The following is a 49,057-nucleotide window of genomic DNA, read 5'->3' as shown; positions in this document are numbered from 1 at the left end:
AGTCGCCCCCTCCTACTCGATTAAACGCTTGCAGTTGTGTATACTAGCAATGAGGTGAATGTCAGATGAAGCTGTTGTTTATCGGAGATATTATGGGATCGCCCGGCAGAGAAATCGTGAAAACGTACCTGCCGCTTTTGAAAAGAAAATACGGACCAACCTTTATCGTCGCCAATGGCGAAAATGCGGCACACGGTCGCGGGATTACAGAAAAAATTACGAAAGAGCTGTTCGAATGGGGAGTCCAGGCGATTACGCTCGGAAACCATACGTGGGATCAACGAGAAATTTTTGACTTTATCGATGATGAGCCGCGAATGATTCGTCCGGCGAATTTTCCGGCAGGAACGCCTGGAAAAGGCATTACATACATCAAGCAGCCAGAAGGAGAGCTGGCGGTAATCAATTTGATGGGCAGGACGTTCCTTCCTCCGCTCGATTGCCCGTTTCAGATGGCAGACAAACTGGTTGAGCAAGCGCGCAAACGCACCAAATTGATTTTTGTCGATTTTCACGCCGAGGCGACATCGGAGAAGCAAGCTATGTCCTGGTATCTCGACGGGCGGGTTAGCGCGGTTGTAGGTACGCATACGCACGTGCAGACGGCTGACGAACGGGTTTTGCCGCAAGGAACAGGCTTTTTGTGCGATGTCGGCATGTGCGGCCCAAGCAACGGCATTCTCGGGATGGAGCGGGAAGCCGTGATCAAGAAATTTTTGACCCAGCTGCCTGTCCGTTTCGAAGTGGCGCCTGATCCGGCGCAGTTGAACGCTGTCCTGATTACGCTGGATAAAGCCACTGGTCACGCGAAGAAATTGCAGCGAATCAGAATTGACGCAGACCACCCGTTTATGGAATAATAAACATAAGATTAGAATTTTTTGAATCTTTCTAGCGAGTTAGCAGGAATTTTTAGGGGTTATGCGAATATCATTCTAATGATGACAGGATTCCTATCAGACGGGAGGTTCAAAAAGGATGGAAGTATTAAAAGTTTCAGCAAAGTCTAACCCCAATTCCGTTGCTGGTGCCCTTGCCGGCGTTCTTAGAGAACGCGGTGCAGCTGAAATCCAAGCCATTGGCGCTGGGGCGCTTAATCAAGCTGTGAAGGCCGTAGCAATCGCACGAGGGTTCGTAGCGCCGAGTGGAGTTGACCTCATATGTATTCCAGCCTTTACCGACATCGTGATTGATGGAGAAGAGCGTACTGCAATCAAACTAATCGTAGAACCCAGATAATAAAACTGCAAACGTATCGCCTGCCTGTTTGTTCGAAGAATGAACAGGTTTTTTCGTGTGCAAATATGCCGTTACATAGAAGGAGAGAGAATCATGAACGTATTCGATGCGCATTGCGATGTATTGTGCAAGCTGTGGAAAGAGCCGGAGCGTGACTTCTATAAAGAAGACGATTTTTTGCAGGCTGGTTTTCCCGCTCTCGTGAAAGGGAATGTAGATATACAGGTGCTTGCCTGTTTTGTTCCTACTCATGTGCCTTATGGCCGCCGTTTTCATACGATACTAGAAATGATCGATATATTTTATGAAAAGGTGGCGAGTGAACAATTCCGCCCGATTTACACGAAAGCTGATTTGGACGAGCGCGTATTAAAGGGGGAGAAAGGGGCTATTCTGTTTGTAGAAGGAGCACACGCCCTGGAGGAAAGCCTCGTACAGCTTCGCACATGGTATCGCCTTGGTGTTCGCGGAATGACATTGACCTGGAACCACGGCAACTGTGTGGCAGATGGCAGCGGGGAACCGAACCCGGGTGGACTCACCGCATTTGGTCGACAAGTAATAGAAGAAATGAATCGGCTCGGGATGATCGTCGACGTTTCCCACTTGGCCGATCCGGGGTTTTGGGACGTGATGGAGATTTCCAAAGCACCTGTCATCGCTTCCCACTCCAATGCGCGACAAATTTGCCGCCATCCGCGCAACTTGACGGACGAGCAGATTCGCGCCTTGATTGCCAAGGATGGAGTCATGGGGCTGACGTTTGTCGACTTTTTCACGGTGGAAGAGAAGCGGACGGCATGGATTGATGACTTGCTGCGCCATTTGGATCACGTATGCGGGCTGGGCGGAGTCGATCATGTTGCGTTTGGTTCCGACTTTGACGGCATCACGAACACCTTTGGCGACCTGTCTTCCTCAGCAGCGTATTCCCAATTACTAGAAGCTCTGCTTAGACGTTACAAAGAGGCGGAAGTATTGAAATTTGTGCGAGGAAATTGGTTGCGTGTTTTCGGAAACGTGCTACAATAATACATGAGGATATTAATGTACCAAGTTCAACATTAAAATTCAGGTCAAAAGTAAGTTGAGTAAAAGCACTTGCAATTTGACAGGGACAGGACTACAATTGTTACTGTCTATGCACAGAATTGTCACATCTTATCAATCTTTTCGGGTAAGATGGGCAGCTTTCTCACAGTCACTGAAAGGGTGGAATCTGAATGATTAGTCAACTTTCCTGGAAAGTTGGAGGACAGCAAGGGGAGGGTATCGAGAGTACTGGTGAGATTTTCTCGATGGCGATGAACCGGATGGGTTACCATCTGTACAGCTACCGTCACTTCTCTTCCCGTATTAAGGGTGGACACACGAACAACAAAATTCGCGTGAGCACAACACCAATGCGTGCGATCTCTGACGATCTGGACATTCTCGTAGCGTTTGACCAGGAGACGATCGATTTCAATGCGCATGAGCTGCGCGAAGGCGGCATCATTATCGCGGATGCTAAATTCAATCCAAAGTTGCCGGACGGGTTGAAGCCAGTTCGCTTCTTCACTGTACCACTAACTGAGATTGCTGATGAACTGGGAACTTCCCTGATGAAAAACATGGTGTCGATTGGTGCGTCCAGTGCAATCCTCGGCATTCCAGTGGAAAGTTACCGTGTTATCGTTGAAGATATGTTCCTCCGCAAAGGCGAAAAAGTGGTTGAAAAGAACATGGATGCCATTCGTCGCGGATTTGATTTCGTAAATGAACTGACTGGCGGTCAACTGCCTGAATTCCAAATGGAAAAAGCAGATCCGCAAAAACAACTGTTCCTGATCGGTAACGATGCGATCGCTCTGGGTGCTGTAGCAGCAGGCTGCCGCTTCATGCCAGCTTACCCGATCACACCTGCTTCCGAAGTAATGGAATACTTGATCAAAAAGCTGCCAAAATTGGGCGGAACCGTTATCCAAACGGAAGACGAGATCGCTGCGATTACAATGGCAATCGGTGCTAACTACGGTGGTGCCCGTTCCTTGACTGCTTCTGCAGGTCCTGGTCTGGCTCTGATGATGGAAGCAATCGGTCTGGCTGGTATCACAGAAACACCAGTTGTGATCGTGAACACGCAACGTGGTGGCCCATCTACAGGTATGCCTACCAAAATCGAGCAATCCGACGTGAATGCGATGATTTATGGTACTCACGGTGACATTCCAAAAGTCGTTATCACGCCAAGCACAGTAGAAGAGTGTTTCTACGATGCCGTTGAAGCTTTCAACATTGCCGAAGAATATCAGTTGCCAGTTATTTTGATGACTGACCTGACTCTTTCCTTGGGCAAACAAACTGTTACTCCATTTGACTACAGCCAAGTAGAAATCCGCCGCGGAAAACTGCTTGCTGGACAAGAATTGCCAGAAAAAGAGCAAAACGACCTGTTCAAACGTTATGAAGTAACCGAAGACGGCGTTTCTCCACGCGTAATTCCTGGTCAAAAATACGGTCTGCACCACGTAACAGGTGTTGAGCATGATCAAACAGGTCGTCCGTCCGAGAATGCTGCTAACCGTGTTCAACAAATGGATAAACGTATGCGCAAGCTGGAAGGCGTACTGAAAACTTTCAAAAACCCTGTAACTGTCGATGCACCTCACGCTGAAGCGGATGTTCTGGTAGTAGGTATCAACTCTACCATCGGTACGATTCAAGAAGCAAAAGGCCGTCTGGAAAAAGAGGGAGTGAAAGTAAACCACGCGCAAATCCGTTTGCTGCACCCATTCCCAACTGAACAAATCAAAGCACTTGTGGACAAAGCGAAGAAAGTCGTTGTTGTCGAGCACAACATCCAAGCGCAAGTTACAAACCTGCTCAAACAACACGTTGGAAACGCTGAAAAAATCCAATCTGTGCTCAAATATGACGGTAACCCATTCCTGCCGAAGGAAATCTATGCTGAAGTGAAGGAGCTGGTAAAACATGGCGACTATGAAAGAGTTTCGAAATAACGTAAAGCCTAACTGGTGCCCAGGCTGTGGAGACTTCTCCATCCAGGCGGCTATTCAACGCGCCGCAGCAAACGTAGGTCTGGAACCTGAAAATCTGGCGGTTATTTCTGGTATCGGGTGTTCCGGGCGCATTTCCGGTTACATCAACTGCTATGGTTTCCACGGTATTCACGGACGTTCCCTGCCAATCGCACAAGGTGTGAAAATGGCAAACCGCGAGCTGACTGTTATCGCAGCCGGTGGTGACGGGGATGGATTTGCAATCGGTATGGGCCACACTGTACACGCGATCCGTCGTAACATGAACGTTACGTACATCGTAATGGACAACCAAATTTACGGTCTGACAAAAGGTCAAACCTCCCCGCGTTCCGCGACTGGTTTCGTGACCAAGTCTACACCGCAAGGCTCTATCGAGTCTTCTATCACTCCAGTTGAACTGGCGCTGTCTGTTGGTGCGACTTTCGTTGCTCAATCTTTCTCCAGCGACCTGAAAGGTTTGACTGATCTGATCGAAAAAGGTATTCAACACGAAGGCTTCTCCCTGATCAACGTATTCAGCCCTTGTGTAACCTATAACAAAGTAAACACCTATGACTGGTTCAAAGAGAACATCGTGCCTGTAGACACAATCGAAGGCTACGATCCTCATGACCGCATCAAGGCTATGTCTACTTCCATGCAATACAAAGGTCTGATCACTGGTCTGATCTACCAAAACACCGAGCAAAAACCTTACGAAGCTCTCGTAAAAGGCTTCAAAGAAGAAGGCTTGGCAAACCAAGACATTCGTCTTTCCCAAGAAGACTTCGACAAACTGGTTGCAGAATTTGCATAAGGTTTCGATGAAAAAACCTCTCCGAAAAACGGAGAGGTTTTTTGCGTTATTACCAGGCGCGATCCCGCCATTGTCTGTAGACGAGCATCACCAGGAAAAACAGGACAAGCTGCCCAAACAGCGGGTACAAAAAGCGCAGCAGCGAGCTGAAGCCGATAAAGCTGACCAGGTAGCAAATCAGTAAAATGCCGAGAAGAATTGTCGGGCCACGCAACCGGGTAACTTGGCGGATTTGCTGGGCTAAGCCAAAGACGTTGGCTACGAGAGTCGAGAAAATTTCCGCGTAGACCAGCAGCGAGAACAAAAAGGGGATTCCTTTGCCCAGTCCTTTTAGCAAGGCAATCATCGGCATTTCCGCCTCCTGGATACCCGGCATTTTTACCGACAGCGAGCAATAGGCGAGCAATAGGAGCAGGCCGATTCCCAGTCCACCGATGATTCCGCCGGCGATCAGTGGCTTTTCGCTCGTACTATGTCTGCCGATTGGCACAAGAACTGCTTGTGTAAGCGTGACATTTAAGGCAACATAATAGAGAGGAGAGCTGATCCAGGCCAAGGGGCGTACGGCTTCTACCGTGACGCCTGTAAACAGCCACGGCTTCGAATAGAGAAACACGAGCAGCGTAAACAAAATCAGCATCGGTACAAAGATGCTGTTTACTTGATGGATGGCAAACAACCCTTTGCGGGTCACGAAGAAAATCAAGATCATGCTAAGCCAAATGCCGATTTGCGGAGACAAGCGAAACGACTCCCAGAAAATAGCGCCAGTAGCCGCTAACATGACGGATGTAGTTCCTAGCAACACCGTCAATAGCAACGTGTTGAAAACCGTGCCAAAAGGGTGCCCAAACAAATACGTGCTGACTTCTTGATAGGAATCGGCCTGGATGCGATAGGAAATCAGCATGACACGGATTCCGGCCCATACAAATAAACTTGTGGCGATGACAATGCCGATCAAGCCTTGCGTTCCGTATTGAACAAAGAACTCGACAATTTCTTTGCCAGAAGCAAAACCAGCCCCTACGACGGTACCGATATACGTAAAAGCGATTTGCCATGAGGCTCTCCATGTTCCTTGCATCTCAGACCTCCTGTCCCACCTTATTCCATCCTATGAATGGGAGTGAACCGAATATGCGCGTAACCGTACTTGGCTACCAATCTCCTTACCCAGGCCCTCAGGGTGCCACTCCAGGCTATTTGATCGAAACAGAGGAAGTGAAGCTGCTCCTGGATTGCGGAAGCGGGGTGCTTTCCCAGTTAGGCGTTCATTTGCCTGTTTACGAAGTGGATGCCTTGCTATTGTCTCACTATCATCACGACCATGTGGCAGATGTCGGTGTGTTGCAGTACGGCTTGATGGTTCATCAACTGTTTGGACAGCGGCCTGCCGACAAGCCGCTTCCTATCTATGCTCCAGACAAGCCAGAGGGACAGACAAAAACGTTGACGTACCGGGACGCAACCCGCTTTTTCCCGGTTCACGCGGAGACCAGCCTGTCCATTGGAGATGCGCACATCTCCTTTTTGCGTACCGACCATGGAGACGGCGATCCTTGCTATGCGATGCGCCTTGTGGCAAACGGCAAGACGCTGGTGTATGGCGCAGACAGCGGGCCTGGCACCAACTGGAGCGGTTTTGTCGATGGGGCAGACCTGTTCATTTGCGAAGGGACTTATTTGGATCATAATCTGCCTTCCAGGCCAAACGGGCATTTGTCCGTTCGCCAGGCAGCGGAGTTGGCGCAAGCGCACCACTGTCGTTCTTTGCTGATCACCCATCTGTTTCACGGGTATCCGGAGAGCGACGTACTGGCGCAGGCAGAGGCGTTTGTGGCAGGTCCCGTCTATGCGGCCCGGATTGGATTGAAAATCGAACTATAAGCGGCGTGTGCGACACAAAGAGAGGAGAGAGGGCAGTGTTTCCAAATGTATTAGAGGTAGCACGAAAACTGATTCGCGAGCGAGTACAACCGGGAGAAACGGTGATTGACGCCACGATGGGCAACGGAAATGACACCATGTTTCTGGCGCAGCTCGTCCAGGAGACCGGGAAAGTCATCGCTTTTGATATTCAGCCACAGGCGATTGCCAAAACGAAAGAGCGATTGGAGCGCGAAGGCTTGGCAGAGCGCGTCGAGCTGAAGCTGGCCAGTCACGAGGAGATCGACCGACTGGACGGGCAAGCAGGTGCGATCATGTTCAATCTCGGTTATTTGCCAGGCGGCGACAAAGAAATTACGACGCAAGCGACGAGCACGATTCGAGCGATCCAGTCTGGTCTGCAAGTGCTTCGACCAGGGGGAGTCATGACTGTCATGATCTACTGGGGCCACACAGCAGGCGAAGTCGAGAAGGAAGCCGTCGAGTCTTTTTGCCAGGAACTCAGCCAGCTTGAGTTTCTCGTGCTGAAATACCAGTACGTCAACCAGCAAAACCAGGCTCCCTTTTTGCTGGCGATCGAACGCCGGGGGCAATGAGTTCATTTCCCTTTCCCGGGCAAGCGCATATTCCGACAGATTACGAAACGGGTACGAGAAAATTGTCTGGAACTGGAATAGGCTTGCTGTTCGCAAAATAGGCACGCCCCTGCCGTTTTTCACACATACCTTATGGTGAGGAATGGAGCAAGGGGGATCTTTTGTGAACAGAATCGGCATTATGTTGGATTGGGGCATTATGCAGAAAGGGATCAAAGGAGACAAGTCTTACGAGCGTCTGCCGTACTATGTGGAAATCGGCAAAGAGCTCGGATTGGAGCCTGTCTTTTTTCACCCCAGGCATGTCCTTGCAGGCGATGAACGGGTGCAGGGCTATTTTTGGAACGGACACAGACTCGTTTCCCGATTGGTCCATATACCGAAAGTGATCCATAATCGCGTCCTGACAGGGGATCAAAAGGCCCGTGCCGTCATTTCCAGATTGAGCAGGAAAAAGACGGTCTTTAACGGCCTCGTTGTCCGCGACAAGCGCAAGGTCCACCAGATGCTTTGGAAAAATGAGCAGATTCGTCCATACTTGCCTAACACGGTTCCCTATTCAGGAGAACAGCTTCGCCAGTTTCTCGATAAATACCAAGTTGTCTACGTCAAGCCGTCGATTGGCTCTGTCGGCATCGGAGTAGCCAGAATCGAGCGACACGGCAGCGACTACCACTTTATCGCTTCGAAAAAACGCAAAGTGATGTCACGCCCCGAACTGTTGGCGGCTGTCCGCCGTTGGGTCGGCAACAAGCGCTTTCTCATCCAGCGCGGGATTCCGCTGGCGCGTTACGGAGGAAAAACGTTTGACATCCGTGTATCGGTGCAAAAAAACAGGGAGCGGGACTGGACAGTGAGCGGTATGGTTGCCAAAGTGGCCAACAGCAAAAACAAGCTGAGCAACCTTTCACGGGGCGGAAGAGCGGTTCCTTTTTCGGAGGCTGTGTCGACCCTGTTCACGCCTGAACAACAAGCGCAGACGGTCCAGCGAATCAATGACGCGGCAGTAGCGATCGCGAAGCAGTACGGGCGTCATTTTCCTTCTCTGGCCGACCTTGGCATGGACATGGGGATCGACGAGAAAGGCAATCCGTATTTGATCGAGGTCAATGTGCGCGATCAGCGCTATTCCTTTTTCAAAGCAGGGGAAAAAGCGATGTTCAAGCAGACGTATCGTCATCCGATGGAGTATGCATTGACATTGATCGAGGAGCAAAAGCTCAGAAAAAAACATGCGGCCCAATACTTGCGGCTGCACGGTTGACGCTGGAAAGCAGACCATTGCGAGAGCAACGTCTGCTTTTTCATTTTGGCGGGAAAAGCAAGACACGTATTGACGAAAGAGAGCAGCTATGTATAATCTTGGGAAAAAGAGAAAGCGAGAAGCTGTGAATGAAACGCTACGTGTGGTGGATTGTGCTGGTCGTTGTGCTCTTGCTCGTGCTGACGCCTTTTGTTTATGTCGAATACAACAAGTACGCCTACGCCGAGCGCGTGAAAACATATTTGGTAGAGGAAGCGCATTACAAGCCAGAGCAGATCAAGTCGGTAACAGGGGTATGGAGCAAGAAGCTGCCGAGCTTTTTAGCGGAAGTCGTCTTTGTGGACGAGCCGGAAGTGACCTACATCTATTTCGCTCACAACGATGTGATGCAGTACGGTTATGTGCTCACAGACGAAGGGAAAAAGCGGGGATGGGAAGAGAAGGACCTGAAGCACGATCACCGCAAACAGGAATGACGGGAAAAGCTGATGGAGAACGAAAAGGATGGCGGCGCTGGCCCCCGTCTTTTTGCATGCAACGTCAAGCTTTCTCTTGTGCCGACTGCTGTTCGGCCAATGGGTACGGCAAGTTGCGGAAATGGCGATAAACCAGAGCCAAAATCGATTTGCGCGTTAAAATTCCTTGGAAGTAATGCTCCTTGTCTTCAATACAGACAAACGGGTGATTAATCGAGACTTCCAAAGCCTTTAAAAATTCATCCGTATCGTTCAGACGCGGCACTTTCGTGTCCATGACATCATCGACGGTATGCTCGGAGATTTTTTCAAGCTCGAAGCGTTCGAGTCCAAGCGATTTGTTGATAATCATGTTTGTGCTGATCAAACCGTGCAAACGGTATTGGTGATCCAGTACCGGAACAGCCGAGTAACCGGATTTGATGAGGACGAGCAGGGCGTGCTCAAGTGAGTTCCCCAATTGCACATGAGCGACCTTAGTGGAAGCGATAATAAGCTCTTTAATGGGAGTATGTAACAATGGAATTTCCTGATTCATCAGATCGACCACCTTTTCTGTCGTCTACGGCAGCCAATGCGCTGCCAGTGATCCTCTTCTATGATACCGTAAGTGCGGTGCCAGCGGTAGATCTACACAAAAAAAGCCCGGCAGTTTGCCAGGCAAAGAATCGAGGTGTGGAACAATTGTCCCTGATTCTAGTATGCAAGAAGGAGCCTTTGATTACATTAGGAGTTTGGAGGAAAGCAAACGCGGGGCGCTATGCTTTGTAAACTTCCGTCTTGTAAAGCGGCTTGGATGTCGCCTTGCCTTTTCCCCGCATCCAGTGCGAGACGAGGGTATGCTCGTACAGGAAAATACAGAGCGGCGGCGTCACGACGAACATCGCCAGCATAATCCAAGGCGTGGACCAATCCAGCCGGAAAATGACATAGCTCTCAAGCAAAAACAAGATCAGCGGATGGACGAGATAGATCGCCATGTTTTGCCGGGCCATGTCCGATAGCCATTGCCCGAACTTGGGCAGCTTTCCGAGATAGCGGGAAAGCGAGTAAAAGCTGATCAGAAAGCTTGTCGTATAGAGCAAATAGAGCGGATTGAAGATGTTCAGGCTCTCGTAATACGACTTCGAGCCGCTCACGAAATCGTTTGCAATCCAGAGCGCGGTGATCAGCGTGACGATACAGGCAGGCACTTGCAAACGCCATGTCCAGGCTCGCCATTTCTCCAGATTCAGGCCAGCGTACGCACCGAGGGCGAACGTGAAGATGTACATATGCACGTAGTTTTGTCCAGCCACATACGTATGCTGGAAAAAAGTCAAAAGCGGTGAAGCTGCCCAGTCGATTTCCCAGAGCGGGTGGATGAACAAGTAGTTGTAAATCCCGTACAAGCCGATTTGTCCAACAAAAAGCACAACGAGCGTGCGAAAGCGCAAAAATCGCTCAAACCATGGCTTGATCAGGCAAAACAACAGACACAGCTGCAAGTAAAGCGGGATGTAGTACAGATGGTAAAAGGCGCTGCCGGTAAAAAGGCTGTCCAAAAACGGAACAGCCAACACGCTCGGATCAACCGTCTGGAGCTTGAAACAGGTGAAGATCGCCGTCCAGATCACGTACGGCACAATGATGACCCGAAAACGCTTTTTCCAGAAGACAGCCCAGTTCATCTCCCGTTGCTGATACCAGTAAAACAGCAGCATGCCCGTCGCAAAAATAAACAGAGAGCGCCCGAAGCGCAACAAAATGAGCAGAACGGTTTCGATTTCGCCATTCCAAGGATAGTCTTGCTGGTTTTCCACAAAAAAACCGAGAATGTGAATCGCAAGTACAGAGAGTGCTCCAAAAACAAAAAGGGCATTCAGATCCTGAAACGTCCCCTTTCGATCGCTATTCATAAATCCTCCCAAAGTCTCACCGGCTACACCACCTGATTTTCCAGATGGAAAAGCTTATTTAGGCAAACGCCATTGGGGTATAGCCAGTTCTTTTGCGGTAAAGGAGAAAAGCTGCAAGCGCTGGGACAGATGATGCTCCGATTCGGCCAGCAACGACTCCTCTACGGAAAAAGGAACAGAGATGACAGGCCACTGGGAACGAATCGCAGCGAACAAACGCGCTTTTACATCGTCGACAGTAGTCGGCTTCCCGGTCAGTCCGGCAATGCTGCCTACCGTCGAGCCAACGATGCCAGGAATCGGCTTGTGCGCTTCCATCTCATCCAGTCCGGCCAGCGCATAAAAACGCTCCATCCATTCCCCGCGCGGTCTTTCCTCTATATTAATGCAAATCTGCAAAATCGATCCGTAGCGGGTACGGCGCTGCGCCATTCCCCCGATTTTTTTCCCGTGCAAGGAAAAATCGTACTCTCCGGCACAGTAAGATCCGACGACCTCGCCAAATTCCAGCTCGCCGTAGTCGCGCAGCCCAACTTGAAGCATGTCGGCTACAAAAGCAAAGAAAGCATCGATGGAGATTGCCGTATCGGGCAAGAGCCAGGCGATGTTGAGCACACCAGCATCCAGCGGTACACAGGCGCCGCCGGAAGATCGCAGCACACAGCCGAAGCCATCCTGACCGAACTGGTGCAGAGCTTGCTCCAGATGGGGGAGTCTGGCGTCTCTGCGCCCCAGATACAAAGCCTGATCGTATACCCAAAGGTGGATGATCGGTACAGCAGATTCCCGTTGCATACCAGCCGCCAAAGCCTCGTCGCGATACAACGGTTCAAGCGGTTGCCCTTGATAAATTCCTGAATCCATCCAGTGGAAAGGCTGATTGACAGAAAATGACATGAAAAAGGCTCCTCACAGGACAAGAATAGCTATCATTATACAACTGAACCGTGTACATTTCTAGGTTTTCGCCCCCCTTTTTTCTGGATGGGAAAAGCTTGCAGACAAGCCTGAGAAAAACAACACCCGACAAGCAGAGAGGCGCGTGTCGGGTGTATGGGGGTTACTTCACTTCTTTCAGTTGGAAATTGTCCAGGTAAGTCATTTTGCGAGGAGCTTCTTCTGCCGCATCCTCTTGCATGTACAGACCAAGCTGTGTTCCTTCTTGCTTGATTTGTTGCTGTCCGAACAAATACTGATCGTTCGCATAAATCGAAACCGTGTTGCCTTTGACAGCTACCTTCAGGCGGTTGGACGATTTCAACTTGTAGGAACCGGATGCGATGACATCGATGTCGTCTTTGTTGGCGTCTGACACTTTGCCGAGAACGACGCGATCTTTTTGGACGAACACGACATTGGCTTTTCCGTCTTTTCCGTTGAAGAAAAGTCCGGCCAATCCATTCGTACCCGATACGTTTACATCGATGCTCAGCTCGTAATTTTCCGGTTTGGCGGATTCATTCCAGCTGAGCGGCAGGAAGTAGTGGTCGACGTCGTCATCGTCGGAAACAGCCGTTGCTTGCTTGCTGATGACGCCCCAGCTTCCGGTAGCCTTTTTCGTATCCCAGTTTTTCAGATCTGTGCTGGAAAAAGAGTCGCTGATGTTGATCGGTTCAGGCTTTGGCGGTTCCGGGTTCGGGAAGACGACTTTTGTTTCGTCGTCGCGGTCCAGGATGGCCCGGTACAGCAAGGAAGCAGCTTCTGCGCGAGTGATCGGGTCTTGCGGGCGGAAGTAGCTGTTGTAGCCTTTCATCAAATCAGTTTGCAGGGCGATGGCGATGTACGGACGCAGGGCGGAAGAAATTTCGTTTTGATCCCGGAAGTTCTTCAACTGATCCAGGTCCGCCTTGTATTTTTTGTCATAGCCAAGCAGTCGAACGAGAGCGACCGCAATATCTTCGCGGACGGCGGATTGATCCGGTTTGTACGTGTAGGTGGAACCGGATTTGTAGCCAGTCAAGTAAGGCTTTGCGTACTCGACGTAATAAAACGCCCAGTGGGAACGGGGAACATCTTTAAACGTTGGACTGACGGAGTTTTTCTGGATGTTGACATCAGCTGCCGCAATCATGATTTTGGCAAACTCTGCGCGGGTTACCTGATTGTTGGGACGGAAAGTCCGGTCGTCATATCCTTTGATGATCCCTTTTGCTGCCATTTCGGTGATTTCCTTGTACGCCCAGTGACTGCGGGGAACGTCCGAGAATGAAGTCGAAGCGGCACCGACAAAAGGGATGGCAGTCAGGAACATCAACACCGACAGAAGTAAGGCGAATGCTCGTTTCATGCTGACCTCCTCAATTTTGCTCGTGTTTTTTGGTAGCTGCCTTCTTCGACGACGTCTGGGCGGGGAATGTTGCAAGGGACAAAGTCAATTCGGGAAAATTAGGAAAAAAGACGGAGGCCGTCCGCGGAAACGGCAGGAGCGCGGGGAAGCTTCTTAGGGAAAAGGTCAGGGAATCGTCAGGCAAAAAGGCTGGGTCATTACTGTCGAATAGGCAGAAGGCAGCTTGCACCATTTTGGCTTTTATACAGTGAGCAGCTTTTCGTTTCGCGAATAGCGAATGCCCGGCAAACTTGCATGTTTAATCATCGAAAAGCTGCTGTTGAAAAGCGTCCTTTTCGAAACGATTCCGTTCGTTTCGTACATATTTTGCCTCATTATGCATTGGCTTTTGTATGCACCAAAATGCTATAATTCTTTATTGGTTACTTATAAAGAAAATACTAGCTGAGGTGATACATGATGACGGAATCGAAAGTGGCGACTCCGGACTTAAAATCCGCCAAGTCACCGAAAACAACGGCGGACTTTGCGAAATACTTTCAGCCCCCGTCCTTGAAAGATGCGAAAAAGCGGGGAAAAGAAGAAATCCAGGTGCTTTACGATTTCGCGATCCCGGAAGACATGCAAGGAATCGGAAAAGGAAAGCGTTATCACGTTCGCACATACGGCTGTCAGATGAACGAGCATGACTCCGAGACGATCTCCGGCATTTTGCAGCAGATGGGCTACACTTCCACAGACGATGTGGAAGCGGCGGATGTCATCTTGTTCAATACCTGTGCCATCCGCGAAAATGCGGAGGATAAAGTGTTTGGCGAGCTGGGACATATGAAACGGCTCAAGCATAACAATCCGAACCTGATCCTCGGCGTTTGCGGCTGTATGTCCCAGGAAGAGAAGGTCGTCAACAAAATCTTGAAAAGCTACCAGCAAGTCGATTTGATCTTTGGGACGCATAACATTCACCGCTTGCCGCAGCTGATGCGCGATGCCATGTTCAGCAAGGAAATGGTGATCGAGGTATGGTCCAAGGAAGGCGACATCGTCGAAAACATGCCGAAGCAGCGGGAAGGAAACACCAAGGCATGGGTCAACATCATGTACGGCTGTGACAAGTTCTGTACGTACTGCATCGTGCCGTATACGCGAGGAAAAGAGCGGAGCCGCCGTCCGGAAGACGTCATCGCGGAAGTCCGTGACCTCGCCCGCCAAGGCTTCAAGGAAATTATGCTGCTCGGCCAAAACGTCAACGCCTACGGAAAAGACTTTGAAGACATCGAGTATGGCTTCGGCGATCTTTTGGACGAGATTCGCAAAATCGACATTCCGCGCATTCGTTTCACGACGAGCCATCCCCGCGATTTTGACGATCACCTGATTGAAGTGTTGGCAAAAGGCGGAAACTTGGTGGAGCAAATTCATTTGCCAGTCCAATCCGGTTCGTCGGAGATTTTGAAGCGCATGGCTCGCAAATACACGCGGGAGCACTATTTGGAGCTTGTACGCAAAATCAAGGCTGCGATTCCGAATGTATCCCTTTCTTCAGATATTATTGTAGGCTTCCCGGGCGAGACCGACGAGCAGTTTGAAGAGACGATCTCGATGGTCGAAGAAGTCCGGTATGAATTTGCCTATACCTTCATCTATTCCCCGCGCGAGGGCACTCCGGCTGCTGTCATGGAAGACAACGTGCCGATGGAAGTGAAAAAAGCGCGCCTCTACCGTCTGAACGAAGTGCTGGCCCGGATCGGCCTGGAAGAGAACAAAAAGCTGCAGGATCAGGTTCTGGAAGTGCTGGTAGAAGGCGAATCGAAAAACAACCCGAACGTATTGGCTGGCCGCACGCGCACGAACAAGCTCGTGCACTTCACGGCAGACAAGTCTTTGATTGGTCAATATGTGCATGTCAAAATTACAGATGCGAAAACGTGGACGCTTCATGGCGAACTCGTAACCAAAGTCGAGGTGTAGAAGATGGAACAAACAAACCTGTACACACAAAAAGAAATTTTGGACAAAGCGCGCGAACTGGCTGCCATGATCTCCCGCACGAATGAAGTCGATTTCTTCAAGCGTGCCGAGCTGCAAATCAAGCACAATGAACGCGTGCAGGACTTGATCGACAAGCTGAAGCAAAAACAAAAGCAGATGGTCATGTTCGAATCGATCAATAAAAAGGAACTGGTGGAAAAGGTAGAAGCCGAGTACAACCAGCTGCAAGAAGAGCTGGATGCGATTCCGCTCGTCACCGAATTTAAGCAATCGCAGGTCGATGTGAACGATCTGTTGCAAATGGTGACGAATGTCATCACGAACACCGTTTCCGAGCGTATTATTTTGGATACAGGCGGAAATCCGCTGACAGGCGAAACTGGCGGCGGACCGGAAAAGAAACATAGTGGCGGTTGCTGCTCGTAAGGTAGCATCCAACGCGCAAAACGTTGCTACGCGTGAGTTCCCAAACGAGGCACCCAATTTCAGGTGGGTGTTTGCACCCTAGCCGAATGCCCTGCATACAAATGTACAGAAACGTTGTATGGAGGAGGTAACGAAATGTCGGGTACAGACAAAGATCTACAGTGCCGGGAACTCATCGCGAAAGCTGTCTGCGGTAAAGGCCATAAATTCTCTACTACCACCCACACCATCATACCGTCGCAAACTCCTTCGACGATCCTCGGATGCTGGATTATAAACACGAACTTCCAGGCAGAGAAAGTCGGAGACGCGGTTGAAGTATCTGGTACGTATGACGTCAACCTGTGGTTCTCGTTTGCCAATAACACGCAAACCGAAGTCAAGCGGGAAACTGTCAAGTTCTCCGTACTCGTTCCGCTTACGTTCTTCGACAAAAACTGCAGAGGCGATCTGGAAATTGTCGCTCGCGCCGTGGAACAGCCGAAGTGCGTAAAAGCCGAGTTGAGTGCTGGAGGTACCATCACAGTCAGGGTTGAAAGCGAATTTGCCGTTGAAATCATTGGAGAAACCAAAGTCTGCGTAGTGGTATGCAATAACTGCGATGACAAGGACTTCACGCTGATTGGCGACTATGAAGAAAACAGTGATGAATTCGACGACTTTGATTCAGCCAGCATGCTCGATGAGCTTGACTAAAGAGGAGAGATATCTCCTCTTTTTCTTTTTTTATCGGGAAAAAGCGGTATAGGCTAGGCTCTCACTCTTCTCTGGGCGCGATCATATGATAACGAAGAATACAGCATGGGAGAGTGGAAAGCATGGTACGCACGCGAGGAAGGGCATGGGAGGGACTGCAGGAGAGCGCTGTTTCGCAGCCAATGACGGCAAATGCCAAAGAGGCTGTCGCCTTTTTGCACCGTCCCGAGATCGGGCGCTGGCTGTTGAAAACGAGTGGTCTGCCTGTGGCTTCCGGGCGCACGACACCGCCTGGATGGCGGACCTACAAGCTTTGCTTGTACCAGGACCTGGTGCTCGATGTCGCGCGGAGCCTGGAACACCCGCAATGGCTGCTTTATCGCCTGGAAGAGCCGGACTTTGAGCCAGTTCCGTTTCCCTCTTCCGATCCGGAGGTGCAAGTCGTAAAAGCGCTGGCCGTGCGCAGCTTGTATGCGGTCGGTGCCGAAGCGGGGCAAGTGACCGTCATGGCAGCGTCTTCTCATCGGGCGAAGGTCGTTCGCGTGGAACCGGATTGGCCTGCGCAAAAGGCAGACGCTTACATGCAGCGTGCGCGAGAGTGGTGGCGGGAGCGCATGAGCAAGCAGCCGCAAGAGCTGAACAAAATGGGAGCGGACCCGGAGTTTTCCTTGCGCCGGGCGACAGGCGAGATGGCGCTCGCCTCTGATTTTTTGAAAATCAACGGGACGGTTGGGTGCGACACGACCCGCTACCGGGAAGATTTGGCTCTGCATCAGCATCCTGTAGCCGAATTGCGCCCCGCCCCAACGGAAGACCCTGACGAGCTGTTTCTGCATATTTACGAAGCGTTGCGGCTCGCAGGGAAAAAAATCCCGCACAAGGATGTGGAGTGGCTGGCGGGCGGGATGCCTTTTTCCGGCTATCCGATTGGCGGACACATTCACTTCGGCGGGATGACGCCTACGTTTTCTTTGCGGCGCAAGCTCGATGCGTACTTGGCGTTGCCGCTCGTGCTGATTGAAGATCCGGGTTGCATCGAGCGCAGACATCGCTACGGCTTTTTGGGCGATGTGCGGGAAAAGTCGTACGGCTTCGAATACCGGACACTGCCAAGCTGGCTGGTGCACCCGGTCATCGCGCGTGGAGTTTTGCATCTGGCCAAACTGGTCATGATGAGCCATGCCGAGCTGAAAGCGACCCCGCATTTGCAGTTGCCGCTGGTCAAGGCTTACTATCGCGGCGACAAAGAAACGTTGGAGCCGTACGTCAAGCAAATCCGCGAAGAATTGCGAGAGTTGCCTGGCTACGCGCTTTCGCGAATACACTTGGAGCAATATTTTGACTTGTTGCTGCGAGGCGAGACATGGCTTTGCGATTTCGACCTGAGAAGTGCCTGGAATCTTCTGTGAATTTTTTGCCGCGAATCGAGCATCAACATCATGGGAGGAACATGGTATAATAGCGTCGAGATTGGAAGGCTAGGAGAAGAAAAAATGGCGCAATATACCCCGATGATTCAGCAGTATCTGGCTATCAAAAAAGACTATCCGGATACTTTCTTATTTTTTCGCTTAGGCGACTTTTACGAACTGTTTTTTGACGATGCTATTCTCGCGTCCCGCGAGCTGGAAATTACGCTCACCGGACGCGAGGGTGGTGGCGATGAACGGATTCCGATGTGTGGCGTGCCGCATCATTCTGCGGATGGGTACATAGCGGAACTGTTGAAAAAAGGTCACAAGGTAGCGGTATGCGAACAGGTGGAAGACCCGAAAGAAGCCAAAGGGGTCGTTCGCCGCGAAGTGACCCGTGTCATTACGCCCGGCACGATGATGGAGGGCAAATGGCTTACCGACAAGGAAAACAACTACATGGCTGCCTTGGCAGCGCTGGACGGCCGCGTCGGAATTGCTGCATGCGACATGAGTACAGGAGAAATGTACGTCACATCCGTGCTCGGCCAGATGGAGGCGGCCCTGGATGAGGCTCTGCAATACCGTCCGAAAGAACTGGTGTTCTGCGGTGTCGAAGCTTTGCCCAAGACAGCTTTGCCGACGACGGTTGTAGAGAGTCACCAGCTGGATGCTTTTGCGGTGGACAACCAGTATCCCGAAACAGGGAAAGAGCTGGATGTCTCCATGCGCTCGGCCGTCAACGCGCTGCTCTACTACATCGGCACGACGCAGAAGCGCAGTCTCGCCCACATGCGGCTCTTGAAGCGCTACGACAGCAAGCAATATTTGCAAATGGACGGCTTTTCCCGAAGAAATCTGGAGCTGACCGAAACGATCCGCGACAAGACGAAAAAAGGTTCTCTCTTGTGGCTGTTGGACCGGACGCAAACCGCGATGGGCGGACGGCTTTTGCGCAGATGGATCGAGCGGCCGCTGCTCGGACGCGCGGAGCTGGATGCCAGACTGGAAGCGGTAGAGGCGCTGAAAGCCGATTTGTTGCTGCGCTCCGATTTGCGGACTTGCCTGGACAACGTGTACGATCTGGAGCGGCTGGCTGGGCGGATTTCCTATGGGAACGCCAATGCCCGCGACCTGATTCAGCTGCGATTGTCACTCACGGCAGTTCCTGAGCTGAAAGCGTACTTGGAGCAGACAAAAGCGCCCGTGTTGCAGGAGCTTTCCCGCGGCATGGATGAGTGCGCAGACCTCGTCAGCTTTTTGCAGTCGGCGCTCGTCGACGATCCGCCGATCTCCGTGCGGGAAGGCGGAATGATTCGCACAGGCTACGATGAATATTTGGACAAGCTGCACTCGGCGAGCCGCGACGGAAAAACGTGGATTGCCCAATTGGAGCAAAGCGAACGGGAAGCGACAGGGATTCGCTCGCTGAAAGTCGGATTCAACAAAGTGTTCGGCTATTACATCGAGGTATCCAAGTCCAACATTGCCAACGTGCCAGCGGGCCGTTACGAGCGCAAGCAAACGCTCGCCAACGCAGAGCGCTACATAACCCCCGAGTTGAAAGAGCGGGAAGCGCTCATTCTCGAAGCAGAGGAAAAAATGATTGAGCTGGAGTACCAGCTGTTTGCCGCCGTCCGCAGCGAAATCGCCAAGCACATTCCGAGATTGCAAAGCCTTGCCGAACGGATTGCCTCTGTAGACGTTCTCCAGGCTTTCGCTACGGTCAGTGACGAGCGCGGATTCGTGCGCCCGCAGCTTGTCGATGACGGGGAATACGTGATCGTGGACGGCCGCCATCCCGTTGTGGAAGCCGTATTGGAGCGGGAGAAATACGTGGCGAACGACGTGAGGATGAACCAGGACGAGCGTCAAGTGCTGCTGATCACGGGACCGAACATGGCTGGTAAAAGCACGTATATGCGCCAAATCGCCCTCATTACGGTCATGGCGCAAATCGGTTGTTTCGTCCCGGCAAAAGAAGCGAAGCTGTCGATTGTCGATCAGATTTTTACCCGGATCGGAGCGGCTGACGACCTCGTCGGCGGTCACAGTACGTTCATGGTCGAGATGCTGGAGACGAGACATGCCTTGCAAAAGGCGACAGCAAAAAGCTTGATCTTGCTCGATGAGATCGGTCGCGGGACTTCTACGTACGATGGCATGGCGCTGGCACAGGCGGTCATCGAGTACATTTGCCAGCGGATCGGTGCCAAGACGCTGTTTTCCACGCACTATCACGAGCTGACGGGCCTTGCCGAGACGATGAAAGGCGTCGTCAACGTGAACGCCCGCTGCGAGGAGCGAGACGGCAAGCTGTTGTTCCTGCACAAGATCGAAGAAGGCCGGGCAGATAAAAGCTACGGGATTCACGTGGCGGAGCTGGCGGAAATGCCTGGATGGGTCATCGAGCGGGCACGCAGCATTTTGGCAGGGCTGGAAGCAACCAGTTCGGCTGCTTCCGACATGCAGATGTCGCTAGAGTCGCTCTGGTCCGCGCCAGTTGCCGCTGTGCGCGAGGAGCCTGTGTCGCTTTTGTCGTCGGAGGAAGAAGAGATTTTGCGCGATTTGCGTGAGATCGACCTGAATCAGACGACACCGATGGATGCGATGATGAAGCTGTTCGCGTGGAAACAACAGTTGAAGAAAAAATAAGCTTCGGGCGGAGGGGAGGATCGCATGGGAACGATTCGAGTGCTTGATGAGCAGCTCGCCAATATGATCGCGGCGGGTGAAGTGGTGGAACGTCCGGCATCTGTCGTCAAAGAGCTGGTCGAGAACGCGATTGACGCCAAAGCCACTTCGATTGAGATTCATGTGGAGGAAGGCGGTCTGGAGCTGATCCGCATTGTCGACAACGGACACGGCATGGATCGGGACGATTGCTTGCTGGCATTGGAACGCCATGCGACGAGCAAGATCAGCACCCAGCGCGACTTGTTCCGGATTCGCACACTCGGCTTTCGCGGCGAAGCTTTGCCGAGTATTGCCGCAGTGTCTCGGATGGAGCTGACGAGCAACCGATCGAGCCGCGAGATCGGTACGCGGCTGCTCGTCGAAGGCGGCGCAGTCAGCGAAGTGGCAGACGCGGCAGCAGTGCAAGGGACGGAAATATGTGTCCGCAGCTTGTTTTTCAATACACCTGCCCGGTTGAAATACATGAAGTCGATTGCCACAGAAGTTGGGCATATCTCGGATTACGTCAATCGGCTCGCTTTGACTCACCCGTCGATTTCCTTTCTTTTGACGCACAACGGGAAAAATTTGCTGCAAACGACGGGGGACGGCAAGCTGCTGCACGTCATGGCGGCGATTTACGGTGTACAGATTGCCAAGCTTCTCATTCCGATTTCGGGGGAAACGCTCGATTTCCGCTGGAACGGATTTTTGTCCAAGACGGAGGTAACGCGAGCAAACCGCTCCTACCTTTCTACACTGGTCAACGGTCGCTACGTTCGCAGCTATTCGCTCAACAATGCGATCATGCGCGGCTATCACACGCTTTTGCCGATCGGACGGTTCCCGATCGTCGCGCTGCAAATCGAGATGGACCCGACGCTTGTCGATGTCAATGTCCATCCTGCCAAGCTGGAGGCGCGGTTCAGCAAAGAGGACGAGCTGTGTACGGCAATCGAGCAATCCGTCAAAACGACGCTCCGGCAAGGTTTGGGCATCGTTCGTCCGATGGAGACACCGCAAAAGGCGAAAATCACCACGCAAGTCGTCCAGCCGCAGTTTGACTTGACGTTTGCCAAGCCAGCCGCGGAGACGCAGACGCGTTCACTTGTGGAAGCCAGCCCGCGCCTGCAAGAGTGGATGGCGCGGCAGGAGCAAAGCCAGCCGTTGCCGTTGCAAAAAGAAGCGGCAAGCGAGCTTTTGCCGGTTGCCCAAAGCAGGAAGGTTCAGGAAGCTTCCGAAGCTTATCCGCGTGCAGAGCAAGAGCAAGGGCTGGCGAGTTCTGCTCCACAAGCAGAGAAAACAGGACAAGAGCAGGCACAACAAGAGCAGGCCGCCGCTTCAGGGAGCGTGTTCGAGAAGGTCGCGCCCGTATCTGTTGCCACCGCTCCTTCTGCTTTCCTTGAAGGAACGAGTGATTCTGCTAGTCCTTCTGCTTCGCTTGAAGGGACGACTGGTTCTGCCGCCCCACTTGAAGGCATGGCTGCTCCACTTGCTCAACCTGATGCAGAGCAAGCGAGCGAGCCAGAGCAGAACGCCGCACCTGTAGCGGAGGAGCGCGTGCAGTCGGCTGTTCCGGTCATGTATCCGGTCGGACAGGTGCATGGAACGTACATCGTCGCCCAAAACGATGAAGGGATGTACTTGATCGACCAGCACGCCGCCCAGGAGCGCATCTTCTACGAGTATTTCATGGCCAAGCTGGCAGAAGAAGGTGTGGCCAGCCAGATGATGCTGTTTCCGCACACGGTCGAGTTCACGACCGCGGAGGCGGCCAGACTGGAAAAACGGCTGTCGCTTCTGCAATCGTTCGGCTTGGAAGTAGAAGCTTTTGGCGGGCGCACGTTCATCGTCAGGGCGCACCCGCATTGGTTCCCGGAAGGAGCCGAGCTGGAAGTTATCGAAGAGCTGATTCAGTTCGTACTGGAGGCGGGAGAGCAAGGGCAGGCCCATCCTGTGCAAATGCGGGAAAAGGCTGCGATCATGATGTCGTGCAAAGCATCGATCAAAGCCAATCGCTTTTTGACCCACGCCGAAATGGAGAGCCTGCTGAATCAGCTGCGCGAGACGAGCAGCCCGTTTACGTGTCCGCACGGCAGGCCGATTGTAATTCACTTTACTGGCTATGATTTGGAGAAAATGTTCAAGCGCGTCATGTAGTGCAAACACGCATTTTGCTAATACCGCCCCTCGGATGAACGCCGATGAACGACGACCGATTCGGCGGGGCGTTGGCTGTCCTGGCGGATGGAGATGTAGTCTCGTGATTGGCGGCGGAATGGTGGCGACAGGCGAGCGGTACGTGTGAAAAACGATGAATGGTCGAGTCTTGCCCAGATGGACGAGGTTCGCTATGGTCCGGGCGCAGCGATTTTGCCAGACGGCAGAGTCCTTGTGGTTGGCGGAGATCCTGCCGGCAATCCGGATAAGATATGGAAAACAACCACCATTTACGACCCGGACTCGGACTCGTGGGAGCCTGGCGAGCCGATGCGCATCGAGCGATTCAAACCGTTTGCCGTTGCGCTTGCGGATGGCAGAGTATTGGTAGCAGGCGGCATGTCCAAACGCGCCTATTTGAAGTCCGGGGAAATATACGACCCGCAGACGCAAAGCTGGAGCAAGGCAGCCGATATGACGATGACGAGAGAAGGAGCGAGCGCAGCGCTTTTGCAAGATGGACGGGTGCTGCTTGCAGGAGGTCAAACATCGAAAAGCGAAAAAGCCACCTTGTTCTACCAGCCACAGTTGCAAATCCGGCTGCTGTTCGGCGAAGCTGCCCGTTTGCAGGTCGACCGACAGGACGTTTTGCAAAATCTCTCCTACTCGATTGATGGGGGAGCTGACCAGGCTTTTGGCGAAGAGGATCGTGTTGTCGTATCGGAGGAGCACCTCGACATTACGCTGGATACTGTGCCGAAAGGATCGAACATTCGAATCAAACTCACAGCAGGCATTTTCGCCGATGAAGCCGGAAACGAAAACGAAGAAGCGATTACGGGAAGTCTCGTGTACAACTAAAATCACCAGCTCGCCAATCGTTGAAAAGGCGATCGCCACCAAACAGGCCCAATCCGCTATGGGCCTGTTTGGCTTACGTACATTCATTCTTTGTAAAAAAATTCACAAGCTCGCAACGGACGAAGGAAAACATGATATGATAAGAAAAGAGAGGGAGTTTGGCTCAGATTCTATTTGACCGCCAAATTAATCCTGCTTACAATAAAAGAGTTTCCGTCCTGAAGAGGCGTAGACGTACGGAAAGGAAACAGATACGTGATTGTGACGACGGGACTTGAGCCTGCCGAGGAAACCTTGCGACACGCTGTACATTTGGCTGAGACATTCGGCGTACAGACAGTCAGACGAGGCGACCTTTCTCTCAGTCAGCTGCGAAAACGGCATGGCGACGACGAGGTACTGGTTGTTTCAGCGCAAGGAGCGCGCCTGGAGGTACCGGGGAAAAAGCCTTTCGTTTTTCACCCGAACACTTCCGCTTTTCGTATAAAGCGGCTGTTGCGCGGCGATACTGATACTATGCTTGTTGCTTGCCAAATTCAGCCAGGTGATGAAGTGTTGGATGCTACGCTTGGATTGGGTGCTGACGCGATTGTGTTTTCCCATGCGACAGGAGCTAACGGGAAAGTAGTCGGTATCGAATCGGAACGGGTGCTGGCCATCATGGTCGAAGACGGGCTCAAGCACTGGACATCTGACTCGGAACAGCTGGAGACAGCCATGCGTCGCATTGAAGTGCGGTGCGGGAACCATTTGGAAGTCATGCAGGGATTGCCAAGCCGCTCTTTCGATGTCGTTTATTTCGATCCGATGTTTGAAATGACGGTGGAAAGCTCGGCAGGCATCGCTGGGGTACGGGAGTTTGCCAACCCGCAGCCATTGACAGAAGAAGCGATTGCAGAAGCACTTCGCGTAGCAAGAAGACGCGTGGTGATGAAGGAAGGGAAAACAGGCAAAATCCACGAGCGCTTTGGTTTCACGCCATTTCGCTCTCGCGGCCAGCAGGTCGTGTACAGTTACAAAGAGACAGGTGGAGGGGAGTGACTTTGCAAGAGAGAGAAAAGCTAGTCGTCATTGTTGGACCGACAGCCGTCGGCAAGACCCAACTCAGTCTGGAATTGGCCCAGCAGTTCAACGGCGAGATTATTTCCGGGGATTCCATGCAAGTGTATCGCGGCATGGACATCGGGACGGCGAAGGCGGAGCCAGCCGAATTGGCACTGGTGCCGCATCATCTCATCGATATCAAAAATCCGGACGAAGAATATTCTGTCGCGATGTTTCAGGAAAGCGCTACCCAACTGATCAGCTCGATCAATGGGCGAGGCGGCCTTCCGTTTATCGTAGGCGGTACGGGTCTCTACATAGAATCGGTTACCCATCGTTTTCAATTTTCACAAGCCACGCAAGATCCAGAGCTGCGGGAAAGGTTGCAGCGTTTGGCGGATACAGAAGGCGTGGATGCGCTGCACGCGAGATTGGCCGACGTCGATCCTGTAACGGCTGAGCGTTTGCATCCGAACGATGTAAAGCGGGTGATTCGCGCTTTGGAGATTTATGAGAGTACGGGCTACAAAATGTCCGACTTTCAGCTTCGAGCACAGCACTCCCCATACGAACTGGTGATGATCGGACTCACGATGGATCGCGCCATTTTGTATGAGCGGATCAATCGTCGCGTCGAGCTGATGATCGAAGCGGGGCTGATCGAGGAAGTGCGCGGACTTCTGGACAAAGGCTACGACGCCTCGCTGGTGTCGATGCAAGGCTTGGGCTACAAAGAATTGATTCCTTATCTGTACGGTGAAATTACGTTGGAAAAGGCGATCAATGACATCAAGCAGCGGACGCGCCATTTTGCCAAACGACAGCTGTCGTGGTTCCGCCGTATGCCGGAAATCCAGTGGTTTGACATGACCGATCCGGCTTGTCAAGCGAACTCAGTGGAAACTATCAAGCAGATATTGGCAGGAAAGTTTCAACAATTGCCGAATATATAACATACAAGTCCTTTTAGGGGGTAGTGTACATGAAACAGACGATCAACATTCAAGATACGTTCTTGAATCATTTGCGGAAAGAAAACATCGCGGTTACCATTTACCTTGTGAACGGATTTCAATTGCGCGGGTATATTAAAGCGTTCGATAATTTCACGATTGTGATTGATAGCGAAGGCAAGCAACAATTAGTATACAAGCATGCGATCTCCACTTTCACTCCGCAACGCCCAGTTTCACTGATGTCTCAAGACAACAACCAGCAATAAGTCGTGAAATGCTCTGCCCACCAGCCAGGACCCTAGAGGTTCTGGTTTTTTCTTTTTGCCAAGCTTTTCTTTGCAAAAGCGCAACACAAACAAAGGCTCCCCGCTTATACCCGGAAAGCCTTTGTCAGCTGAGTTTTCAGGCAAGTTACAAATACCGGGCAATCATTCGAACCAGCTTTGCAGGAAACTCGTGTAAATTTGTCATATCCAAAAAGCGTTCCTTTCCGTAAATTTCACTAATGACCTCCTTGTCTTGGCCGATCGCCGCTGCAAGGAAGGCGACTCCTTTTCGTTCGTACTCCTGGATCGTTTGCTGCATATCGGCAACCGCATGACTTCCGGTATAGTCGTCCAGCGCTTTCGGTTGTCCGTCGCTGATGCTGATCAACAATTTGGTCTGTTGCGGGCAGACGACTAGCCGTTCCGCCATAATGCGCAGTGCCATTCCGTCGCGATTATTGCTTCTGGCTTGAATCCGCATCAGCCGGAAGCGGTCAGTGGCGTCCGTTTTGTCCAGGTCGACATAGGCGAAGACGGACATTTGCTCCAAGCGGGACACATCCGCCGTATCCCCGTAGATCAACACAGGAATGTGGCAAAGCTGACAAAATTCATAGACGGCGATGACCGCCCGTTTGGCCGCCTCCAGTCTCCCGAAGGCTGACATCGACGCGGATTCGTCCACCCGCAGACCCACGACAAGCGACGGCGATTCCGTTGGCGGGCGTTTCTTGGCAAAATATTTGTAGTCTTTGTAGGCAACGCTGTCCGCTTGAAATTTGCTGCCGTAGTAACGATTCCGCGCAAAGTCGGAAGTGACCTCATGCTCCAAGTAGGGAAGTGTCTTTCTGGCAAGCTGTTGTACGATGGGCATGAGTCCTTTGCTCAGGCGGACGTACTCCTGCTGGTTTTCCTGATCGTAGTCAGGGCGGTGCACGATGAGCTTCACTTTTCGATGAATCGAATCGGAAATGACCTCTCGTGCCGCCTGATTCAGCTTTTTGCGGAAATCGCGCTCCTGTTGCTTCGCTTCCTCTGAGGCAGACTCGGGGTTTGCCTGATGATAGCGAGGGGTGCCGTCTTCCCCCGGAGTGGAGCGCTCGATTTGAGCAGGATCGTCGGAGACTTGCGAAGAGTTGTTGTCACTGTCAGCCGATTTTTTCAAGGCGATTCCTGTTTGCTCCCGTGGCTGGTCTGTGTCAAAAGCAGCGTCGTCAATCTCCCCGGATGTCTTGATTTCTATGGCATCGTCCCAGTTTCGTTTTTTTTTAGCTCACCAGAAGAGGCTGCCTCCAGACGGGCAAACAATTCATGCTGGGCAAGTGCTTCTTCCAAAAGCTGAATTTCTTCCGGATCGGTCGTGATTTTGTAGATGACCTTGTGGTAAAGCGATGCTTTTGCAGAAATGCCGTTGGCAATCGCATCTGCCCAGTAAAAGAACGAACGCATTCCCGCCACACCCTTGATCGCATTGGCTCGTGCCGTTTTGTCCAATAGCAAAATGACATTCGCTAAGAGAGACAGCATTTCTTCATCTTGGAAGCCCGTTTTGGCCTTGACGCGCCCGATCATGACCTCTTTTGTCGGCAGATCCATCTTTTCCGTATGCTGGACTCTGTCGCGCAGTGCCTCGTTTAACGGTCTTGTTCCGGCATAGCTGCGGTTTGTCGTGATCACGGCGATGAAGTCCGGGTGCCTGCGGATGATTTCCGTTGGAAGGTTGATGCTCCCATCCAGCTCCAGGGCAGAGTTTAGCGCCATTAACACCGCAGCATCGCGAATCACGTTCGGTTCCTGGATTTCCAAAAGATAGCCCTTTTGATAGGCTCTGACGATTTCAGAAGGGTAAAATCGGTATTCAATCGCTTCCCCATCGCTCTTTTCCGCGGCAAGCTTCCCTAATTGCTTCATCATTTTGGCGGCTTGCTCCCCGGAAATCCCCAATGCCTTCATCAAAATTTCCGTTCCGCTTGCCAATCCTTCGTTTTCATAGAGAGCTGTTAAGGCGGTTTGTTGCGCAGGCTGCAAATTGTTTAGGCGCTCAGAAGAAATCACCGGCAAAATAGCTCCAATAATATCTGATTTATCCATATCGGCAAAACAAGTGACTTTCGTGTACGGAAGCCCGAAATTCGCCGATAAAGCTTTTGCCAGTTGAGTCTTGCCAGAACCCGCATCGCCCTCCAGCAAAATGTTGGCGATCTTCATTTCCCCGCGATGCCAGTTGCGCCTGACTTCGTCACTAATGCGCCGCTCTTCTTCGCTGACTTGATGGGTAGGTGGCTTTTTCCACACGAGTGCTTTTTCTTCATCAGTCAACTGTCTATCAGGTGATAAATAATCGTGTCTGTTTTCTGTCATTCCATGTTCCTCCAAATTGTCGTCATGCGGCGTGCTGCTCTGCTTTGTGCCTTTTTTCAACAGCGACAAGCGGGAGCAGGCAAGTGGCATCGCCGATCATCCATGCTTCACTCGCGGCGTGTACCGCTTCTTCGAGGGAAAACGTGTCTTCGACTAGCCGGGTACGAATGTCCCGTTGACCAGCCTTCCGATGAAAACAGGGGTAACTGCGGCTAAACAAAGCTAATAGCCCATGTCTCTTAAAACTTTTGCCAATGAGCGCAGACGCTCGCCGATCAGTTCCCCGTCGTCGCTTAAAATTTGGCTGAACTGCTTGATGTCTTCATGGAGACTTTCGTTGTCTGTGCAGATTGCGACGTTCAACGCATCGCCTTGCAGGGCAATCCTGTCGATAACGGGCTTTTGCGGATCGTAAAAATGCTCATATCTGTATGCATCGTGAAAATGAGCCAACGACCGGCAAAGCAGCAGCGACAGATCAAGAACGCGATGGAGCGGGAGTTCCTCCGGTTGACTTGCCCCGTTTTCTCCCGCGCTTTTCCACACCTTGGCTGTGATAGCGGCTTTTTTATGGTCACTTTCCCGAGTCAAGCCGAGCGAGAGCGCTTGGACATCCGTGTTTCTGGCATGACGGCCGTCCACTCGATCGTAGTTTTCTGATACCACGACAGGCTTGTGTTCGGACGTAGCGGAGATTTTCATGTTCTTTTCCTCTTTCCTTTTCGAAATTACTGCAAAGTCTATCTGAGTTTTCCGCGAGAAGCAACACTTTTTTGTTAGGATTGACAAACGTTTTGTTTTTATGTTTATTATTATATAAACTTAATATTAATTTGTTTGTTTTTTATCGAGCCATCCGCGCCCCTCTTTGGAAGAGAGGGAGCTTGAGGAAAGTATACAGGCAGAAAAACGGATGGAAGACTATTACAGGCTGCAGGTCAGGTGTAGCTCGTGAAAAGTGAGGAGAAACCAAGATGAATCGCAAAGACGAACTGAAACAGACGTTTAAGGAAGCGAAGACAGAGGCGGGCGTGTATCAAATCAAAAACACCCTTAATCAAAAAGTGTGGATTTGCAGTACCCGCAATCTTAAAACGATGAACGGAAAACTGTTCACGCTCAAACTCGGCTCGCATATGAACAAGCAACTGCAAAGCGAGTGGGATGAGTACGGAGAAGAGGCGTTCGTTGCGGAAGTGTTGGAGGTTTTGAAAAAGAAGGAAGACGGATATTTTGATGAAAAGGATGAGCTGGAGAAACTGGAACAAAAATGGCTCGACAAGCTTCAGCCGTATGGAGAACGTGGCTATCATCAGGAGAAAAAGAAATAGGCGTGGGTCTAGTGGAGGGAATGCAAAGCTGTATGGATTGCAAACAAACGAGAGCGAGCCGAAACACGTTATTCTCGCGTTTCGACTCGCTCTGACGGCTGGCATGTCATGATCTACAGACAAAGAAACAGAACGGTCTTAGATGATTATTGTTCGCCTTTAGTGAAAATCTGGAAGGTGATACCGAACTTGTCGCGCACGTTGCCGTAGGCAGGGCTGAAGAATGTTTCCTGCAAAGGCAGATGTACCTGCCCGTCCTCTTGAAGCGCTGCGAAAATGCGTTCTGCCTCGGCTTTATCCTCCAGCGAAATGCAAATGGTCACTTGATCGCCTAACTGATAAGGTTGTCCAGGAAACGCGTCAGAAAACATCAATTCGCTGTCGCCAATTTGCAGTGTAGCATGACCCACAAGATTTTTGGCTTCTGGCGGGAGCGGGTACTCAGGGTTTTCCGGCATTTCGCCAAACGTCTGCTTGTAAAGCACTTGCGCACCCAACACTTTTTCGTAAAACGAGATGGCTTCGCTTGCATTTCCGTTCAGGACAAGATAAGGGATCAGACGCAAAGACATGGAGGAATCAGCTCCTTGGAATAGTGGTCTAGGCATGGCTGACGACAGGAGAGCAGACAGGTATTCTGGCTTCCAATGTCATCCATAAGCAAATGATACCACAAAAGAACATACGTTCGCAATAGTGTCAAAAAAAAAACGAGGCCGCATACGCGAATCCTCGTTTTGTTGCGTCTACGCCGCATCTGAAAAGTTACGCGGCTTTTCGACGAATCATGAACAGATAGCAGACAATCGAGCCGATGGTGGCAAGCGCCATGACAATGCCCATCGGCACAGCAGTGCCTTCCCCTCCGATTCCGACCAGCGGAGCGACAATACCGCCGCTGATGAAGGAGAGCAGACCTTGCAAGGCAGACGCACTGCCTGCTGCTTTGCTCTGATTTTGCATGGCGAGCGAGAAGCCTGTCGCCCCGACGATACCGACGCTGGAAACGACGAAGAACAAAGGCACGAGCACGGCAACCAGCCCAGCGTCAAGCACGATCATGGCGAGCAGCGTGATTCCGCCAAGCCCAGCCAGCAAAATGCCAGTGACAAACAGTTTTGTCTCTTTGACTTTTCCGGCAAGTCGTCCGGTAATTTGGCTGGCGATGATAATTCCTACCCCATTCATGGCAAAAATCATGCTGAAGCCTTGCGGAGAGACACCAAAAATTTTCTGGAACACAAAGGGCGATCCGGCGATATAAGCGAACATCGCGGCCGTGACCAGACCTTGCGACAAGGCGTAGCCCATGAAAACCCGATCTTTCACCAGCCCGCCAAAAGTGGCGAGCGTATTGCCGATTCCGGCTTTGGAACGGCGATTGACAGGCAACGTCTCCGGCAATCCGAGCATGACGACGAGCAGCATGACGGCGCCGATCAGACCGAGTGCGACAAACACGCCGTGCCAGGAGGTAAACTCCAGCAGCTGACCGCCGACGATAGGCGCGGCAATCGGCGCAATCCCGTTAATCAGCATCAGCAGGGCAAAAAACTTCGTCAGCTCTGTGCCCGAATACAAATCGCGTACAGTAGCGCGAGCGATGACGATCCCGGCAGAGCCAGCAAGTCCCTGCACAAAACGGAGGAAGATGAACGTATAGATCGAAGGAGCAACCGCGCACAAAAAAGAAGACAAGGCGTATAAAATAAGTCCGATCAAAAGTGGCATTCTGCGTCCGCGTACGTCGCTGATCGGTCCCGCGAAAAGCTGACCGACAGACAGTCCAATGAGGCAGGCGGTCAAACTGAGCTGCGCCATCGACGTACTGGTGGAAAGATCGTCAGCCAGAAGCGGCAAAGCAGGCAAATACATGTCCAGCGACAAAGGGCCAAACGCTGAAAGCGAGCCTAAAATGGTGGCGATCCACAGGCGGCGCGTCTTGTTTTCGGCAAGCGCCGATGAGTCCAGTTCTTTTGCTACATGGTTCAAAGGGATGTTCCAACCTTTCTGTTGTGGAATGAAAAGCAAACGCCCCCGCTACTCTTTGGCTTCTTCAGATGGTTGGGTGTTTTCCATATAAAAGGTCATCAAGTTGCCGTGCATTCTATCCAGCATGCCTTGCAGAACGATTTTTTCTTCATCAGTAAAATCTTCAAAGCATTTTAGTTCAAGAACGCGCAGTGCTTCCTTGACAGCTTTTGTCGCCAAACGACCTTTGTCTGTGAGAAAAACCCGCGAGATTCGCTGGTCGCGTTCGTCAGCACGACGTTCGACCAGACCGCATTTTTCCATGCGATTGATCATGACGGTAAGAGTAGCCGGTTTGACCTGGATTCGTCTGGCCAGCTCTTTCTGAATCAAGCCGTCTGTGTGGGCAAGACGCATGAGGAGGATGGGCTGTCCCGGATAGACGTCATAGTTTTGAATCAAGTATTCAACGTTCTTCTTGTGAAGCTTCATCACATGGCCCATTGCATGCGTCAAAGCAGTAGAATAATCAAATTCCACCAGAGTACCCCCGTTTGTTAGCTGGCTAACAGAATGTAAATGTAAATGATTCTCAATCCACTGTCAATACTGATCTATTATACAAAAACAAAGCGCGCTCGTCATGAGGTTGACCAAGAATGTTGCAAACAAAAGGAAGGAGAGGAGCAGCAAGCTGTAGAATGTAAGTTATTTGGAAATGAAAGGACAGGGTGAGCAAAGATGATTGTGAACGAACAAATAAAAGCGGCAGAAGTCAGCCTCACTGGAGTGGACGGAGAAGACCTCGGGATTGTCGCTACCAAAGTCGCGTTGCAAATGGCAAAAGAGCAAGGCGTCGACCTGGTGTGCCTCTCGCTGGCGACAAGTCCGCCTCCGTGCCAACTCGTAAACCGCACGAATCATAAAGAACAGCTCAATCGCGAAAAGGCCAAGCAGCGCAAGGCAGAAAAAGGCATGAAAGTAAAAGAGCTGCGCCTGAGCGCTTTTATCGAAGATCACGATTACGAGACGAAAAAGCGACAAGCCGAAAAAATATTGGCGGCAGGCGACGCCGTGCAATTGACCGTGCGCCTGGAGAAAAAAGAGAGCCAGGAAGCGAAAAAGCTCGTCGAGGGGCTGGTCAAAGAGCTGGCGCATTGCGGAAAACAAGATAAAGGGATTCAAGTGAGCGGCAAACAAGTTGTTGCCGTCCTGCTCCCCAAATAAACAAAGCGAGTGATTTCATGCCATTTACTTTTTCGCATCCGGCGATTGTGCTGCCGCTAAAAAAGTTTGCCTGGGTATCGTTCCCGGCGCTTGTGCTTGGCAGCATGGCTCCGGACTTTGAGTATTTTTTGCGGTTGGCGCCTTACAGCGTCTACAGCCATACGACACTCGGACTGTTTACCTTTGACTTGCCGCTCGTCATGCTGCTTTATTTGCTGTATCGGTTTGTCGTGGAGAAAGGCTTGCTGGCGGTTGTGCCCCTGTGGATAGCAAAGGGTTTGGCTGGCGACAAGGGCTGGGACCAGGCGAATCGCGGGCGAGGGCGAAGCTTCTTTTTATCGTTTGTGATTTTCGCTTATTCCGCTTTGCTGGGAAGCTTCAGTCACGTCCTCTGGGATTCTTTTACCCATGACCGGGGAAGCATGGTGGAACGATTTGCCTTGCTACAACAACGCATTTCGCTTGCTGCTTGGGAGGTTCCCGTCTACAAGCTGCTCCAGCACGGAAGCACGCTGTTGGGCGGACTGGCCATTGTGTACGTCATCTGGCGTTGCGGGCGTGAGCGGAGGGAGAGAAGTATCCAAGTCGAGCAGGCGGCAGCGCATGTGAAAGGGCTGTTTTGGATCGGCGTAGCGGCCGTGGGCATGGCCGTAGCTTGTTGGGATGCGCTTTTTGTCAAAGGCGTTTCGCCCGTCCTGCATCCGCTGCAGCATGTCGTTCCGTTCATCTCGGGGGCGTTGCTCGGGGTGTGCCTTTTCGCTCCAGTGGTGAGTAGGTTCGGCTTGAAAAATAAAGCTTAGAAAAGAATGCTGGCAACGAAAAAATCCCTCCTTCTTGAGAGGGATTTCATTGTATGGATGGGGAGACGCGGCAGCCCTATATGGTGAAATCCTCGGATTTTAGCGTCAGTAAATCTTCTTTCGTTGGCTCATACACCTTCAACAAGCGCACAGCTTGCACCCGGATTGCTTTTTCGATGTTATTTCGAACAAACCGCGCATTGCTGAAGTTCTCGACGAAAGGATCGTTAAGAGCTGCCGTTACTCGCCGTCTCAATTTCTCACTGGCGTCCTTGCTCAGTTCGTATTCCTTGTTCTTTGACATTAGATGAGCAATTTCCATTAATTCATCTGCATCGTAGTCAGTAAACTTGATATGAACCGGAAAGCGGGAGGGCATTCCTGGATTGAGTTCAAGAAAGGAGTCCATCTCCTCGTTGTACCCGGCGATGATACAAACAAACTCATTGCCGTAATCTTCAAGTGATTTCGTCAGGCAGTCGATGGCTTCTTTTCCAAAATCTTTTTCGCCGCCGCGCGCCAACGAATAAGCTTCATCGATGAACAAGATGCCGCCAAGCGCTTTTTTGACCAAATCTCTTGTTTTTTGGGCCGTATGCCCGATAAATTCCCCCACAAGATCTGCGCGCTCGACCTCAATCAAGTGGCCTTTTGACAATACCCCCATTTCTTTAAAGATTTTGCCGAACAGTCGGGCGATCGTTGTTTTTCCTGTGCCAGGATTTCCTTTGAACACCATGTGGAATACTTGCTTTTCGATTTTCAGTCCATGCTTTTCCCGTTCTTTATTCATTTTGATGAGCGCATAAATTTCGTAAATCGTCTTTTTGGCTTCATGCAAGCCAATCAGGTTTTCCAACTCATCAAAGACAGAAGCCAAATTGGCACTTGCTGAAGCACGAACAATTTCAGCCAAAGTATTCGGTTGTTTAATACGCAACGGTCGGTTGAAAACGACCTGAATACGATTGGAACTGCTGGACGATTCATGTACATCTGCTGCTGAACTCGCTCCTGCTTGCTTCACCCGTGTCACCTGCCTTGACCATCATACAAAAAGTATACTCAGGGAGCCGATAAAAGCTGCCTATTTTTCAAAAATGAAGGTGTTGATTTACATATTATGGAATTTTCGAAGGGTGTCACTGAGATGCTGTTCAAAGTGGTTTGCTTTTTCCGATGAAAAATGTAGAGAGTATTATGCAAATTTACCTTGTATTGTAAAATATTCAAATCGAGGAGCTGATCGTTTGTGAGCGAGTTTACATCCGGCTTTTTAATGGAGCGCATCCATATGGGGAAAGTTGCAAAATACGCGCAAAGCAGATCTGTTATGAAGGAACTGAATCATAAATGGATCGTTTATTTGACAGAGGGTGATAACGACGCTGGAATAATGGACATGTCTCATGAATATCCAGTCATGTATTTTGACCATGAGGAAGATCATGGTTGGGGTTATCGCATATACGATCATGGAAAAATCATTGCCAGCCTGCGAATAAACTACGAATTAGAGGAAGGATTGCTTTGGGAAATGGCTCAGGAGAGATACCCTGAGGGAGATCTGATTGAGATTGTATACAATCAGGCAGGCGACGAACTGAGAGAGGAAATAAAAAACAATTTCGATGAGCTGATCTTGCAATCATTTGCCGAAGCCAATATCGGCAGCTTCGCCGTTTTTGGTTTTACACATGAACAACTAGAGACACTAAACGCTACTTTGACGCCTTCAGAAGTACGTTCTGGCAGCAATATATTTCAGATTGTAAATACCTTTAAAAGCGTCTTGCAATTAGAAGAGATGAGCTGGATCAACTATGATCATGTTGTCGAGGATGCTAATTACGATCTCATGTTTGACTGACTCTCGCCACCCTACTTGGATACAATGGCTTGAATATAAAGGGGAAGCCTCAAGTGGTAATTGAAAATTTGCTAATGGAAACAAGGCGGTCCATACCACACATCACACCCGTAACGAAATGGGCAAAATGTGGTATGATAAGAGAAGAAAGGGCGTGAATCGGTGAACGATCTGATCAAAACGAAAGAAACGGCGATCTTGGTCGGTTGCTTTTTGGATAACCGCGATGCAGAGCGAACACGTCTCTCCATGGAAGAATTGCATGAGTTGGCTGCCACTGCTGGCGTTGAGGTGCTCGATGTCGTGACGCAGAACCGGGATCGAATCGACTCGGCCTGGTATCTCGGGACGGGCAAAATTGATGAAATTGCCGATAAGGCCCATGAGCTGGACATTGATGTGGTCATTTTCAACGACGAGCTGTCGCCGAGTCAGACGCGCAATCTCGACAGGATATTCGATTGCAAGGTCATCGACCGGACGCAGCTCATTCTGGATATATTTGCTGGACGGGCGCAGTCCCGCGAAGGGAAAATTCAAGTCGAGCTTGCCCAGTACAATTATTTGCTGCCACGTCTCGCAGGGCAAGGGAAGCAGCTTTCCCGGCTTGGCGGGGGAATCGGTACGCGCGGTCCCGGTGAAACCAAGCTGGAAAGCGACCGACGCCATATCCGCAAACGGATCAGCGAGCTGAAACAGCAGTTGGAAGACACCGTCCGCACGAGACAGCTGCATCGGGAGCGCCGCAAGAAAAACAAAGTGTTCCAGATTGCGCTGGTCGGGTATACAAACGCGGGAAAATCGACCATTCTCAATCAATTGACGCAAGCCAATACGCTGCAAGAAGATAAGCTGTTTGCCACTTTGGACCCGACGACAAGACAGCTGGAGTTGCCAAGCGGCCTGGAAGTGCTCCTGACAGATACCGTTGGATTCATTCAGGACTTGCCGACGAGCTTGGTCGCTGCGTTCCGCTCTACGTTGGAAGGGGTAAAGGAAGCAGATTTGATTTTGCATGTGGTCGATAGCCACCATCCTGATTTTCGGGTGCACATGGAGGTTGTCGATAAAATTTTGCGCGAGTTGAAAGCGGAAGAAATTCCGCAACTCGTCGTATTCAACAAAGCGGACCTTTTGACAGAACGGTCTTACTTGCCGCATGCGGAGGATTCAATCCTCATTTCGGCCATGCGCAAGGAGGATCAGCAAAAGCTGCTGGCGAGACTGGAAGCTTTTGCGCTCGCTTCCTTCCATGAACTGAAGCTGCGGGTTCCGGTGGAGCGCGGAGATATTTTGTCCCTTTTGCATCGTGAAGGGGTTGAAATGGAACAGCAATTTAATGAAGAAGAGGAGTCATACCTGGTCACTGTACGCGTGAACCGGGACCATCCGATCTATGGGCGGATTGCTCCTTTTCTCCTGGATAAACCAGAGACTGTTGAAGAGAGTTGGTAAGATCACCTATGTTTCAATATTTTTCTCACGGGGAAAAGCTTCGTCCTCTCGTCCTGGAGGTAGAAGCGATGATCTCCGAAAGACATCGTCAAATTTCCGCGCTGGTGGACACCAATCAATTGAAGGTGCTGCGCTCTTTTCAAAAGCATGAGGTAAACGAATTTCACTTTTCGCCATCGACCGGATACGGATACGACGACTCTGGCCGGGCTACGCTGGAATCGATCTACGCAGACGTTTTTGGCGGAGAGGCGGCGCTGGTTAGACCGCACATCATTTCCGGAACACATGCGATTGCCATTTCGCTGTTTGGGATTTTGCGTCCTGGCGACGATTTGCTCTACATCACGGGCAAGCCGTATGACACGTTGGAAGAGGTCGTAGGTGTGCGCGGCGAAGGCCAAGGTTCGCTGAAAGAATACGGGATCGGGTACAGCTATGTGCCTTTGACACCGGAGGGCGAAATCGATTTTGTCGCGGTGGCGCAGGCGATTACGCCCAAGACAAAAGTGATTGGCATTCAGCGCTCGCGCGGTTATGCGGATCGTCCGTCCTTTACGATCGCCAAAATCCGCGAGATGATCCGCATGGTCAAGGAAATTAATCCGGCGCTGATCGTGTTCGTGGACAACTGCTACGGTGAATTTACGGAAGAGCTGGAGCCGCTGCATGTCGGCGCAGACATTATGGCTGGTTCGCTCATCAAAAACCCGGGCGGCGGTCTGGTCAAGACTGGCGGATACATCGTCGGGCGGGAAGACCTTGTGCGTCTCGCTTCGTTCCGGATGGCAGCACCAGGGATTGGCGCAGAGGGCGGGGCGTCGCTGTACTCGCTGTTGGAAATGTTTCAAGGCTTTTTCCTGGCGCCGCACGTCGTGGGAGAAGCGCTGAAAGGCGCGGTGTTCTCCTCCGCCCTGCTGGAACGACTCGGCTTTCAGACCAATCCGCTCTGGCATGAACCGCGCACGGACCTCATTCAGTCTGTCGCTTTTGGCAGTGCGGAACGGCTGATTACTTTTTGCCAAGGGATTCAAAAAGCAGCTCCCGTCGATTCGCACGTCACGCCGTACCCGAGCGAAATGCCAGGGTATGCAGACCCGGTTATCATGGCGGCGGGAACGTTCATTCAAGGAGCGAGCATCGAGTTTTCCGCAGACGGTCCGATTCGCCCGCCATACTTGGGCTTTGTGCAAGGCGGTTTGACGTACTCGCATGTCAAAGTAGGAATTTTGACGGCGTTAAACGGCATGCTGGACAAAGGATTGCTCGAATTGCCTGAGGCGTAAACGGTTTTTACAAAAGGAAAGACGGCATTCTCTCGGATGGGAGAAGCCGTCTTTTTGCTATTCGACTGTGCGCGGACGGTACTGCGAGAAACAACCATTGAGGCAGGCATGTCGTGAGATCAATACGGGGATAACGTGGATTTTTTCAAAAGAGGTCACTTTCTTGCGTAATATTTTCTAACATCCGTTGACAGTGTTTGTGCTTTTGCATAAAATAAAGCATAAGGAAAACGATAGAGGAGGGACAAGTCATGAGTGATGACCTTCGCCGGAATATGGCCCTCTTTCCAATTGGGATCGTCATGAAGCTGACTGATCTCACTGCGAGACAGATACGCTACTATGAGCAAAATGACCTGATTCAACCGGCTCGCACGGAAGGAAAGCAGCGGCTTTTCTCCTTCAATGATGTAGACCGACTGTTGGAGATCAAGGAACTGATTGAAAAAGGACTCAACATTGCAGGGATCAAGCAAGTGTTGAAATTGCAAGAGCCTGTCATGGAACCGACGGAAATTTCTACAACGTCCGAAGTGAAGCGCAAGGACATGTCTGACAAGGAACTGCATCAGCTGCTAAGGCAACAAATCATGTATCGCAATGCAGCCCGCCCAGGCGAGGACGCATTGATTCGTGGAGAGCTTTCCCGCTTCTTCCACTGATATAAAGTTGTGAGAGAGACAGGAGGAGAGAAATGTGAGCAAGTACACAAGAGAAGACATTATGCGATTGGCCCAAGAAGAGGACGTGAGATACATCCGTCTGCAGTTTACCGACCTGCTGGGGATTATCAAAAACGTGGAGATTCCTTCTTCCCAACTGCCGAAAGCATTGGACAACAAAATGATGTTTGACGGTTCTTCTATCGAAGGTTTTGTTCGTATTGAGGAATCGGATATGTACCTGGTACCGGATTTGGATACTTGGGTTGTATTCCCGTGGGGTAACGAGCATGGGAAAGTTGCACGTCTGATCTGTGACATCTATATGCCAGATGGCTCTCCATTCGAGGGTGACCCTCGCTACATTTTGAAACGCGCGCTGAAAGAAGCAGAAGAAATGGGCTTCTCCGCGTTTAACGTGGGACCAGAACCTGAGTTCTTCCTGTTCAAGCTCAACGACAAAGGCGAACCTACGCTTGACCTGAACGATCAGGGTGGCTATTTTGACTTTGCTCCACTCGACCTCGGCGAAAACTGCCGTCGCGATATCGTTTTGACGCTGGAAAAAATGGGCTTTGAAATCGAAGCTTCTCACCACGAAGTGGCTCCAGGCCAACACGAGATCGACTTCAAATACGCAAATGCTTTGCAAGCAGCTGACCAAATCTTGACGTTCAAGCTGGTTGTCAAAACGATTGCACAAAAACACGGCTTGCATGCGACATTCATGCCAAAACCGCTGTACGGCGTAGCCGGTTCCGGTATGCACGCGAACCAATCCTTGTTCCGTGGCAATGAAAATGCTTTTTATGACGAGACAGACGAAATGGGCTTGAGCCAAACAGCGAAGCATTACCTCGCAGGTATTTTGCAGCATGCTCGCGGTTTCACAGCGATCACCAACCCGTTGGTGAACTCCTACAAACGTCTGGTGCCTGGCTATGAAGCGCCTTGCTACGTGGCATGGTCCGCGAAGAACCGCTCTCCTTTGATCCGTATCCCTGCCTCCCGCGGCATGGGAACTCGTATCGAAGTGCGCAGCCCAGACCCGGCAACAAACCCATACCTCGCTTTGGCTGTCATGCTGAAAGCAGGCTTGGATGGTATCAAAAACAAAGTGACTGTGCCGCCAGCCATCGATCGCAACATCTACGTGATGACTGAGCAAGATCGCGAAGCAAACGGCATCGAAAACTTGCCAGCAACACTGAAAGAAGCAATCGAGTGCCTGAAAGCCGATCCAGTGATCTGCGAAGCGCTGGGCGAGCATGCACTGATGCACTTCATCGAAGCAAAAGAAATCGAGTGGGACATGTTCCGCACACGCGTTCACGACTGGGAGCGCGAGCAGTACATGGCTGCTTACTAAGAACCGAAACCCCTTGTGCCGTATGGTGCGAGGGGTTTTTTTGTTTTGGTGGGTGCGGGTGTAAAAATCGCCTCACCCACAAGCGTACCCACAAATCACTCATAAATCTTCTGCATATGGTCTTCAAATTTTCTCGTGAAGGGCCGAACCGGGAGTGCTTCAAGGCGATTTACACAGGCTTTACCTCTGCGTCGACCGGACGCCAGTTCCGTTTCAACGAGGAAGACTAGGCAAACTTCAACCAGCAGAGCACGCTATTTCTGTTGAAACCTGATCTTGCCGAGACGCAATGGAAAACGGAAGACGCGGGCATCGTCAGCCTGACGCGGGAACAGTTCATTGAGGTGGTGCTGGAGGCAGGGCAGCATAAGCAGGAGCAAATCGCTAGGTACTGGACCTGAAAGCTCAGGTCGAAGCTGCTGAAACAAAAAAACAAGTGAAATCTGTCAACTGGTAGGAGGTCGAGCGCATGGACTTGAAGCGCTTGGACCTTCTTTTTGTATCTGGTCGCTCGCCTTTGGCGGGGGCTATACAGTGGTTTACTGACTCACCATACAGTCACCTTGCTATCGTGCTGGATGACATGCACATTGCGGAGATGGATTGGCGGTTTCCATTGTAGCGGCACCACAATAATTATCCACCGTGGCAATGTGACGTGTACCGATATCGCGGCGAGCTGACAGCGGCGCAGGTTGCCACAATGACCGAATTTATCCAGGCGCACATCGGGACGGTGGACAAGATGTTTGAGGCAGCGGGCATCAGGCTGAGGAGCGGCGATATCGGCAAGGTTTCGCCTGCTGATTTGGCACGGTCAAGCCTGCTGCAAAGAGTCGCGTAGCTTTACATGACAACAAGACCGAGAGCCAGTCCCGAACAGATCGGGGAAATTTTTGTTCCCGGATGAGGAAGGGGATAGGAACATGAATTTTGACGGCATGATCACAGTTATTACAGTTGTGTCTGGACTTACAGGCATTGCGTTGGGGTGGATTGGCCGGGTCAGGACGGGATCAGTCAGGATGGACTGATGCCATGCAACGCGTCCACGTCTATGGATACGGAGGTGCTTTTGACTGATGAAGTTCAGCAATCAAGAGTCCATCACGGAAATTCGCAAAAAGCAGCAGGAAACGCCGGAACAAAAGATTGTCAGGCTGGAGGCGGAGCTGGTCGCCGAAAAAAATGGCAAGTTCACAATCATGGAGGCAACTGCTCAACTGTATGAAGAGTTGCTGATGTTGAAAGAGCAGATGCCAGGAGGGACGGCAGAGTGGCAGCAATTTACTACAGTTTGATCAAGGCAGGCAGGCGGGAGATGGAACAAGTTCCCGCGCATCTTCGAGAGGAAGTGCAGGCGATGCTTGATGCTGAAATCAGCGCTAATTAATCTTGGCATCTGGTTCGTATCTTTGGGGGGGAGGTGAGGACATTTTGGTAGCGATCTACGTTGCTCTGATCGTCGCTGGCCGCCGCATATACAACAGTGTGTCGGTTGGCTTGAAACCAGCCGTAAAAGAAGACCCGGAAGCATTGGGGCTAGGCACTGAAGGTAAGCCTTTGGTGTAATGCTCCATTCGTTGAAAGGGGTGTTTTTTATGGGGGCGGCTAATGTGGCTCCCTATATATTTGTCGAAAACAATTTGTGTCAATGCAGACATAATTGGTGTACGATAAAAACGCCCATTGTGAATTTTCTTTCTTATCCGTTGATGGAACGCCGTGTGCGATGAAAGTCGCCTGCACGGTGTAGGCTCGAACGAAAACCCTCGTAAAGAGAAGGGAATAAGTCGAGAATAGCACACCAATATTTAATCTTGGAACAATGTTTGAAGATGGAGCAGCATTTGGTCCACAGGAATTACCATACAATCACAATCTCAGTGCAATCTTCCTGGATCAAGCGAATGGCCCTGGTACGGTTACATTTTCGAACGCGAGAAGCAGTGATCCTGCTGTAGGAAACCCTAGAATCCAGCATGGTGCGATGAATGTATCGTTGATCGTAGATAAGGTTGGAGTAGGGGAAACAACGGTATCATTTGATTACACTGACATCACTGGCGTCACCCGCACACACTCTTGGGTTTTTAAGTTTAATTAATATCTTTGCTTCCATCAATGGCCCTCGGGAAATCCCGGGGGTATTTTTTATCAACTAGACCATGAGCCAGCCCCGAGCCGACCGGGGCAATTTTTACTGCACCGAGGGGAGAGAGGAAGAAGAGCGAATGGACAACTTTATCAAAACAGGAATTGCTATCGGAGGCGCAGCAGCCTCTTTTCTTTTTGGCGGCTGGTCAGCATTGCTCAGTGTGCTACTCGCATTCGTCATTTTTGATTTTGTCACTGGCCTGATTGCAGCCGGAATGGAAGGAAAGTTAAAAAGCAAGGTCGGTATGATCGGCATTGCGCGGAAGTTGTTCATCTTTTGCATGGTTGCGATGGTGCATCTGATCGACATGTCGCTTGGTGACCAAAATTTCATCCGCGACGATCTTTTTTTACCTGGCAAATGAGCTGCTAAGCATTATCGAGAACGCGGGACGCATTGGCCTGCCCGTTCCCGAATTGATTAAGCGAGCAGTAGAGGTACTAAAAGGGAGAGGGGAAGGGAAATAACATGCAAATCACAGAAATGCTACTCACGAACCCAACGGCCAGACCAGGTACAAAGATGGTCCCGAAAGGACTGGTCATCCACTGGACAGCCAACGAGAAAAAAGGCGCCGATGCGGTAGCAAACCGGAACTACTTCAACAAGCCGACGACAGAAGCCAGCGCTCACTACATCGTGGATGACTGGCAGATCGTCCGGTGCTTGCCGGAAATTGAAATGGGCTACCATGTCGGGGGGAAATCGTACAAGTCAGGCTATCGCCACTCGGGAAACCGGGCGTTTTTTATTTGCAAGTTTCCCGGTTGTTCGAATGAGAACAAACGTTCTTTTTGGGGGCGAACTTGTCGGCAGGAGAAGGCTTTGGCCGACAGATGAAGCTGGCGGAAACGACGAATGATGCCATGGAGCTGTATGAGGCAGCCTGCCGGTTGTTTGCAGTATCGGGATCAATCTGGAACAACTCGTTTCCGATCATGCCGTGCAGCTGAATTTGTTCACAGACAACCACAAACGCCGTTCGCTCGCCCGGACGATCGATGAGATTCGTACGCGGTTTGGTACGGACGCGATTTTGCGGGCAGCCTCTGTCACGGAGGCTGGTCAGGCGAAAGAACGCGCGAGCAAGATCGGGGGGCACTATGAGTGAAAGAGACGCGTGTCTCTAGAAAAGATAACGTGTTTGCAGCCAGTCGATTTGTACTGGCCGGATCAAGCTGGTAAACGATGAGGACTGGCAGTGGATATCGATAGATGCTACCATGTCTGTCCGTTCATAGCCTTACCCTGCCGGACATAGTAAACTAGAGTAAAGTGAACAAGGCGGGGCTATTTAATGAAAAAAGCGCTGGTTTATATTATGGGTGTTAACGAGGCATCCGAAGCCTGGGAGCTTAGCAATGACACGATCAGAGAACTATGCAAGAGCGGTAAAATCGTCGCTGCACCAATTGACGACACATGGGCTATACTTCGTGAGCAATCAGAAGCAACCTTGCAACTGATCGAGGACATTCGGAAGAAAGAGAGTCTGTATCATGTTGCTGCAGATTCACCTGATGAGCCAATCATCAATTTATTAAAGGATATCGTACTACCTTTAGATCAGCCTATCGAAACGATCTTTGAGTATGACACTGGTCGCCTTTCTACACGAGCTATAAATGCACTGAGAAGAGTTGGCATCAGAACAGTACGCCATTTGGTTGAATCTACCTTTAATCGACTTTGGCCTATTCGAAATTTGGGCAATCGTGCTCTGATGCATACTTTTCACGCATTGAAGCAAGCAGCTACAATCCCGTCACCTTGACTTGGTGACGGGGAAACCCCTTGTGCCTCATGGTGCGAGGGGTTTTTTGTGCTCCATTCTTTGCTCATTTTGTCTACATCCTTTGCCTTAACGAGATATAATGGAATCATAAAACGTAAAGTTCACTTTAAGTCAAGGATGGCCGTTATGTCAGGTCTTAGCATCGGTCAATTGGCTGCAAAAGCAGAATTGAGCGCATCGACACTTCGTTATTATGAATCTGTTGGATTGCTGCCAGCGCCTGAGCGAAAAAACGGTCAGCGCCGCTATGATGAATGTTTGCAGAAGATAAACAATACGGGGGCGTGTTAGAAAGGGGCAGTGCGAGAAGTGATTGCAAGAGAGCAATTAGAAAAGCATCAAATATGGCTATATGCTGCTGTATTAATGATTGCTGTCGGATTTGGCTTGTTGTGGCCGGAATCCAGCAAAAGTTTCGATCAGATGATTTCGATTGTACTCGCCATTTTAATGTATGGCATGTTTGCGCAAATTCCTTTTTTTCGTTTAAAAGCGGCGTTAACAAATCGAAAGTTCATCTATGCACTACTTATTACGAATTACATAGCCGTACCTGTTCTGGTGTGGGGGTTAACCCGGTTTCTTTCAGCCGATCCAGCGATCCTGTTAGGTGTGCTTCTTGTTTTGCTCACGCCCTGCATTGACTACGTGATCGTTTTTACACATCTTGGGCGCGGGAACGAAAAGCTTGTTCTGGTTTCAACTCCGATCCTTTTTGTCACCCAAATGCTCTTATTGCCTGTTTACTTATGGCTGTTTATGGGCAAGACAGCGGCTGAAATCGTGAGTGTCGGGCCTTTTTTCGAAGCATTTTTAGGACTTATCGTTGCCCCGCTGTTGCTTGCTCTGCTTACACAATGGTGGGCACGGCGGCAGTCAAAGGGAGAACATCTCCTTGATGCGACTGCATGGCTTCCAGTACCTTTTATGGCCCTGACTCTTTTTGTTGTCGTTGCATCACAAATCGCTAAACTATATACCTCTTTTGAGTCTATTGTCCAAGTGGTTCCCGTCTATGCAGCATATATGGTCATTACGCCGATTGTTGCTCGTATCGTTTCTCGTCTGTTCCGTCTAGATATCGGAGCGGGGCGAGCTCTTATTTTTAGCGCAGCAACTCGTAACTCGCTTGTCGTTCTTCCCTTTGCACTGGCGCTACCAGAACCACTAAACGGGGTGGTGTCTGCTGTCATCGTAACGCAAACGGTTGTAGAACTTATCGGGGAGCTAGTATACATTCGGCTTGTTCCAAAGGTACTTTTGCGAGGGACGGATTGAAAACCGAAAGCATGTTCCGCACACGCATCCGCGACTGGAAGCACGGGTGAGGTAACAGGTTGGCACCTCAAAAAAGCTTTATTGCGAAATTCGTTTCCCAAATGCTAAAAATATCCTAAAATATTGATAATTGATCAAGAACCCTTTTACACAACTAAATCAGACCATGCAGAAACTCACAAGCGAACAAGCGAAAAGAGGGAAACAAATGACAACAACCATGGATTCAAAAGAGTTCGTCAATCGCCGTCAAAAACTCGCGGAAAAAATGCCTGAGCATAGCGTACTGGTCCTATTCTCTGGGGTTGCCAAGACGCGCAGCCAAGACGATAAATATCCGTTTTCACCGAACCGCAACTTCTACTATCTCACCGGCATCGGGCGCAGCAACCTCATTCTCATGATCACGAAACGCGCGGGCAGCGTGAGCGAAACGTTATTTCTCCAGCGCCCAAATGAACTGGAAGCGAAATGGACAGGCGCCGTCTTGGCGGATCAAGAGGCAAAAGAGTTGTCTGGTATCGAACACTTCGACTATCTCGATGAGTGGCTGGAGGCTTTTGCGACTTTTGTGCGGCGTTGCGAAGGTCAGTGCTCGCTCTATCTTGACTTGTATCGTTACCAGTGGAGCGATGAGCAGACCCTTGCAGAGGCGTTTGCTGAAGACGCGCAAAAGAAATACAAGACTTTGCAAATGCAGGATGCAGGCCCGTGGCTGAAAGAACTGCGCATGGTAAAGAGTCCGGCAGAGATCGAAGAAATCAAGCGTGCGATTGCGATCACAGATGAAGCCATCCGGCGTATGTGGGCGCATGCACGTCCTGGAATCATGGAATATGAGCTGGAGGCGCACTATGATTTTGCGTTGAAGTCGAACGGGGTGCGTGAGCTGCCGTATTTGCCGATTATTGCGAGCGGCATCAATGCTACTGTTTTGCACTATGAGGCGAATAATCAGCGAGCGGAAGATGGTGACCTGGTCCTGCTCGACCTTGGTGCGGCATCGAACTACTATGCGGCTGATATTTCGCGTACATTTCCCGTGAATGGCCGCTTTACAGAACGTCAAAAAGCGATTTATCAACTCGTGCTCGAAGCCGAAATCAAGACCATCGAAGCTGTGAAACCGGGTGTCACGCTTCAACAACTAAACGAGGTCACGAAACAAGTATTGGCGGATGGCCTGTTGCGTCTCGGTCTTATCCAAGACAGCAGCGAACTGTCCAGGTACTACTACCATGCCGTGTCGCATCACCTTGGGCTGGATACGCACGATGTTTCGGACTACAGTGCTGTCATGCAGCCTGGTATGGTGATCACGATTGAACCTGGCCTGTACATAGAGGAAGAAGCGATTGGCATTCGGATTGAAGATGATGTGCTAGTCACCGCAGATGGCTATGAGGTGCTCTCAGCGCAGATCCCGAAGGAAATCGCAGAAGTGGAATTGCTGATCGGGAAAAAGGAATAGCGAACGCTTGCCAGCCAGATCATGGCACCATGCAAGCATTCGTCTAATAGGCGAAACGGGAGGGCGTCAGATTCGCACCAGCACAAAAGGTGTGATCTGGCGCTTTTCTTTGGCAAAATGCCAAACGGACCGAACCTTTTTGGGCAAACGAGACAATATAGGGTGTAAGCTGCTTACTCAGGAGGGCCCTCTGAATGCAAAGGGAATACATGTACGAATTGCTCGCGAAAATGAAAGAAGGGAATCGACAGGCGTTTCATGCGTTTTATGACGCAACTTATCAGGATGTGTACCGGACAGTCTCCTTTCTCGTGGATCATCCGCAAGATCGGGAAGATGTCATGAACGAGATTTACATGCAAATGTGGACCTCGCTCGCGAACTACGATACGAACCGGCCTTTCCACTTTTGGCTGCATGGCTTGGTCGTCCGCCAAGTACAGCGATTTCGGGTCAAACGCTGGCGGAGATTCCGAATTTTTGAGCGCGTCCGCGTTTTCTTTCGGGACGAGAATCACTGGGACCAACCGACTGTGCTGATGGATGGAACGAATCAAATGATAGAGCAGGCCATCCAAAAGCTGACGGACAAACAGCGAACGGTGATTATCCTCCGTTTTTTTCACGACTATACGCTGGAGGAAATCGCGGTCTTGCTGCAAATTCCGCCGGGTACAGTCAAGTCCAGATACCATGCGGGTCTTGAGGCGCTGCGAAAATACGTACGGAATCTCCCCCCGGAAAGGATGGAACAGCTCAATGCTTATGGAACGCAAAATTCGTGAACATCTCGAGCAAAAAGCAGAAACGATGGAGTGCCCGCCGGCCATTTCCAGACGAATCGAACAATCCTATTCTCACTATTTGCAACAAAAAAGGAGCGGAATAACTATGAAAAAACGATTGATAAGCGGTATCGCAGCCGCAGCGATTTTGATTCCAACGGCAGCATTTGCAGCCCCAGCCTTGATTGAAATTTTGACCCGAACACCGATGACTGCCGAACAAGTCCAAGTAGATGAAGTCGGCAAGGCAACACTTGAAAAGCTGTATCGTGCTTTTCCAGAGACAAAATCGTTTGCGATTATCGACGCCAGCAACGTTCAAGGTGTCCAAACAAGCATCACTTTGCAGGACAAAAGCGGGAGCGGCAAAAAGTTTACTCTTCATACAAACAGCCGTACGGGTACGATTGAACACATCATCCAGGAAAATGACGGGGGATCTGAGGAAAAGCCGCTGATTGCTTCCACCGAGCAGGAAATCAAGGCGAAAGTAGACGATCTGCTGAATAAAATGTACGGCAGCATCAGCGAGTACGAGTTTGCTATGGAGCAAATGGAGAACGCGGAGCAAAAAACGCTTATGCTCAATTACAGCAAAAAGGGAGCGAAAACCCCGTTCTACCAAGTATTTGTTCAGGGCAATACGATCAGCGCGTCGCTAATTGGAGGGGAAACGACACCTTCCGCCGCGAAAGTAGAAGGCTTTTTCACGATGAATGGCCAGCCTGATTATACTGCCGATGCTTTTTTCAATGATGAAAAGCTGTTGTCTTTGCTAAAAATGAGCGCAGCCGACTTAAAACAGGAACTGGCAAAAGGGAAATCTGTCGTGGAGATCGCAGCCGCTAAAAATATCTCCAAGCAACAAGTAATAGATGTCATTGCAACAACGCAGGTTGAGGTGCAAATGCAAGGGGAGAACAGCGGAGCAGGCAGCCATTCCAAAGAACAGATGCTGAAAGCGATTGAGCCAAAAGTATTGCAACTGATTGAGCGCAAAAATGAAACATCGAGCAAAAAATAGCAAGCTCGGCACATAAGGTTGAGAGATATCGCGGGAGAAGCGAAATGACATTTTGCCAGAACCAGCAGCAATAACAGGATCAAAACCAGAAAAAACGCTTAACGAAGCTGCGCTACCAGACATTCGTTCACGGCATTACCAGTAGCGTACGAAAACTTGAACTCAAAAAGGTGACCCGGAAGAGGCAGCGCTTGCAAAAAGTGCTCCTCCTGCGAGAGCGTAAAAAGTTTTGTGT

The 49,057-nt window shown here is 50.8% G+C and carries 53 protein-coding genes and 1 pseudogene; 42 read left to right on the top strand and 12 right to left on the bottom strand.

Annotation, left to right across the window (positions count from 1 at the left end; all coding sequences use genetic code 11):
- The first annotated feature begins 65 nt into the window (after positions 1–65).
- From DEP07_RS27600 to DEP07_RS27580, 5 genes are all read left to right on the top strand, one after another.
- A complete protein-coding gene (locus DEP07_RS27600) occupies positions 66–860 on the top strand; it encodes a TIGR00282 family metallophosphoesterase (protein ID WP_173598864.1) in 795 nt (264 codons plus the stop codon).
- A gap of 118 nt (positions 861–978) precedes the next feature.
- Positions 979–1,239: a stage V sporulation protein SpoVS gene (gene spoVS, locus DEP07_RS27595; RefSeq protein ID WP_003385776.1), complete on the top strand. Its 261-nt coding sequence runs from the start codon at positions 979–981 to the stop codon at positions 1,237–1,239.
- Positions 1,240–1,332: 93 nt separating this feature from the next.
- Entirely contained in the window at positions 1,333–2,271 is a 939-nt protein-coding gene (locus DEP07_RS27590) for a dipeptidase (protein WP_173598863.1), read from the top strand.
- Positions 2,272–2,462: 191 nt separating this feature from the next.
- Positions 2,463–4,241: a 2-oxoacid:acceptor oxidoreductase subunit alpha gene (locus tag DEP07_RS27585; RefSeq protein WP_122965261.1), complete on the top strand. Its 1,779-nt coding sequence runs from the start codon at positions 2,463–2,465 to the stop codon at positions 4,239–4,241.
- A complete protein-coding gene (locus tag DEP07_RS27580; protein WP_122965262.1) occupies positions 4,213–5,079 on the top strand; it encodes a 2-oxoacid:ferredoxin oxidoreductase subunit beta in 867 nt (288 codons plus the stop codon). Before DEP07_RS27585 ends, DEP07_RS27580 begins: the two co-directional genes overlap by 29 nt.
- Positions 5,080–5,128: 49 nt before the next feature.
- Here the strand turns inward: DEP07_RS27580 and DEP07_RS27575 are convergent, their stop codons facing one another.
- On the bottom strand, positions 5,129–6,166 hold the full coding sequence (locus DEP07_RS27575) for a YkvI family membrane protein (protein WP_122965263.1): 1,038 nt from the start codon (positions 6,164–6,166) through the stop codon (positions 5,129–5,131).
- Between the two features lie 53 nt (positions 6,167–6,219).
- On the opposite strand from DEP07_RS27575, the gene DEP07_RS27570 reads away from it, so the two are divergent.
- From DEP07_RS27570 to DEP07_RS27555, 4 genes are all read left to right on the top strand, one after another.
- Positions 6,220–6,969, top strand: a complete 750-nt coding sequence (locus tag DEP07_RS27570; RefSeq protein ID WP_280648469.1) for an MBL fold metallo-hydrolase — start codon at positions 6,220–6,222, stop codon at positions 6,967–6,969.
- Between the two features lie 35 nt (positions 6,970–7,004).
- Positions 7,005–7,565 (top strand): tRNA (mnm(5)s(2)U34)-methyltransferase, encoded by a 561-nt coding sequence (locus DEP07_RS27565; RefSeq protein WP_063227550.1) that lies wholly within the window; start codon positions 7,005–7,007, stop codon positions 7,563–7,565.
- Between the two features lie 163 nt (positions 7,566–7,728).
- The gene (locus DEP07_RS27560) at positions 7,729–8,829 is read left to right on the top strand and encodes a YheC/YheD family endospore coat-associated protein (protein ID WP_122965265.1); all 1,101 of its coding nucleotides are present in this window, start codon (positions 7,729–7,731) and stop codon (positions 8,827–8,829) included.
- 128 nt (positions 8,830–8,957) lie between these two features.
- A complete protein-coding gene (locus DEP07_RS27555; protein ID WP_287103277.1) occupies positions 8,958–9,305 on the top strand; it encodes a DUF3139 domain-containing protein in 348 nt (115 codons plus the stop codon).
- A 64-nt stretch (positions 9,306–9,369) separates the two neighbouring features.
- On the opposite strand, the gene cbpB is transcribed toward DEP07_RS27555, so the two are convergent.
- From cbpB to DEP07_RS27535, 4 genes are all read right to left on the bottom strand, one after another.
- Positions 9,370–9,843 carry a cyclic-di-AMP-binding protein CbpB gene (gene cbpB, locus DEP07_RS27550; RefSeq protein ID WP_122965267.1) on the bottom strand — a complete coding sequence of 158 codons (474 nt, stop codon included), beginning with the start codon at positions 9,841–9,843 and terminating at the stop codon, positions 9,370–9,372.
- A gap of 220 nt (positions 9,844–10,063) precedes the next feature.
- Positions 10,064–11,203 (bottom strand): acyltransferase, encoded by a 1,140-nt coding sequence (locus tag DEP07_RS27545; RefSeq protein ID WP_173596508.1) that lies wholly within the window; start codon positions 11,201–11,203, stop codon positions 10,064–10,066.
- 54 nt (positions 11,204–11,257) lie between these two features.
- Complete coding sequence (locus DEP07_RS27540) at positions 11,258–12,100, bottom strand: lipoate--protein ligase family protein (RefSeq protein ID WP_122965269.1); 843 nt, start codon at positions 12,098–12,100, stop codon at positions 11,258–11,260.
- Between the two features lie 163 nt (positions 12,101–12,263).
- Complete coding sequence (locus tag DEP07_RS27535) at positions 12,264–13,490, bottom strand: S-layer homology domain-containing protein (RefSeq protein ID WP_122965270.1); 1,227 nt, start codon at positions 13,488–13,490, stop codon at positions 12,264–12,266.
- A gap of 459 nt (positions 13,491–13,949) precedes the next feature.
- Between DEP07_RS27535 and miaB the strand changes: the two genes are divergently transcribed.
- The 10 genes from miaB to hfq all read left to right on the top strand — a co-directional run bounded on the left by miaB (position 13,950) and on the right by hfq (position 25,979).
- The gene (gene miaB / locus DEP07_RS27530) at positions 13,950–15,461 is read left to right on the top strand and encodes a tRNA (N6-isopentenyl adenosine(37)-C2)-methylthiotransferase MiaB (protein WP_122965271.1); all 1,512 of its coding nucleotides are present in this window, start codon (positions 13,950–13,952) and stop codon (positions 15,459–15,461) included.
- Between the two features lie 3 nt (positions 15,462–15,464).
- Complete coding sequence (locus tag DEP07_RS27525; protein ID WP_063227542.1) at positions 15,465–15,908, top strand: RicAFT regulatory complex protein RicA family protein; 444 nt, start codon at positions 15,465–15,467, stop codon at positions 15,906–15,908.
- 135 nt (positions 15,909–16,043) lie between these two features.
- Complete coding sequence (gene cotE / locus DEP07_RS27520; protein ID WP_063227541.1) at positions 16,044–16,604, top strand: outer spore coat protein CotE; 561 nt, start codon at positions 16,044–16,046, stop codon at positions 16,602–16,604.
- Between the two features lie 122 nt (positions 16,605–16,726).
- Positions 16,727–18,013: a putative amidoligase domain-containing protein gene (locus DEP07_RS27515; protein WP_229049698.1), complete on the top strand. Its 1,287-nt coding sequence runs from the start codon at positions 16,727–16,729 to the stop codon at positions 18,011–18,013.
- Between the two features lie 84 nt (positions 18,014–18,097).
- The gene (gene mutS, locus DEP07_RS27510) at positions 18,098–20,671 is read left to right on the top strand and encodes a DNA mismatch repair protein MutS (protein ID WP_122965273.1); all 2,574 of its coding nucleotides are present in this window, start codon (positions 18,098–18,100) and stop codon (positions 20,669–20,671) included.
- 24 nt (positions 20,672–20,695) lie between these two features.
- Entirely contained in the window at positions 20,696–22,852 is a 2,157-nt protein-coding gene (mutL, locus tag DEP07_RS27505; protein ID WP_287103276.1) for a DNA mismatch repair endonuclease MutL, read from the top strand.
- A gap of 144 nt (positions 22,853–22,996) precedes the next feature.
- Positions 22,997–23,713 carry a Kelch repeat-containing protein gene (locus tag DEP07_RS27500; RefSeq protein WP_287103275.1) on the top strand — a complete coding sequence of 239 codons (717 nt, stop codon included), beginning with the start codon at positions 22,997–22,999 and terminating at the stop codon, positions 23,711–23,713.
- A 255-nt stretch (positions 23,714–23,968) separates the two neighbouring features.
- The gene (locus DEP07_RS27495) at positions 23,969–24,754 is read left to right on the top strand and encodes a class I SAM-dependent methyltransferase (RefSeq protein ID WP_287103274.1); all 786 of its coding nucleotides are present in this window, start codon (positions 23,969–23,971) and stop codon (positions 24,752–24,754) included.
- Positions 24,751–25,710 (top strand): tRNA (adenosine(37)-N6)-dimethylallyltransferase MiaA, encoded by a 960-nt coding sequence (miaA, locus tag DEP07_RS27490; protein ID WP_173596514.1) that lies wholly within the window; start codon positions 24,751–24,753, stop codon positions 25,708–25,710. The genes DEP07_RS27495 and miaA overlap by 4 nt, the downstream gene beginning before the upstream one ends.
- A gap of 29 nt (positions 25,711–25,739) precedes the next feature.
- Entirely contained in the window at positions 25,740–25,979 is a 240-nt protein-coding gene (hfq, locus tag DEP07_RS27485; protein WP_063227534.1) for an RNA chaperone Hfq, read from the top strand.
- A gap of 145 nt (positions 25,980–26,124) precedes the next feature.
- Here the strand turns inward: hfq and DEP07_RS27480 are convergent, their stop codons facing one another.
- The 3 genes from DEP07_RS27480 to DEP07_RS27470 all read right to left on the bottom strand — a co-directional run bounded on the left by DEP07_RS27480 (position 26,125) and on the right by DEP07_RS27470 (position 29,042).
- Positions 26,125–27,144 carry a vWA domain-containing protein gene (locus DEP07_RS27480; protein ID WP_122965278.1) on the bottom strand — a complete coding sequence of 340 codons (1,020 nt, stop codon included), beginning with the start codon at positions 27,142–27,144 and terminating at the stop codon, positions 26,125–26,127.
- 74 nt (positions 27,145–27,218) lie between these two features.
- Entirely contained in the window at positions 27,219–28,340 is a 1,122-nt protein-coding gene (locus DEP07_RS27475) for an AAA family ATPase (protein WP_274875369.1), read from the bottom strand.
- A gap of 222 nt (positions 28,341–28,562) precedes the next feature.
- A complete protein-coding gene (locus DEP07_RS27470; RefSeq protein WP_122965279.1) occupies positions 28,563–29,042 on the bottom strand; it encodes a DUF6530 family protein in 480 nt (159 codons plus the stop codon).
- A 272-nt stretch (positions 29,043–29,314) separates the two neighbouring features.
- Here DEP07_RS27470 and DEP07_RS27465 point away from each other — a divergent pair, with 272 nt between their 5' ends.
- On the top strand, positions 29,315–29,671 hold the full coding sequence (locus DEP07_RS27465; protein WP_173596516.1) for a GIY-YIG nuclease family protein: 357 nt from the start codon (positions 29,315–29,317) through the stop codon (positions 29,669–29,671).
- Positions 29,672–29,817: 146 nt separating this feature from the next.
- On the opposite strand, the gene DEP07_RS27460 is transcribed toward DEP07_RS27465, so the two are convergent.
- The 3 genes from DEP07_RS27460 to DEP07_RS27450 form a co-directional block, all read right to left on the bottom strand.
- A complete protein-coding gene (locus tag DEP07_RS27460; protein WP_173596517.1) occupies positions 29,818–30,243 on the bottom strand; it encodes a VOC family protein in 426 nt (141 codons plus the stop codon).
- 193 nt (positions 30,244–30,436) lie between these two features.
- Complete coding sequence (locus tag DEP07_RS27455; protein WP_173596518.1) at positions 30,437–31,663, bottom strand: multidrug effflux MFS transporter; 1,227 nt, start codon at positions 31,661–31,663, stop codon at positions 30,437–30,439.
- A gap of 48 nt (positions 31,664–31,711) precedes the next feature.
- Positions 31,712–32,182: a MarR family winged helix-turn-helix transcriptional regulator gene (locus tag DEP07_RS27450; RefSeq protein ID WP_063227529.1), complete on the bottom strand. Its 471-nt coding sequence runs from the start codon at positions 32,180–32,182 to the stop codon at positions 31,712–31,714.
- A 201-nt stretch (positions 32,183–32,383) separates the two neighbouring features.
- Here DEP07_RS27450 and infC point away from each other — a divergent pair, with 201 nt between their 5' ends.
- Together infC and DEP07_RS27440 are read left to right on the top strand one after the other, a co-directional pair.
- A complete protein-coding gene (infC, locus tag DEP07_RS27445) occupies positions 32,384–32,869 on the top strand; it encodes a translation initiation factor IF-3 (protein ID WP_063227528.1) in 486 nt (161 codons plus the stop codon).
- Between the two features lie 17 nt (positions 32,870–32,886).
- Positions 32,887–33,669, top strand: coding sequence for a DUF4184 family protein (locus tag DEP07_RS27440; protein ID WP_287103273.1), 783 nt, complete (start codon positions 32,887–32,889; stop codon positions 33,667–33,669).
- A gap of 76 nt (positions 33,670–33,745) precedes the next feature.
- Here the strand turns inward: DEP07_RS27440 and DEP07_RS27435 are convergent, their stop codons facing one another.
- A complete protein-coding gene (locus tag DEP07_RS27435; protein ID WP_173598855.1) occupies positions 33,746–34,696 on the bottom strand; it encodes an AAA family ATPase in 951 nt (316 codons plus the stop codon).
- Positions 34,697–34,921: 225 nt separating this feature from the next.
- Here DEP07_RS27435 and DEP07_RS27430 point away from each other — a divergent pair, with 225 nt between their 5' ends.
- From DEP07_RS27430 to DEP07_RS27340, 20 genes and pseudogenes are all read left to right on the top strand, one after another.
- A complete protein-coding gene (locus DEP07_RS27430; RefSeq protein ID WP_173598854.1) occupies positions 34,922–35,539 on the top strand; it encodes a hypothetical protein in 618 nt (205 codons plus the stop codon).
- Positions 35,540–35,701: 162 nt separating this feature from the next.
- Positions 35,702–36,994: a GTPase HflX gene (hflX, locus tag DEP07_RS27425; protein WP_287103272.1), complete on the top strand. Its 1,293-nt coding sequence runs from the start codon at positions 35,702–35,704 to the stop codon at positions 36,992–36,994.
- Positions 36,995–37,002: 8 nt separating this feature from the next.
- Complete coding sequence (locus DEP07_RS27420; RefSeq protein WP_217021304.1) at positions 37,003–38,280, top strand: methionine gamma-lyase family protein; 1,278 nt, start codon at positions 37,003–37,005, stop codon at positions 38,278–38,280.
- A 251-nt stretch (positions 38,281–38,531) separates the two neighbouring features.
- Entirely contained in the window at positions 38,532–38,942 is a 411-nt protein-coding gene (locus DEP07_RS27415; RefSeq protein WP_063230129.1) for a MerR family transcriptional regulator, read from the top strand.
- A 34-nt stretch (positions 38,943–38,976) separates the two neighbouring features.
- Positions 38,977–40,311, top strand: coding sequence for a type I glutamate--ammonia ligase (glnA, locus tag DEP07_RS27410; RefSeq protein ID WP_122965289.1), 1,335 nt, complete (start codon positions 38,977–38,979; stop codon positions 40,309–40,311).
- Between the two features lie 263 nt (positions 40,312–40,574).
- Complete coding sequence (locus DEP07_RS27405) at positions 40,575–40,712, top strand: DUF4376 domain-containing protein (RefSeq protein ID WP_254223123.1); 138 nt, start codon at positions 40,575–40,577, stop codon at positions 40,710–40,712.
- Between the two features lie 257 nt (positions 40,713–40,969).
- On the top strand, positions 40,970–41,155 hold the full coding sequence (locus DEP07_RS27400) for a hypothetical protein (protein ID WP_287103271.1): 186 nt from the start codon (positions 40,970–40,972) through the stop codon (positions 41,153–41,155).
- A 238-nt stretch (positions 41,156–41,393) separates the two neighbouring features.
- Positions 41,394–41,612 carry a hypothetical protein gene (locus DEP07_RS27395; RefSeq protein ID WP_287103270.1) on the top strand — a complete coding sequence of 73 codons (219 nt, stop codon included), beginning with the start codon at positions 41,394–41,396 and terminating at the stop codon, positions 41,610–41,612.
- A complete protein-coding gene (locus DEP07_RS27390; RefSeq protein ID WP_255679063.1) occupies positions 41,588–41,704 on the top strand; it encodes a CD1375 family protein in 117 nt (38 codons plus the stop codon). The genes DEP07_RS27395 and DEP07_RS27390 overlap by 25 nt, the downstream gene beginning before the upstream one ends.
- Positions 41,705–41,748: 44 nt before the next feature.
- The gene (locus tag DEP07_RS27385; protein WP_254223122.1) at positions 41,749–41,883 is read left to right on the top strand and encodes a CD1375 family protein; all 135 of its coding nucleotides are present in this window, start codon (positions 41,749–41,751) and stop codon (positions 41,881–41,883) included.
- Between the two features lie 662 nt (positions 41,884–42,545).
- A pseudogene (locus tag DEP07_RS27380) lies at positions 42,546–42,936 on the top strand (phage holin family protein).
- Between the two features lies 1 nt (position 42,937).
- A complete protein-coding gene (locus DEP07_RS27375) occupies positions 42,938–43,309 on the top strand; it encodes an N-acetylmuramoyl-L-alanine amidase (protein WP_353772901.1) in 372 nt (123 codons plus the stop codon).
- Entirely contained in the window at positions 43,306–43,422 is a 117-nt protein-coding gene (locus DEP07_RS27840; RefSeq protein ID WP_429827561.1) for a hypothetical protein, read from the top strand. Before DEP07_RS27375 ends, DEP07_RS27840 begins: the two co-directional genes overlap by 4 nt.
- Positions 43,413–43,580 carry a hypothetical protein gene (locus tag DEP07_RS27835; protein WP_371736934.1) on the top strand — a complete coding sequence of 56 codons (168 nt, stop codon included), beginning with the start codon at positions 43,413–43,415 and terminating at the stop codon, positions 43,578–43,580. Before DEP07_RS27840 ends, DEP07_RS27835 begins: the two co-directional genes overlap by 10 nt.
- Positions 43,581–43,766: 186 nt before the next feature.
- A complete protein-coding gene (locus tag DEP07_RS27365; RefSeq protein ID WP_122965345.1) occupies positions 43,767–44,243 on the top strand; it encodes a DNA-directed RNA polymerase subunit alpha C-terminal domain-containing protein in 477 nt (158 codons plus the stop codon).
- Between the two features lie 138 nt (positions 44,244–44,381).
- Positions 44,382–44,555: a MerR family DNA-binding transcriptional regulator gene (locus DEP07_RS27360; protein WP_340965192.1), complete on the top strand. Its 174-nt coding sequence runs from the start codon at positions 44,382–44,384 to the stop codon at positions 44,553–44,555.
- A gap of 18 nt (positions 44,556–44,573) precedes the next feature.
- Positions 44,574–45,542 (top strand): arsenic resistance protein, encoded by a 969-nt coding sequence (locus DEP07_RS27355; RefSeq protein WP_287103269.1) that lies wholly within the window; start codon positions 44,574–44,576, stop codon positions 45,540–45,542.
- A gap of 220 nt (positions 45,543–45,762) precedes the next feature.
- Positions 45,763–47,013 (top strand): aminopeptidase P family protein, encoded by a 1,251-nt coding sequence (locus DEP07_RS27350; protein WP_429827562.1) that lies wholly within the window; start codon positions 45,763–45,765, stop codon positions 47,011–47,013.
- Positions 47,014–47,207: 194 nt separating this feature from the next.
- The gene (locus DEP07_RS27345) at positions 47,208–47,798 is read left to right on the top strand and encodes a sigma-70 family RNA polymerase sigma factor (RefSeq protein ID WP_122965348.1); all 591 of its coding nucleotides are present in this window, start codon (positions 47,208–47,210) and stop codon (positions 47,796–47,798) included.
- A complete protein-coding gene (locus tag DEP07_RS27340) occupies positions 47,773–48,822 on the top strand; it encodes a hypothetical protein (protein WP_287103267.1) in 1,050 nt (349 codons plus the stop codon). The genes DEP07_RS27345 and DEP07_RS27340 overlap by 26 nt, the downstream gene beginning before the upstream one ends.
- Positions 48,823–49,057: the final 235 nt, after the last annotated feature.

It is taken from the genome of Brevibacillus sp., from assembly GCF_003521185.1.
Lineage (GTDB): Bacteria > Bacillota > Bacilli > Brevibacillales > Brevibacillaceae > Brevibacillus > Brevibacillus parabrevis.
Note: the sequence above shows the minus strand (reverse complement) of the source record. Positions and strands in the feature narration are given on the sequence as shown.

What these genes read in the sequence shown, in the direction of transcription:
- DEP07_RS27470 (WP_122965279.1), bottom strand. Translation starts at nt 29,042, where the DNA reads ATGAAAATCTCCGCTACGTCCGAACACAAGCCTGTCGTGGTATCAGAA.
- DEP07_RS27600 (WP_173598864.1), top strand. Translation starts at nt 66, where the DNA reads ATGAAGCTGTTGTTTATCGGAGATATTATGGGATCGCCCGGCAGAGAA.
- DEP07_RS27840 (WP_429827561.1), top strand. Translation starts at nt 43,306, where the DNA reads ATGAAGCTGGCGGAAACGACGAATGATGCCATGGAGCTGTATGAGGCA.
- hfq (WP_063227534.1), top strand. Translation starts at nt 25,740, where the DNA reads ATGAAACAGACGATCAACATTCAAGATACGTTCTTGAATCATTTGCGG.
- mutL (WP_287103276.1), top strand. Translation starts at nt 20,696, where the DNA reads ATGGGAACGATTCGAGTGCTTGATGAGCAGCTCGCCAATATGATCGCG.
- DEP07_RS27580 (WP_122965262.1), top strand. Translation starts at nt 4,213, where the DNA reads ATGGCGACTATGAAAGAGTTTCGAAATAACGTAAAGCCTAACTGGTGC.
- miaB (WP_122965271.1), top strand. Translation starts at nt 13,950, where the DNA reads ATGACGGAATCGAAAGTGGCGACTCCGGACTTAAAATCCGCCAAGTCA.
- DEP07_RS27515 (WP_229049698.1), top strand. Translation starts at nt 16,727, where the DNA reads ATGGTACGCACGCGAGGAAGGGCATGGGAGGGACTGCAGGAGAGCGCT.
- DEP07_RS27415 (WP_063230129.1), top strand. Translation starts at nt 38,532, where the DNA reads ATGAGTGATGACCTTCGCCGGAATATGGCCCTCTTTCCAATTGGGATC.
- DEP07_RS27540 (WP_122965269.1), bottom strand. Translation starts at nt 12,100, where the DNA reads ATGTCATTTTCTGTCAATCAGCCTTTCCACTGGATGGATTCAGGAATT.
- mutS (WP_122965273.1), top strand. Translation starts at nt 18,098, where the DNA reads ATGGCGCAATATACCCCGATGATTCAGCAGTATCTGGCTATCAAAAAA.
- DEP07_RS27440 (WP_287103273.1), top strand. Translation starts at nt 32,887, where the DNA reads ATGCCATTTACTTTTTCGCATCCGGCGATTGTGCTGCCGCTAAAAAAG.
- DEP07_RS27375 (WP_353772901.1), top strand. Translation starts at nt 42,938, where the DNA reads ATGCAAATCACAGAAATGCTACTCACGAACCCAACGGCCAGACCAGGT.
- cbpB (WP_122965267.1), bottom strand. Translation starts at nt 9,843, where the DNA reads ATGAATCAGGAAATTCCATTGTTACATACTCCCATTAAAGAGCTTATT.
- DEP07_RS27585 (WP_122965261.1), top strand. Translation starts at nt 2,463, where the DNA reads ATGATTAGTCAACTTTCCTGGAAAGTTGGAGGACAGCAAGGGGAGGGT.
- DEP07_RS27345 (WP_122965348.1), top strand. Translation starts at nt 47,208, where the DNA reads ATGCAAAGGGAATACATGTACGAATTGCTCGCGAAAATGAAAGAAGGG.
- infC (WP_063227528.1), top strand. Translation starts at nt 32,384, where the DNA reads ATGATTGTGAACGAACAAATAAAAGCGGCAGAAGTCAGCCTCACTGGA.
- DEP07_RS27590 (WP_173598863.1), top strand. Translation starts at nt 1,333, where the DNA reads ATGAACGTATTCGATGCGCATTGCGATGTATTGTGCAAGCTGTGGAAA.
- DEP07_RS27545 (WP_173596508.1), bottom strand. Translation starts at nt 11,203, where the DNA reads ATGAATAGCGATCGAAAGGGGACGTTTCAGGATCTGAATGCCCTTTTT.
- DEP07_RS27465 (WP_173596516.1), top strand. Translation starts at nt 29,315, where the DNA reads ATGAATCGCAAAGACGAACTGAAACAGACGTTTAAGGAAGCGAAGACA.
- DEP07_RS27535 (WP_122965270.1), bottom strand. Translation starts at nt 13,490, where the DNA reads ATGAAACGAGCATTCGCCTTACTTCTGTCGGTGTTGATGTTCCTGACT.
- DEP07_RS27350 (WP_429827562.1), top strand. Translation starts at nt 45,763, where the DNA reads ATGGATTCAAAAGAGTTCGTCAATCGCCGTCAAAAACTCGCGGAAAAA.
- DEP07_RS27395 (WP_287103270.1), top strand. Translation starts at nt 41,394, where the DNA reads ATGAAGTTCAGCAATCAAGAGTCCATCACGGAAATTCGCAAAAAGCAG.
- DEP07_RS27340 (WP_287103267.1), top strand. Translation starts at nt 47,773, where the DNA reads ATGCTTATGGAACGCAAAATTCGTGAACATCTCGAGCAAAAAGCAGAA.
- DEP07_RS27570 (WP_280648469.1), top strand. Translation starts at nt 6,220, where the DNA reads ATGCGCGTAACCGTACTTGGCTACCAATCTCCTTACCCAGGCCCTCAG.
- DEP07_RS27575 (WP_122965263.1), bottom strand. Translation starts at nt 6,166, where the DNA reads ATGCAAGGAACATGGAGAGCCTCATGGCAAATCGCTTTTACGTATATC.
- DEP07_RS27460 (WP_173596517.1), bottom strand. Translation starts at nt 30,243, where the DNA reads ATGTCTTTGCGTCTGATCCCTTATCTTGTCCTGAACGGAAATGCAAGC.
- DEP07_RS27360 (WP_340965192.1), top strand. Translation starts at nt 44,382, where the DNA reads ATGGCCGTTATGTCAGGTCTTAGCATCGGTCAATTGGCTGCAAAAGCA.
- DEP07_RS27420 (WP_217021304.1), top strand. Translation starts at nt 37,003, where the DNA reads ATGTTTCAATATTTTTCTCACGGGGAAAAGCTTCGTCCTCTCGTCCTG.
- DEP07_RS27555 (WP_287103277.1), top strand. Translation starts at nt 8,958, where the DNA reads ATGAAACGCTACGTGTGGTGGATTGTGCTGGTCGTTGTGCTCTTGCTC.
- spoVS (WP_003385776.1), top strand. Translation starts at nt 979, where the DNA reads ATGGAAGTATTAAAAGTTTCAGCAAAGTCTAACCCCAATTCCGTTGCT.
- DEP07_RS27525 (WP_063227542.1), top strand. Translation starts at nt 15,465, where the DNA reads ATGGAACAAACAAACCTGTACACACAAAAAGAAATTTTGGACAAAGCG.
- cotE (WP_063227541.1), top strand. Translation starts at nt 16,044, where the DNA reads ATGTCGGGTACAGACAAAGATCTACAGTGCCGGGAACTCATCGCGAAA.
- DEP07_RS27475 (WP_274875369.1), bottom strand. Translation starts at nt 28,340, where the DNA reads ATGACAGAAAACAGACACGATTATTTATCACCTGATAGACAGTTGACT.
- DEP07_RS27365 (WP_122965345.1), top strand. Translation starts at nt 43,767, where the DNA reads ATGAAAAAAGCGCTGGTTTATATTATGGGTGTTAACGAGGCATCCGAA.